This is a genomic window from Methylobacterium sp. ap11 (assembly GCF_900110515.1).
Lineage (GTDB): Bacteria > Pseudomonadota > Alphaproteobacteria > Rhizobiales > Beijerinckiaceae > Methylobacterium > Methylobacterium ajmalii.
This window is the reverse complement of sequence record NZ_FOEB01000023.1, coordinates 55123-111609: the sequence shown is the minus strand read 5'-3', so window position 1 is coordinate 111609 and position 56487 is coordinate 55123. Positions and strand designations below refer to the sequence as shown.

The window sequence follows — 56487 nt, the reverse complement described above, 5'->3', positions numbered from 1 at the left end:
CTTCACCCCCCTTACCAGGTGGTAAGGGCCGGCCCATCCTGGCGACACCGCCCCGCCGCACGCGAAGGTCCATGACCGGCCGGCGCGCCGGGCGATCGGTCAAGCCGGCGGAAGGGAACGATAGTCGTCGTCCGCCCGGACGGCGTCGAGCGCGCGACACACCGCGTCGAGGCCGTCCGACAGGGCGGCCGGGCCCGGCTGCAGGATCAGGGGCGACTTGATCTCGACGATCCGCCCGGCGCGGACCGCCGGGATCCCGGCCCATCCGGACCGGGACGCGATGCGCGACGCGACGACCTTCTTGCCGCACCAGGACGCCAGGATGAGGTCCGGCGCCGCCGCGATCACCTGCCCGGGCGACACGATGCGGTCGCGGGCGGCCTGGCCCACGCGCAGGGCCGGAAAGACGTCGTCGCCGCCGGCGACCGCGACGAGTTCCGAGACCCAGCCGATCCCGGAGATCAGCGGTTCGTCCCATTCCTCGAAATAGACCCGCGGCCGGGGCAGGCCGGCCGTCGCGGCCCGGACCGCCGCGAGCCTGTCCTCGTAGCCGCGCGCCAGCGCCTCCGCCTTTTCGGGAACCCCGACGAGCGCGCCGAGCAGGCGGATCATCGCCAGGATGCCCGCCACGTCGCGCTGGTTGAACGCGTGCACCGCCACGCCGGCCCGGATCAGCGCGGCGACGATGTCCGCCTGCAGGTCGGAGAAGGTGAGGACGAGGTCGGGTGACAGCGCCAGGATCTTCGGGATGTCGGCCGAGGTGAAGGCCGACACGCGCGGTTTCTCCCGCCGGACCCGCGGCGGCCGGACGGCGTAGCCCGAGACGCCGACGATGCGGTGGTCCTCACCGAGGAGGTACAAGGTCTCGACCGTCTCCTCGGTCAGGCAGACGATCCTCTCGGGCGGAAAGCGACGCACGGGACCTCACGGATGGGCGGCAGGGGATCGCGCCGCCGCCATGCCGCCGGATAAGCGGAAGTCTCGGCGGTAAGCAGACGTCTCGGCGGACGACGCGTTGGCCTGCCGACGCGAGCCTGCTCAGGCGGCGCGGCGGCCGTGCGCCTTGTTCCGACGGGAGACGCCGAGCCCCTTGCGCGGCTCGCACTTCATGCCGTGGCTGTGCCAGCCCTCGGCGGGGGCCTGCTGCCAGCCCTGATGGCACCCATGCGCGGCCGCGGGGGCGACCCACAGGGCCGTCAGCAATCCGATCGAAACAGCAAGCGCACGCATCAGACGATTCCTTCCAAGCTCGACGAGGGAGAATCTAGAGCCGCCCGGCGAGCGTCAACCGCGCGGCGGCGGGCTCGGGGCGAGGGGGGCACGTCCTTGAGATCGCCGGCGACCAACCCGTCCTCGCGGCACCGGGCCGGCGGGCGGGCTCTCTCCCGGACCCGGACGCCGTGGCCGACCGGTGCGCGCCGGCCCCCTCAGCCCCGGTAGGCGAGCAGGTAGGCGCCGGCGGTGACGAGGCCGATCCCGAGCCAGTTGATCCCCGACAGGCGCTCGCCCAGCAGCGTCGCGCCGAGCACGGCGACCAGCACGATCGACAGCTTGTTGAGGGTCGCGACCTGCGCCGCGCCGCCGGTCTTGAGCGCCCGGAAGTAGCAGGCCCACGACCCCGCGGTGGCAAGGCCCGACAGGCTGAGGAGGCCGAGGTTGCGCCCGGTGAGGCCGCGCAGCGCCTGCCACTGGCCGGTGGCGAGGCAGATCGCCCCGAGCGCCAGGAGGATGACCACCGAGCGCATGAAGGCGGCGGCATCCGACTCCGCGCCGGCGCTGCCGGCCCGGGCGAGCAGCGCCGTCGCCGCCGTGAACACCGCCGAGACCAGTGCCCAGAGCTGCCAGGACATCCGGCGATCCCTCCTCGTCGAACCGATCCATCATGAATGGCGGCCATGGGCCGATGCCGACAATGCGTTTCACTGGCGCACCGGCTTCCTCCAGCGTCCCGCCACGACGGCCCGGCACGGGCGGCGGACGACGCGACCGGCGCGGCCGGTCCCGTCGATCTTCTGGGGGAGAGGACACCATGGACCAGTCGCGACGGCTGTTTCTCGGCACGGCGGCGCTCGGCGCCGGCACCCTGATGGCCTCGGGAGCGCAGGCCCTCGAGCACGACCACGGCAACCCGGGCGACGGCGGGTTCGGCCGCCGGTCGGTCTCGCTGCCGCCGGGCGCCAAGGTCGCCTATCACGATCCGCAGGATGTCGGCGCGATGCCCGACTTCCGCTTCTCCCTCGACGGCAACCGCCCGAAGGTGACCTCCGGCGGCTGGGCCAAGGAGGCGACGGTGCACCAGTTCCCCATCAGCAAGGGGATCGCGGGCGTGCACATGTTCCTCGAGCCCGGCGCCTCGCGCGAGCTGCACTGGCACGCCATCGCGGCGGAATGGGCCTACGTCATCGACGGGCGCTGCCAGACCGTGGTGCTCGACCCCTCGGGCGCGAGCGAGATCAACAACTACGAGCCCGGCGACCTCTGGTACTTCCCGAAGGGCCACGGCCACTCGATCCAGACCATCGGCGACAAGCCCTGCCACTTCATCCTGTCGTTCGACAACGGCGCCTTCTCGGAGCACGGCACCTTCTCGATCACCGACTGGATCGACGTGACGCCGAAGGACATGCTGGCCCTCGATTTCGGCCTGCCGGCGAGCGCCTTCGACGCCTTCCCGAAGGGCGAGGCCTACATCCAGGCCGGCCCCGTCGTGCCGGTCGCGGATGCCCTCGACGCGCCCTGGCCGAAGGAATCGACCCACAAGTTCCGCCTGCTCAAGGATCCGCGCGCCGTGCGCGAGTTCGACGGCGGCACCTTCCGGCTCGCCACCGTCGATGAGTGGCCGATCCAGAAGACGATGTCGGGCGGCGTGATGACGATCCGGCCGGGGCAGATGCGCAAGCTGCACTGGAACGTCAACGCCAACGAGTGGCACTACTACCTGAAGGGGAGGGGCCAGGTCGCCCTGTTCGGCTCGGGCGGACGCGGCAAGGTGGCCGAGTTCAAGCCCGGCGACGTCGCCTACATCCCGATGGGCTTCGGCCACGCGATCAAGAACGTCGGCGACGAGGACCTCGAGATCGTCCAGACCTGGGACAACGGCAAGTTCGAGGAGATCGACCTCGACACCTGGATCAAGGCCAGCCCGCGCTACCTGCTGTCGAACAACTTTTCGGGTGTGCCCGGCGAGACGGTGACGAAGCTGAAGCAGGGATAAGAAGTAAGGTTAAGAGAAGTGTCGGCCGAGGCGCGACCCGGCGGGCGAGAAAATCCTCCCCCGTCTGCGGGGGAGGGTGGCCTGCGGACCAGGCGCGGCGGGACGCGAGGCGCGCTGGGAGGGGACGACGCCTGCGGCCGAAGCGGAGCCGTTCCGACGGCTGCGCACCGGATCGGAACCATGCCCGCCTATCCCCCGCCGCGCCCCTCGGCTACAACCCGCGCCCGTGAACTGGGACGCGTTCGACTTCAAGCTGCTCATCGTGTTCGACGCGATCATGCGCGAGCGCCACGTCACGCGCGCCGGCGAGCGGCTGGCGCTGAGCCAGTCCGCGGTGAGCCACGCGCTCCAGCGGCTGCGCCGGGCCTTCGACGACGAATTGTTCGTGCGCGGCCCCGACGGCATGGCCCCGACGCCCCGGGCCCTCGACCTCGCCGAGCCGGTGCGCCGGGCGCTCGCCGAGATCGAGGGGGCGCTGCACCAGGACCACTTCGATCCGGCCTCCTCGACCGCGAGCTTCCGCCTGGTGCTCAACAACACCGCCGCGGTCGTGCTCGCCGCGCCGATCGCCGAGTGGATCGGGAGCCGGGCCCCGTCCCTGCGCCTGCACATGAGCCCGAGCGGCACCGTGCGCCTCGACGACCTCCTCGACCGCGGCGACGTCGACCTCGCGGTCGTGGGCAGCGGCCGGGTCGAGGGCGAGCGCTTCGGCACCACGACGCTGTTTCGCGACGGGTTCTCGGTCGTCGCCCGGCGCGGGCACCCGGCGCTCGCCGAGCCGCCGAGCTACGAGCGCCTCGCCGGCCTGCCCCACCTCGTGGTGTCCTCGACCGGCGACGACGTCGGCTTCCTCGACGCGATCCTGAGCCGCCGGGGCCTGCCGGCGCGCCGGATCGCGATGGCGGCGCCGTTCCTCTCGGCGGCGGCGATCCTCGCGCGCTCCGACATGGTGGCGGTGCTGGGTGCACGGATCGCCCGGACCCTCGCGACGACGCACCCGGTCGCCTGCGCGGACCTGCCGGCCGATCCCGACCTGCCGGTCACCCGCTCGGTCCTGGTCTGGGCAAGGCGGGTCGAGCGCCATCCGGGCCACGCCTGGCTGCGGCGGCAGATCGTGGCCTGCGCCCGCGGCCTCGCCTCCGGCCCGCACGAGGCGGACCGCGACACGGCGCCCCCGGCGGGACCGGCCGCCGATCAGCCGCCGGGACGGGGAGGGGAGGGGGCCTCAGGCGGAGCGGGAGGCTAGAGCAGCGCCCGATCGCCCTGCGACACGGACCACGACACTGGCCCCGGCCGGGCTCCCCGGCTCATCGTCGGCCAACCCCTTTCCGGGCCCGGTACGGGCCTGCACGACTGAAGCGAAGCGGAAGGAGATCCGGGATCCAACAAAACAAGCCGCGAAGCGTCCGTGCGTCTGCAACGGTGAAAGATGAAGAGCCGCTTCGCGGCACATCCTGTGCTGGGTCCCGGATCTTCTTGCGCTAACGCTCCAGTCGTGCAGGCCCGTACCGGGCCCGGAAAGGGGGCGAACCTTCTCGGAAAGCTCTCCGACGGCCTCCATGTTCTCAGTGTCGTGTGCCGTGGCTCTGCGACCGGGCGCTGCTCCAGGTCATTGGTCTTGCCGCATTTTCGATCGACGAGCCGGTGCCTACTTCGTCGGAAAATGCTCCAGCGCCGCCGCGAGGCGCCGCAGGCCCGGCTCGATCTGCGGCAGCGGGATCGCCGTGAAGCCGAGCCGGAAGAACCGGCGCCCGCGCGCCGGATCCATGAAGAAGATGTCGCCGGGCTCGATCAGCACGCCCTCGCCCCGGAGCCGCTCGCCGAGCGCCCGGGCGTCGAGCCCCGCCGGCCCCTCGACCCAGAAGCTCTTCGCGCCGAAGCCGCGGCGGATCGTGCAGGCCGGCATCAGTTCCGGCGCGAGCGCGGCGATGAGGTCGGCCCGCGGGCGCAGGAGGGCGGCCGTGCGCGCGAGGTGGGCGCGGTAATGCCCGAGGGCGATGAAGGCGGCGAGGCTGCGCTGGTTGTTGGTCGGCGGGTGGCGCAGCATCAGGCGGCGCAGCGCCCGCAGTTCCTCGATCACCGCGGGCGGGGCGACGACGTAGCCGACGCGCAGGCCCGGGGCGAGAACCTTCGAGAACGAGCCGACATGGATCACCCGCCCGTCGGCGTCGAGGCTCTTGAGGCTCGGCAGCCCGGCCTCCTCCTCGGTCGAGAGGTCGGCCTCGTAATCGTCCTCGACCAGGACGACGTCGTCCTGCGCCGCGGCGGCGAGAAGCTCGCGGCGGCGCGACAGGGGCGTGACGGCGGTCGTCGGGCATTGATGGCCGATCGTCACGAAGGCGACGTCGCAGGCACGGAAATCCGCGTCCGGCACGATGCCGCGGGCGTCGCGGGCGAGCGGCCGGATCCGGTCCGTCGCGAGCCCGACCATGTTGCGCGCGTCGGTGTAGCCCGGATCCTCGAGCCCGACCGTGGTGCGGCGGGCGACGAGGAGCTGGACCAGCAGCGACAGGGCGTGCTGCGAGCCGATCGTCACCATGATCTCGCCAGCGGCGGCGAGGATGCCGCGGCGCGGCAGCACCCGCAGGCGGAGCTGCTCGATCAGGGCGCGATCGTCGTCGTCGACCTGGTCGAAGCTCCAGCCGCTGATCTCCTTGACGCTGGAGGCCGCCTTGACGCTCTCGCGCCACGCCGCGACCGGAAACAGGCTCGGGTCGAACTGCCCGAACAGGAACGGGTAGGGGTAGCGCGTCCAGTCGCGCGGCTTGGTGATCTGGGGCAGGCGCGAAGGGCGGATCGCGAAGCGGCCGGACCAGGCCTGCTTCGCCCCGGGCGCCCCCGGATCCGGGCCGGGCGGGGCGCAGGCCGTCGGCGGGGCGACGAAGCAGCCGCTGCGGCCGCGCGAGACGAGGACGCCCGCATCGACCAGGCCGTCATAGGCCGCCACGACGGTGTTGCGGGCGATGCCGAGCTCGGCCGCGAGGCCGCGGCTCGACGGCAGCCGCGCGCCCGGCGCCAGCAGCCCGGCCGCGATCGCCTCGCCGACCATCCGGCCGATCTGGGCATGCAGCGCCGGCTCGTCGCCGGACCGGCCCCCGAACAGCATCCGCCAGGCAATGTCGCTCGACATGGCCGCCAGTATCGCCGGGCCGCCCGATGCGGGAAAGCGCCGGCACCGGCGCCGCTGCCGAAACGGCGGGCGCCGGCGCCGGAAAACGGCAGCAGATGCCCGCGCAAGCGGCGCGGACCGCGCCACTGGTCCAGACCGGGCCCAAACCGGCCCGAACTGGATCTTTCGGCGCGGGGGCCGGCTGCCCTTCAATGCGGGGGTTCCCACGGTCGAGGCCGCCACGAGGACCGCACCATGACCACCCAGACACCCCGTCGGACGCCCCCCGGCACGAACCGCGCGACGACCCGCAGGACGGTGTGGCTGTCGGCGCTCGCCGGGGCGATCGGCGCGGCGCTCGGCTCCCCCGTCCCGGCCGTCGCCGCCGAGAAGACCGTCACCTTCGCCTACCAGGACATGATGACGCCGATCCGGGTCCTGATGGAGAGCGGCGAGCTGGAGAAGCAGACCGGCTACACGGTGAAATGGGTCAAGTTCGGCGGTGGCGGCGACGTCATCCGGGCGATGGCCTCGGGCAACGTCGATGTCGGCGAGGCGGGCTCCTCGCCGGTCGCGGCCGCCGCCTCGCAGGGCCTGCCGATCACGCTGTTCTGGATTCTCGACGACATCGGGGACGCCGAGCAGCTCGTCGCCCGCAAGGGCACCGGGATCGCATCGATCCGGGACCTGAAGGGCAAGACGGTCGCGGTGCCGTTCGTCTCCACGGCGCATTACCAGCTGACCTTCGCGCTGCAGGAGGCGGGTCTCGCGGCGAAGGAAGTCCGGGTCCTCAACATGCGCCCGCCCGAGATCGCCGCCGCCTGGGAGCGCGGCGACATCGACGCCGCCTTCATCTGGGCGCCGGTGCTGACGAACCTCAAGAAGACCGGCACGGTGCTGGCCTCGGCCGGCGACTTCGCCGCCAAGGGCAAGGCGACCTTCGACGGGATCGTGGCGACGAACGCCTTCAAGGCCGCCCATCCCGGCTTCCTCACCACCTTCGTCCGGCTGCTCGCCGCGGCGGACGGGGATTACGCACGATCCGGCGAATCCTGGAAAGCGGGCACGCCGCAGGTCGCCGCGATCGCCAAGTGGACCGGCGCCGCCCCGGAGGACGTGCCGGCGGGCCTCGCCGCCTATCGGTTCCCGACGATCGACGAGCAGATCTCGCCGCGCTGGCTCGGCGGAGGGGCCGCGGACGCGCTCAAGTCCACGGCGGAGTTCCTGAAGGCGCAGGGGCGCGTGCCCGACCTCGCGCCCGATTACGGCGCCTTCGTCACCGCCGACGTGGTCAAGGCCGCGACCAAGCCCTGAAAGGCCAAGCCCCGACCGGCCGGCCCCGGCCGGACGCTCCGACAGCCAGGAGACCGTCATGCTGGAGATCCGCAAGCTCAGCGTCCAGTACGGGGAGGGCGACAGCGCCACAATCGCGCTGTCGTGGGTCGATCTCACGATCGAGCCGGGGGAGTTCGTGGTCGCGCTCGGGGCGTCCGGCTGCGGGAAGACGACCCTGCTCAACTGCATCGCCGGCTTCCTGCCGGCGACGGAGGGGCAGATCCTCCTCGACGGGCGCCCGGTCGCCGGGCCGGGGGCGGATCGCGGCGTCGTCTTCCAGCGCCACGCCCTGATGCCCTGGCTCACCGTGCTGGAGAACGTCGGCTTCGGGCTCAGGATGCAGGGCGTCCGGCGGCCCGAGCGCGAGGCGCGGGCCCGGGCGATGCTCGACCTCGTCGGCCTCGCCGATTGCGCGGGCAAGCGGATCTACGAGCTCTCCGGCGGCATGCAGCAGCGCGTCGGCATCGCCCGGGCGCTCACCGCCGATCCCCGCATGCTGCTGATGGACGAGCCGCTCGGCGCGCTCGACGCCTTCACCCGCGAGCAGGTGCAGGAGCTGATCCTGTCGATCTGGGCCCGCACGCGGAAGATGGCGTTCTTCATCACCCACGAGGTCGAGGAGGCGATCTTCCTCGCCACCAAGCTGGTGATCATGACCCCGCGGCCGGGCCGCATCGCCGAGATCGTCCCGCTCGATTTCTGCCGCCGCTTCCTCGCCGGCGAGGAGGCGCGGGCGGTGAAGTCCAGCCCCGACTTCATCGCCATGCGCGAGCGGGTGCTGCGCTTCATCCACGACCACGGCGGGGCCGGAGGCGAGCCCGCGCGGACCGATCCGGGATCCGGGCGGGCCGACACCGCACGGGGCGCCGCCGCATGAGACCCGCCGCGACCCGCGCCCTTCCCGTCCCTGCCGCCCCGGGCCAGACCGTGACCGACACTCCCGATTCGGCGATGCGCGCCCTGTCCCCGCTCGGCCGCCGCCGGGCGACGATGGCCGGGCGCGCGCCCAAGACCCTGCTGATCAGCCTCACGACGGTCGCCGTCGCGCTCGCTGCCTGGGGCGTCGCCACGCAGACGGGCCTCGTCAAGCCGCTGTTCCTGCCCCGGCCCGAGAGCGTGCTCAAGGCCTTCGCGGACGCGGTCGAGGGCCGCATCGACGGCGCGCCGCTCCTCGAGCACGTCGCCATGAGCCTCGTGCGGGTCGCCGGCGCCTTCCTGCTTGCCGCCCTGATCGGGATCCCGGTCGGCCTCGCCACCGGCCTGAGCCCGACCCTGCGCGCGGTGCTCGATCCCTTCATCGAGTTCTACCGGCCGTTGCCGCCGCTCGCCTACCTGCCGCTCGTCATCATCTGGTTCGGCATCGGCGAGACCTCGAAGATCCTGCTGATCTTCCTCGCCTGCTTCGCCCCCGTGGCGCTCGCGGCCAGGGCCGGCGTCGCGGCGGCGGGCGCCGACCAGATCAACGCCGCCCGGGCGCTGGGCGCGAGCCGCGCCCAGGTGGTGCGCCACGTCGTCCTGCCGGCGGCCCTGCCCGACATCCTGGTGGGCCTGCGCATCGGCATGGGCGTCGGCTGGACCACGCTGGTGGCGGCCGAGATGGTGGCGGCCTCGACCGGCATCGGCCAGATGGTGCTCAACGCCTCGAACTTCCTGCGCACCGACATCGTGATCATGGGCATCCTGGTGATCGGCGCGCTCGCCGGCGCCTTCGAGCTCGGCATGCGCCGGCTGGAGCGCCGCCTCACCCCCTGGAAGGGCAAGGTGTAGCGGCCTGATCGAGTGGGATTCGGCTGCCGGATGCCGACAGTGACCATGGGATCTCCCGTCCTACCCCTCATCCTGAGGTGTCAGTCGATCTGCGAAGAACCGACGCCTCGGGACGCGGTCGAGAGCGGAACGTAACGATCGTCGAAAGCGTCGCCCGCGAGCCGAACGATCCCCCGGCGACCGCCTCGGCGGCATCGCGGCGACGGGCCTCGCCGAGGCGTCCTCGCCCTCGGGCAGGCTGCCCGGCCTCCACGCCGTTCCGCTACGATCGGGGGACGCCGCTCCCCGCACGATACCCTTCTTCGGAGACCCGCATGTCCAAGACCGCCCTCGTCACCGGAGCCACCGCGGGCTTCGGCGACGCCATCGCCCGCCGTCTCGCCCGCGACGGCTGGCGCGTCGTGGTGACCGGGCGCCGCCGCGACCGGCTCGAGGCCCTGGTGGTGGCGCTCGGCGGCAGCGAGCGCGCCCATCCGCTCGCCTTCGACATCCGCGACGAGGCGGCGACCCGGGAGGCGCTCGCGTCGCTGCCGCCGGCCTTCGCGGAGGTTTCGCTCCTCGTCAACAATGCGGGGCTGGCGCTCGGCACCGGACCGGCGCAGGAGAGCGACCTCGCCCAGTGGCGGACGATGATCGACACCAACGTCGTCGGCCTCGTCACGATCACCCGGCTGCTGCTCGACCGGCTGATCGCCCATCGCGGCCTCGTCGTGAACCTCGCCTCGATCGCCTCCCACTGGCCCTATCCGGGCGGCAACGTCTACGGCGGGACCAAGGCCTTCGTCCGGCAGTTCTCGCTGGGGCTGCGCTGCGACCTCTCGGCCAAGGGCGTCAGGGTCACCTCGATCGAGCCCGGCCTGTCCGAGAGCGAGTTCACGCTGGTGCGCACCGGCGGCAACCAGGCGGCCTCCGACGCCCTCTACAAGGGCGCGCACCCGCTCCGGCCCGAGGACATCGCCGAGACCGTCGGCTGGGTCGCCTCGCTGCCGCCCCACGTCAACGTCAACAGCCTGGAGATCATGCCGGTGACCCAGTCCTGGGCCCCGTTCGCGATCCAGCGCGACCCGGCGGCCTGACGGGTCGTCCGCTCATCCGCCGCCATCAGGAAACTCTGCCAGGGAACTCGGCCATGAACGACCTCTCCCGCACCAACGACCTGCGCCACGTCATCGAGGCCGACCGGGCCCATGTCTGGCACCACCTGTCGCAGCACAAGCCCTACGAGACCGTCGACCCGCGGGTGATGGTCGAGGGGAGGGGGATGCGGGTCTGGGACGCCACCGGGCGCGAATACCTCGACGCGGTCTCGGGCGGGGTCTGGACCGTCAATGTCGGCTACGGGCGCACCAGCATCGCCGACGCGGTGCGCGACCAGCTGGTCAAGCTCAACTACTTCGCCGGCTCGGCCGGATCGATTCCCGCGGCGCTGTTCTCCGAGCGGCTGATCGCCAAGATGCCGGGCATGACGCGGGTCTACTACGCGAATTCGGGATCGGAGGCGAACGAGAAGGTCTTCAAGATGGTGCGCCAGATCGCGCACCGGCACCATGGCGGGCGCAAGTCCAAGATCCTCTACCGCGAGCGCGACTACCACGGCACCACGATCGGGGCGCTCGCCGCCGCCGGCCAGGACCAGCGCCGCGACCAGTACGGCCCGTTCCCGGACGGCTTCGTGGCCGTCCCCCACTGCCTCGAATACCGCAGCCAGTGGGGGAGGGTGGAGAATTACGGCGAGATGGCCGCCGACGCCATCGAGGCGGTGATCCTGCGCGAGGGCCCCGACACCGTCGGGGCGATCTGCCTCGAACCGGTCACCGCCGGGGGCGGCGTGATCACGCCGCCGAAGGGCTACTGGGAGAAGGTGCAGGACATCTGCCGCCGGCACGAGATCCTGATCCACATCGACGAGGTGGTCTGCGGCATGGGCCGCACGGGTGCGTGGTTCGGCTACCAGAACTACGGCGTGCAGCCCGATTTCGTCACCATGGCCAAGGGGGTGGCGTCGGGCTACGCGGCGATCGCCTGCACGGTGACGACCGAGGCGGTCTTCGCGCTGTTCAAGGACGACGCCGCCGACCCGATGTCGTATTTTCGCGATATCTCGACCTTCGGCGGCTGCACCGCCGGCCCGGCGGCCGCGCTCGAGAACATGCGGATCATCGAGGACGAGGGCCTGATCGACAACACGGTCGCGATGGGCGGGCGGCTGATGGCGGGCCTGCACGGCCTCGCCGAGCGCCACGCGGCGATCGGCGACGTGCGCGGCAAGGGCCTGTTTTGCGGCGCCGAGCTCGTCGCCGACCGCGCCACCCGCGAGCCGATGGACGAGAAGCGGGTCCAGGCGGTGGTGGCCGACTGCATGGCGCACGGCGTCATCATCGGCGCCACCAACCGGTCGCTCGCCGGGCTCAACAACACGCTGTGCCTGAGCCCGGCCCTGATCGCGACCCCGGACGACATCGACCGGATCGTGGAGGCGATCGACGGGGCCCTGACCCGGGTGTTCGCCTGAGGCTCCGGCGGCCCGCCCGGCCCCGGGACGCGCGCGATGTCCGGGCACGATCCTCCGGACATCGCGCCGGTGCCCCCGGCCCGGTCGCGAGCGCGCACTCCGATCCGCGACGCAGGGTGGAGAATCCCCAGCTGGGGGGACCGGTGGCCCCGAGGCTGGAGCGGCGCCCGATCGCGTTGCAACCGGCCGGTGCTCCAGGTCTGTGGTTTTACCGCATTGTTTCTCGCTGAAACGACATCCATCTCGTCGAAAAATGTCTTCGGGTCAAAACCCGATCAGCTTGACCGCGCGCGTCCGCTTTCGACCCATTGCAGACAAGCGGCCCCCTTGCCGGTAGAATGTCCTGCATGACTGAACACACGAGCATCCATGTGCAGCGAGCTGATCATGTCGGCTTCGCGGTCGGCTCCCTCGACGAGGCACTTCGGTTCTGGATCGATGGGCTCGGCGCGCGCCTCGTGCGGACGGGCGAGATGGGGGGCGAGTTCCTCGGTCAGGTCACCGGAGCGCATGGGGCGAAGGTGCGCCTGGCGATCGTTTCGCTGGCGGATCAGACGATCGAACTCCTGGAGTATCAGGGTCCGGACCGACCAGGCGTGCCAGCCAAGCCGTTCGACCCAGGCTTCGCGCATCTGGCCCTCGTGGTCGATGACATCGACGCGCTCCTGGCGCGGATCGCCACCTACGGCTGGAAGGCGCAAGGTACGCCGCAACCGATCGCGAGCGGTGCGCGGGCTGGAACGCGGGTGATCTACGCCGTTGGCCCTGACGGTGCGACGATCGAGTTCATGCAGCCGCCAGCGACCGCCAAGGATCACTGATCCCGCCGGGCGGGTGTCCGCTTCCCACCCGTTGCCGACCCTCGGGAGGTCCGCTTCCAGGATGTTGAAACAAAGGCCAAAAACCGGATCGGGTGAAAAGCCTCCGGTCCGCTTTCGAGCTACTCCGCTGAGAAGCAGACCTTTGATGTTCGATGTCGTCATCGTCGCGCAAACGCGGCATGACGTTCCATAGACTGTCGGCTACCCGTCCCCGACCGCGGGCATCATCGCCCGTCGACCGCGCTGAATGCCTCCACCGGGGTCGGATCAATCGGAGTCGCGGGACCGAACCGGAAAGGCACCAGGGCCGACCCGGCCCGATAGACGGACGGTCGAGCGCAGAGGCGGCGAGACGTTCCGCTCAGACTTTGGACTGGAGGAGTTCGATCACGTTGCTCCAAGGGTCTACCAGGAAGGCGACCCGAACCTTCCAGTCATCGTTGTCAACGGGTTCCAGCGTGACCGTCACGCCGCGATCTTGCAGCGTCTCGACGGCCGCATCTACGTCGTCGACCCACAGGCCGAGATGATGCCAGCCGTGCGAGCCGAAGCTCGCGTAGAGGTCGTCACTTGCGGGGCCCCCATCTGCGCCGGGACCGGACACGAGCTCGATCCGGAAGGTCGGATCGCCAGCCAGCGCCATCTCGGTGAAGTTCATGCCGTTGAGGTCGAAGGCCCTCGTCTCGTGCATGTCCAGCTTCTCCCGGTACCACTTCACCGCGGCGTCGCGCTCGGCGACGCGCAGTCCGACATGGGCTCCCCGGAGCGTTTTCAGGACGTTGGTCATGGTCTTTCCCTCAAGGTGTCGTGCTCGAATGAGCACGGCGGCAGATGCCACCATCGGGTACGTCCGGCTGTTCCGTTCCAGCGCTCAGAGCCCTGGTTCCGCGCCCGGCATGTTTGGCAACATGCTGTCAATCTCTCGCTCATTGACATCATGCTGTCAAGATCGGACCTTGGTTCGCCGCCCGCCGAATTGGAACCGCTCTGCCGATGTCGTCCGACCCGATGACCCAGCTCATCCTCGCGATCTTTCGCACCAACAGCCGTCTGGTCCTGAGGGGTGACCAATTGACGGCTCCGCTCGGGCTGACAAGTGCGCGCTGGCAGGTGCTGGGAAGCGTGGCGGAGGCGGACTCGGCGCGGTCGGTCTCGGAACTGGCACGGGATCTCGGCGTCTCGCGACAGGGCGTGCAGCGGATCGCTGGCGAGTTAGTCACGGAGGGAATCCTCGCCTATCAACCCAACCCCCGCCACAAACGTGCGCACCTCGTCGTCTTCACCGCGGAAGGTCACCGTCTCTACGACCGCGCGATGGCGGTGCAAGCTCCCTGGGCGCGATCGCTGGCCGAAACCCTGACGCCAGAGCTGATCACGTCCGCCACGGTTGCCCTGGGCGTCCTGACAAGTCGTTTGCAGGAAGAGCTGGAGACTGCTGGGACAACGGCCGCCGAATGACCTCGTCTTAGATTTGAAATGACGTCCGCTTCCGACATTGTTCAGTGAACTGCTCGGCGTCATACAAGGGCCGGAGGCGGAACGTCCGCTTAAGGGAGAAGGGTAAGGGTCCGCTTCCCACCCTCAGCGGTCCTCCACACGGCCAAGCTGATTGAGTTTGACCCTAGCGGTGCGGGCGCGGCCCGGCCCCGACGGCGGCGCGGGCATCGGGCGGGCGGTATCCCGGGACGTCGCCGACCCGCTCCGCCAGCATCGCCAGCAGGCGATCGAGGCGATCGGCGGGCAGCGCCGCGCTCGTCGCGAGACAGTAGACCTCCCAGCCGACCGAGACGAAGCCGAGGCCGAAGCGCTCCGCCGCCGCGCGGGCGCCCAGGCCCGCATCGGCGGCGCCCGACGCGATCACCGCCGCCACCGCCTGGTGGGTGAATTCCTCGAAGCCGTAGCCGACGATCTCGTCCGGCGGGATCCCGGTCTCGGCGAGCAGCCGGTCGAACCAGGCCCGGGTGCCGGACCCCTTCTGCCGGTTGACGAAGCGGGCCTTCCTCGCCCGCAGGTCGGCCGGCGTCGCGAGCCCGAGCGGGTTGCCGGGGGCGACCAGCAGGCCCTGCTCGCGCTCGAACAGCGGGTGGACCCGGAAGGCCGGGTCGGCGACGAGGTCGGTAAAGGGCGGGCCGGCCGCGGCCGGGCCGGCGGCCCCGCAATGGAAGCCCGCCGCATCGGCGCGCCCGTCGATCAGCCGGGCCACCGCGTCGCGGCTGCCGATCACGGCGACCTCGGCCCCGCCCCATTCCGATAGGACCTGCATCAGCAGGGGATCGTGGCTCGCCGCCACGGCGAGGCGGAGCGGAACGGCGAACCGGGCGGCGAGGTGGGCCTGCATCGCCCGCGCCTCGCGGGCGAACGACGGGGCGAGCGCCGCGGCCGCGGCCGAGAGGGCCTCGTGCAGGGCCGCACCGGCCTCGGTCAGCGTCGTGCCGTGGCCGCGGGTCTTGCGCACGAGCTGATGGCCGAGATCCGCCTCGAGCGTCCGCACGCGCTCCCAGGCCGCGCGATAGGACAGGCCGATCTCGGTCGCGGCGCCCTGCACCGAGCGGGTGCGGGCGATGGCGCGCAGCAGCGTGAAGGTGTCGGCGACGGCGATGCGCGCCCGCCCGATCCGCAGCCAACCGCCGAGCCCGAGCTCGACCACAGGAGCCTCGTCCATGAAAACCGCCCTCGCGCTGTCATCCGGGGGGTGCAGTCCCGCCGCGACGCCCCCTCGTCCGGCGCGATCCCGGGACCTGACGGCACCGCACCGGCATGTCCGTCCGACGCGACCGAAGAGGCCCACCGGACGTCCGCATCGGCAGCAGGCAACATATTGAGGGTCGAAAAACGGCAGTGTACCGCCGGTACATCACCTGCGCCCCGCACCGGGTCGCCGGCGCGCCCGCCCGGCAGGCGGGCCGCGACACCGGGACGGGACGTGCGAGGACCGCGCCATGCATCCGGAACTCCTCCATCCGACGGACGCCCGCTCCCGGCTCGACCGGCCGAGGATTGCGCCGCCCGAGGCGGTGGCCCGGATGCGCGACGGCCGGACGGCGTGCCTGCCGGTGGGCTGGATCCAGGATGGGGGCTTGCGGGCCTTCCGGGGCGATGCCGGGTATCTCGGCCGCTCGATCGCGGCGCTCAAGCTCTACCTGACCCTCGTCGTCAGCCAGGACGCGGGCCCGCACGCCGACGGCCAAGCCCCGATCCCGGCCCCGATCCCGATGTCCTACGAGCGGATCGCCGCCCTCTCGGGCCTCTCGGATCCGCTGATCTGCGCCGGCAAGAGGGCGCTGATCGACCAGGGCCTCGTCACCACCGCCGACGAGCGGCCGGGCGGGACGATCGCCTACCGGCTGACCGGCCTGCGCCCCTCGGTCGCCGTGGTCGACCTCCTGCACGCGCCGCAGGAGTGCGGCCGGATCGACGCCCTGCACCGCCTGACCTGCCGGAAGGCGCCGAACCTCGCCTCGCTCAAGACCTACCTGCTGCTCTGTGCGGACGGGGGCGATCCGGACGGCGTCGTCTCCCTCGACATCGACGCCGCGTCGCGGCTCACCCAGACCAGTCACGTCAAGATTTCCGCCGCGCTGCTCGCCCTGCAGGGCCTCGGCCTCGCCGAGCCGCTCGCGAGCCCGTCGCGCTCGGGCGAGCACCGCCGGCTGCGGCTCCTGCCGCTGCGCTGATCCCGCGCCCGGGACGGGAGCGCCGAGGAGACGCGAAGGGGGGCGGACATCCGGCGCACGGTGGACTAAAGTCTGCCGTGCCGCGCCGTTGCGACCTTTACCAAATCGCAGCAGAGATCGCACCATTGACGGGGCGACCCGAGCGCGCTTGCCCCCGAGCCCGTTCGCAACCGAGCGCCGAGGCCCGGTGCCCCGCCCCCCACGCGAAACGATCGAGCCGGAGACGACATGAAGACGCGCGCCGCGGTTGCCTGGGAAGCCAAGAAGCCGCTCACCATCGAGACCATCGACCTCGAGGGCCCGAAGGCCGGCGAGGTGCTGGTCGAAGTGATGGCCACCGGCATCTGCCACACCGACGCCTACACCCTGTCGGGCCTCGATTCCGAGGGCAAGTTCCCGGCGATCCTCGGCCACGAGGGCGCGGGCATCGTCCGCGAGGTCGGCGCCGGCGTGACGACCCTGAAGCCCGGCGACCACGTCATCCCGCTCTACACCCCGGAATGCCGCAACTGTAAGTCGTGCCTGTCGCAGCGCACGAACCTCTGCACGGCGATCCGGAGCACGCAGGGCCAGGGCGTGATGCCGGACGGCACCAGCCGCTTCCGCTGCGACTCGACCGGCAGCAGCCCGGGCGCCAACACCGTGTACCACTACATGGGCTGCTCGACCTTCTCGAACTTCACCGTTCTGCCGGAGATCGCGCTGGCGAAGGTCCGCGAGGACGCCCCCTTCGACAAGATCTGCTACATCGGCTGCGGCGTGACCACGGGTCTCGGCGCCGTGATCTACACCGCCAAGGTGTGGCCGGGCGCCAACGTGGTGGTGTTCGGCCTCGGCGGCATCGGCCTCAACGTGATCCAGGGCGCCCGCATGGTCGGCGCCGACAAGATCATCGGCGTCGACATCAACCCCGACAAGCGCGCCATGGCCGAGAAGTTCGGCATGACCCACTTCATCAACCCGAACGAGGTCGGCACCGACAAGGTCGTGCAGGCGATCCTCGACGTGACGGGCGGCGGCGCCGACTTCTCGTTCGACTGCACCGGCAACGTCAACGTGATGCGCCAGGCGCTCGAGTGCTGCCACCGCGGCTGGGGCGAGTCGATCGTCATCGGCGTGGCCGAGGCCGGCCGCGAGATCTCGACCCGTCCGTTCCAGCTCGTCACCGGCCGCGTCTGGAAGGGCTCGGCCTTCGGCGGCGCCCGCGGCCGCACCGACGTGCCGAAGATCGTCGACTGGTACATGGAGGGGAAGATCAACATCGACGACCTGATCACCCACACCATGCCGCTCGAGGAGATCAACCACGGCTTCGACCTGATGCACGAGGGCAAGTCGATCCGCTCGGTCGTGGTGTTCTGACAACCGGATGAGCCCGGCGGCGCCGTCCGGCGCCGCCGATACAGGGTCGAGAGCCGCAGGGGATCACGGCGACATGGACACCATCTCGAAGGCCCGCTCGCATGGCGGCATCCAGGGCGTGTACCGGCACGAGGCCGAGACGACGCGCTGCCCGATGACCTTCGCGGTCTACCTGCCGCCGCAGGCCGAATCCGGCAAGGTGCCGGTCCTGTGGTACCTGTCGGGCCTCACCTGCACCCACGCCAACGTGATGGACAAGGGCGAGTACCGGCGAGCCGCGGCGCGCCACGGCGTCGCCATCGTCGCCCCCGACACCAGCCCGCGCGGGCCGGACGTGCCGGACGAGCCCGACAACTGGCAGTTCGGCTGCGGCGCCGGCTTCTACGTCGACGCCACGCAGGCGCCCTACGATCGCAACTACCGGATGTGGTCCTACGTCACCGAGGAGCTGCCGGCCCTCGTCGCCCGCGAGTTCCCGGTCGACATGGAGCGCCAGGGCATCTTCGGCCACTCGATGGGCGGCCACGGCGCGCTCACCATCGCGCTCAACCACCCCGAGCGGTTCCGCTCGTGCAGCGCCTTCGCGCCGATCGTCCAGCCCTCGACCGCCGGCTGGTCGAAGCCGGCGCTGACCAAGTATCTCGGCACGGACGAGGCCGCCTGGCGGCGCCACGACGCCACCGCGCTGATCGAGGACGGCCACCGCTTCCCCGAGTTCCTGGTCGACCAGGGCACCGCCGATTCCTTCCTCGAGGAGGGCCTGCGCCCCTGGCTCCTAGAGGAGGCGTGCAAGAAGGCCGGCATCGGGCTGACCCTCAACATGCGCGAGGGCTACGACCACTCGTACTTCTTCATCTCGACCTTCATGGACGACCACATCGCCTGGGCCGCCGAGCGGCTGCGCTGACGTCCCGGGGCGGGGCGGCCTCGCACAGGGCCGCCTTGCACGGGTCTCCCTTGCCGCGGCGTGCGCCGGCCGGCATCCGACGGGCATGGCCCGGATGACCCTGGACGATACGAGCCTCGCGCCCTTCCTGGCGGCCTTCTACGAGCGGGTGCGCGAGGACCCGCTCATCGGCCCTGTCTTCGCCGCGGCGATCCCGGAGGCCGGCTGGCCGCAGCACCTGGCGACGATCGAGGCGTTCTGGTCCTCGGTCCTGTTCCGCACGGGGCGCTACAAGGGCAACCCCTTCGGCCGGCATCAGGCGCTCGGCGTGCTGCGCCCCGAGCACTTCGCCCGCTGGCTCGACCTCTTCCGCGAGACGGCGGCGGCGCGCTTCTCCCCGGACGATGCCGCCATCCTGCAGGAGCGGGCCGAGCGGATCGGGGCCAGCCTCAGGGCCGGCCTGTTCTTCCGGCTCGAGGGACCGGACGCGGACGCGGCGGGAGCTGCGACACCTGCCAGGCGAGCGTCAGGCTCGCTCCCATGAGGGCGGCGTGCAGGAGGTGGAGCGTTGGGCATCGGCGGCGATCCGGCGTACGGGCTGTGCGCATCTCCCGATCTCCAGGCAACGAGCGGGCCCGGCGGCGCGGATGCGGCCGTCGGTCGAGGGCCGGGAGCGTGCCGTCGCCGATGATCGACCGCGACCGGGCTCGCCGGGACGGCGGAAGAGCGGCGCGGCGCTCGCGCCCATGGGCGCGACGATCATCGGGATAGGCGGGCCCTGGCCGACGATCCCGCCGCTCGTACGGCGTCGCGCCCGGACGGCCACGATCGCCCGTCGCGGCTCCCGCAGGTCCGTCCGGGGAAACTTCGAGACAAAAGGAGCGCGGGTTTCCCCCTCTCCCCGCGGGCGGGGAGAGGGGAAACCCGCGCTTTGTTCCTTTTCCCCGGACAGCCCTGCGGCTCCCGGGGAGCCCACGTTTCGGGCACACCCGGGTTGATCCCGGATCATGCACCGGTCTCGTGACCGGCCGATGACCTGTCTTATGACCTGTCCCATCCCATGACTTGGCCGATGGGGCGGTCGGCGCTGAGGGGCCTACCGCGGCTTGTTCTAACAAGCGATGCTGCAGCCGGGTTCGCCGGGCTTGCGCCGCCGAGCGGGAAGAAGCGTGATGGAACGACCTCAGCATGTCGACGGCCCGGAGCCGGCCGACCTGGATCATCGGCGAGGAGACGATGCGGCGGATGCCGAGGCCGGCCTGGCCGCGGCCTTCCTCGTCGAGGTGATGGGCGAGGACGTCGCGGCCGCCTTCTTCGCCCGGTTCGGTCCCGTCATGGCGCAGGCCTGCCGCCAGGCGGAGGATCTCGCCCACGGGCTTCGTGCCGAGGACGAGCCGGAAACCGAGCTGCCCGCGAGGCGGGTCCGACGCACCGGGACGCCTTGGGGAGACCTGCCGTGGGGAAACCTGCCGCCGGAGGACCGGACGCGCATCGACCGGCTGGCGGAGCGGATCGGGCGCGGGGAGGCGTGCGCGCCGGTGATCGTCATGATGCGCCGCACCGCGGCCGACCCCCAGCCCTACGACCTGATCTCCGGGGCGGACGAGTTCGTGGCGCTCGTCGACGTCATGGGTCGCGCCACGGTGCCGGTCCGCGTCGTCCCGCCGGTGCCCCCGGAGACCCTCTCGCTGTTCGACGACCCGGAGGCCTGACGCCCCACGCGCGGCGGATCCGGCCCCGGGCGGCCGGATCCGGAGCCATTCCTCACAGGAATGACGGCGTTCCCGTTCGGTCTTGGACATCGGCCGGAGCGGCGTGCAGATTGCGCCCGGGCGACGCGCGCGCCGTCCGCGACGATCCCGCTCCCCCGGCCGACCCGGCCCGCGACATCGCGCGGACCGGCCGGACGGCGTCGATTGCTGTCGAAATACACACAGCGTCCGATTTTATTCTAGGTACTGCCTGATTTTTCGAAGATCCGCAGCTTGACGGGCAAGGCCGCCGCGGATACCGATGCCGCCGTCCACTACGACGATGCGGGAGAGACCGAGGGACGACACGTCACCTCGGCGCCGACGGAGCAACCGCCCCGGAAACTCTCAGGCAAAAGGACCGTGTCGTCAGGACGATCTGGAGAGAGGCGGCTGCGACAGGCCGTCCACCGAAGGGGATGTCCGGCCGCGCCAGCGGGCGGACGACGCTCTCAGGTACCGTGACAGATGGGGCGCAGGGGCGGGATCCATCCCGCCCTCGGCTTCTCGTGCGCTCGGAAACCAGATCCATGCCCCACATCGCCGTCATCGGCGCCGGTATCACCGGCGTGACCACCGCCTATGCGCTGAGCGAGCGCGGATACGACGTCACGGTCCTCGACCGTCACCGCTATGCCGGCATGGAGACCTCGTTCGCCAATGGCGGCCAGCTCTCGGTCAGCAACGCCGAGGTCTGGAACAAGACCGCGACCATCCTCCAGGGCCTCAAGTGGATGATGCGGCGCGACGCGCCGCTGCTCGTCAACCCGAAGCCGAGCTGGCACAAGTATTCCTGGATGGCCGAGTTCATCGGCCAGATCCGGCACTACGAGGCCAACACGATCGAGACCGTGCGCCTGGCGCTCGCCGCCCGCCGGCAGATGTTCGCGATGGCCGAGCGGGAGAACATCGCCTTCGACCTCGAGAAGCGCGGCATCCTGCACTTCTACCGCGACAAGGCCGGGTTCGATAAGGCGCTCGCGGTCAACGCCCTGCTGCGCAAGGGCGGCCTCGAGCGCGACCCGGTCACCCCCGAGGAGATCCGGGCCATCGAGCCGACCCTGCAGGGCGCGTATCACGGCGGCTTCTTCACCCCGTCCGATTCAACCGGCGACATCCACAAGTTCACCCGGGGCCTCGCGGAGGCCTGCGCCCGCCGCGGCGTCGCCTTCCGGTACGACGCCGCGATCGAGACGATCGCGCCGGCCGGCGAGGGCTGGCGCATCCACTGGCTGCCGGTGGGGCGCGACGACGGCGATGCGCGGGCCGCGCGGTGGGAGCCGCTCGAGGTCGACGGCGTGGTGATCTGCGCCGGCTGCGCCAGCCGCGACCTCGCCGCCGCGCTCGGCGACCGCCTGAACATCTACCCGGTGAAGGGCTACTCGATCACCGTGCAGTTGCACTCGCCGGAGAGCCAGGACGCCGCGCCGCAGGTCAGCATCCTCGACGACGCGACGAAGATCGTGACGAGCCGCCTCGGGCGGGACCGGTTCCGCGTCGCCGGCACGGCGGAGTTCAACGGCTTCAACCGCGACATCCGGCACGACCGGATCGAGCCGCTGGTGCGCTGGACGCGCGAGCAGTTCCCGCGCGTGGCGACCGACCGGGTGGTGGCCTGGAGCGGCCTGCGGCCGATGATGCCCGGCATGCTGCCGCGGGTCGGGCCCGGCCGGCAGCGGGGCATCTTCTACAATACCGGGCACGGCCACCTGGGCTGGACCCTGTCGGCCGCCACGGCGCAGATCGCCGCCGACGCGATCGAGCGCGGCCTGCCGGTCGAGCGCCGCCGCCTCGCGGCCTGATCCGGCGCGCGTCCCGCCCTCGGTCGCCGACGCCTCCGTCGTCGCGACGCGCGGGACGCGCGCCGCGTCGCCCGCGGCCGCCTCGAGAAATGCCCGATCGCCCTCGTCGCCCGGTGCCGCGGCACCGGTCCGACGGGGGTTTCGTGCAGTCCGCCGGAACCGGAAATCCGGGAAGGCGGGCGCCGGTCATCGGGATCGCCCGGCCCGCCGCATCCCGCCGCGGCACGGCGGCACCCTGCAAAAAAGTATCGGTCGCGCCCGCGAATCGTAGTTGCTGCCCCCGCCGGCCTCCTTACCTTACGGTCCACACGCCAGGCCTCGCGGCCGGCGGCGCCGCTCCGGGAATACCGGAGGGCGCGTCAGGGAGAAGCGCCGCACGAAGATCCGCCGGGTCGCACCGGACGGGATCCGTGCCTCTGCGGGGGGAGGGGCAATCGATGCAGCCCGATCTCGAACTGGTCCAGGTCGGCCCCGAGACCTCGTTCAAGGCGTGGGCGCACGGCTACCCGTACCGGACGGTGCGCTGGCACTTCCATCCCGAATGCGAGCTGCACCTCGTCACCCATACGAGCGGCACGTTCATGGTCGGCGACCATGTCGGGTCGTTCGAGCCCGGCCACCTCGTCCTGATCGGCCCGAACCTGCCGCATAACTGGATCAGCGCCACGGAGCCGGGCGAGGTCGTGCCCGAGCGGGGCCTGGTGCTGCAATTCACCCGCGAGAGCATCGCCGCCGCCGCCCGGGGCTTCCCGGAGCTCGCCGGCCTCGAGACCCTGCTCGGCGACGCCTCGCGGGGGATCGAGTTCGGCCCCGGCCTCGCCGGACCGGCGGCCGCCCTGATGACCGAGCTGATCGCCGCGACGGGCGTGCGGCGCCTCGCGGTATTCCTGGAACTGCTCGACCGCCTGGCGCACCATCCGCGCCGCCCGCTGCTGGGACCGGAATACCGGTTCGATCCGGGCGCGGCGACCGCGGGCACGATCAACCACGTGCTCGCCCACATCGACACCCACCTCGACCACGACCTGCGCGAGGCCGACCTCGCCGCCCTGTGCGGGCGCAGCGCGAGCGCGTTCTCACGGCTCTTCCGCCAGCACACCGGGATGGGGTTTTCCCGCTACGTCAACCGCCTGCGGATCGACCGGGCCTGCCACCTCCTGATGGCGGGCGACCGCCCGGTCACCGCGATCTGCTTCGAGGTCGGCTTCAACAACGTGTCGAACTTCAACCGGCAGTTCCTCGCCCACAAGGGCGTGGCGCCGTCGCGCTTCCGGGCCTCGCACCGCCTCGTGGCCGCGCCGGCCGGCGGGCCGGCGCCCGGGGGCCGGTCCCCGCGCCGCGCGGCGCCTGCGACCCTCTCGCCGATCCCCACCGCGGAGACGTTCCCATGATCCGAGGAAGCCTGTTTCGCCCGAGCCTGCGCCGGTCCGCGCTGCCCTTCGCCGCCCTCGCCTGCCTCATCGGCGGCGCGGCCGGGGCCGCCCCGGTGGAGAACGCCACGGTCGCCTTCTTGATGCCCGACCAGGCCTCGACCCGCTACGAGGAGCACGACCATCCGGGCTTCGCGGCCGAGATGAAGAAGCTCTGCCCGACCTGCCGGGTGCTGTACCAGAACGCCGACGGCAACGCCTCGCGCCAGCAGCAGCAGTTCAACTCCGCGGTCTCGCAGGGCGCCAAGGCGATCGTGATCGACCCGGTCGACTCGACCGCCGCCGCCTCGCTGGTGAAGCAGGCGCAAGGCCGCGGCATCAAGGTGATCGCCTACGACCGGCCGATCCCGGCGGCGGCCGCCGACTACTACGTCTCGTTCGACAACGAGGCGATCGGCAAGTCGATCGCGCAGTCGCTGGTGCGCCATCTCAAGGCCAAGGGCGTGCCGACGGAGGGCGGCCTCCTCCAGATCAACGGCTCGCCGACGGACGCGGCGGCCGGCCTGATCAAGAAGGGCATCCACGACGGCCTGGCCGAGGGCGGCTACAAGACGCTCGCCGAGTACGACACGCCGGACTGGGCGCCCCCGAAGGCCCAGCAATGGGCGAGCGGCCAGATCTCGCGCTTCGGCAAGCAGATCGTCGGCGTCGCCGCCGCCAACGACGGCACCGCGGGGGCGGCGATCGCGGCGTTCCGGGCCGCCGGCGTCGCCCCCGTCCCGCCGACCACCGGCAACGACGCGACCATCGCGGGCCTGCAGCTCGTCATCGCGGGCGACCAGTACAACACCATCTCGAAGCCGAGCGAGGTCGTGGCCGCGGCCGCCGCGCAGGTGGCGATCCAGCTCCTCTCGGGCGAGACGCCGAAGGCCGACGTCAAGCTGTTCGACACGCCGACCCGGCTGTTCGCCCCGACGCTGGTGACCGCCGACAACCTGAAGGCCGAGATCATCGACAAGGAGGCCGGCGGCAAGCCGATCGGCACCGCCGCGAGCCTCTGCGCCGGGCGCTACGCCGAGGGCTGCCGCAAGCTCGGCATCACGCCCTGACACCCCGCCGGGGGCCGCGACGCCGGCCCCTCCCGCGAACCCGTCACAGAGGTGCGCCGCGCCATGATGCAGTCCGCCAAGACGCAGACCGCCAAGACGCAGACCGCCAAGAGGCAGACCGCCAAGAGGCAGACCGTCGAGACGCAGACCGCGAGCGACCCCGTCCGGCCCGGCGAGCTGCTGCTCAGCCTGCGCGGCGTCTCCAAGCAGTTCGGCGCCGTCTCGGCGCTGACCGGCATCGACCTCGACATCCATGCCGGCGAGGTCGTGGCGCTGGTCGGCGACAACGGCGCCGGCAAGTCGACGCTGGTGAAGATCCTCTCGGGCGTGCACCGGCCGACCGGGGGCACGCTGTCGTTCCGCGGCCGCGAGGTCACGCTCGGGGGGCCGGGCGACGCGCTGGAACTCGGCATCGCCACCGTGTTCCAGGACCTCGCCCTGTGCGAGAACCTCGACGTCGTCGCCAACATCTATCTCGGCCAGGAGCGCAACCCCTGGCGCCTCGACGAGGTGGCGATGGAGCTGCGCGCCTGGACGCTCCTCAACGAGTTGTCGGCGCGCATCCCGAGCGTGCGCGAGGCCGTGGCGTCGCTCTCCGGCGGCCAGCGCCAGACCGTCGCCATCGCCCGTGCCCTGCTCCTCGACCCGAAGATCATCCTGCTCGACGAGCCGACGGCGGCGCTCGGCGTCGCCCAGACGGCGGAGGTGCTCAACCTCATCGAGCGGGTGCGTGACCGCGGGCTCGGCGCCGTGATGATCAGCCACAACATGGAGGACGTGCGGGCGGTCGCCGACCGGATCGCCGTGCTGCGGCTGGGGCGCAACAACGGGATCTTCTACCCCGACGCCTCCAACCAGGAGCTCGTGGGCGCCATCACGGGCGCCAGCGACAACGTCGTCACCCGCCGGGCCGCGCGCAGGGCCCACCAGGACGTCGCCCGGCAAGACGTCGCCAAGCAAGACGTCGCCAAGCAAGACACCATCCAGGGAGCAACGCCATGAGCGCCGAGGCCGGCGGGACATCCCCCCGCGTGCCGCTCGACCGGGCGGACGTGCGCGTGCGTCACGAGGCCGGGCTCGCCGGCAGCTTGCGCGGGTTCGTGGCGCGCGTCCGCGCCGGCGACCTCGGCGCGCTGCCGGTCGTCGTCGGGCTCGTGCTGATCAGCGCGGTGTTCCAGAGCCTCAACCCGGTCTTCCTGTCGAGCAACAACCTCGTCAACCTCCTGTTCGACAGCGCCACCACGGGGATCATCGCGCTCGGCATCGTCCTAGTGCTGATGGTGGGCGAGATCGACCTCTCGGTCGGCTCGGTGAGCGGCTTCGCCTCGGCGCTCGTCGGCGTGCTGTGGGTCAACCAGGGCTGGCCGGCCGCCGCCGCGATCCTCGTCGCGCTCGCCGCCGGCGGCGCCTGCGGGGCGGTCTACGCGCTGCTGTTCAACCGGCTCGGCATGCCGAGCTTCGTCTCGACGCTGGCGGGGCTGCTCTCGGTGCTGGGGCTGCAGCTCTTCCTCCTCGGCGCCACGGGCTCGATCAACCTGCCCTACGAATCGGCGCTGGTGGATTTCGGCCAGACGCTGGTGATGCCGCACGCCCTCGCCTACGCGCTCGCGCTGCTCGCCGGGGCGGGCCTGGCGCTCTCGGGCCAGCGCGAGGCTCTGCGCCGGCGCGAGGCCGGGCTCTCCGCCGCACCGCTCGCCGGCATCTGCCTGCGCGCCGGCCTGCTCGCGGCCGTTCTGGTGCTCGTCGTCTGGTACCTCAACCTCGACCGGGGCGTGCCCTGGATGTTCGCCCTGTTCGTCGCGCTGGTGATGGCGACCGACTACGCCCTGCGGCGCACCCGCTGGGGCCGCGCCATGGCGGCGGTCGGCGGCAACCGCGAGGCGGCGCGCCGGGCCGGCATCGACGTCCGCCGCGTCACCGCGAGCGCCTTCGTGCTGTGCTCGGCCTTCGCGGCGCTCGGCGGCGTGCTCTCGGCGGCCCGCCTCGCCTCGGCGAGCCAGCAGGCCGGCACCGGCGACGTCAACCTCAACGCGATCGCCGCGGCGGTGATCGGCGGCACCAGCCTGTTCGGCGGCCGCGGCAGCGCCTACGCGGCGCTCCTCGGCATCCTGGTGATCCAGGCGATCGCCAGCGGGCTGACGCTCCTCGATCTGTCCTCGGCGCTCCGCTACATGATCACCGGCGGGGTGCTCGCCGTCGCGGTGATCGTCGATTCGCTCGCCCGCCGCTCGCGGGTCTCGCACGGCCGCGCCTGAGCCCGCCGCGGCCCCGCCTCCCACGGCGTTCACCCACAACCCCTTCGCCCCGCACGCCCTTCGCCCACGAGGGAAGTTCTCGATGTCACACGATTCGACCGGCCCGCTCGCCGGGCAAGTCGCCGCCGTCACCGGCGCGGCCTCCGGTATCGGGCTCGCCTGCGCCCGCACCTTCCTGGAGGCCGGCGCCCGCGTCGTCCTGATCGACCGGGACGAAGGCCGGCTCGCGGCGGCCTGCGCCGAGCTCGGCGAGGGGGCGTTCGCGCTCGTCGTCGACCTCGCCGATCCGGCGAGCGTGGCGGGGATGCTGGACGGGATCCTGGCGAAGGCCGGCGGGCTCGACGTCTTCCACGCCAATGCCGGCTCCTATGTCGGCGGCGCCGTGCTCGGCGGCGATCCCGACGCCTGGGACCGGATGCTGAACCTCAACGTCAACGCGCTCTTCCGCTCGATCCACGCCGTGCTGCCGCACATGGTGGACAAGGGCCGGGGCGACATCGTGGTGACGAGCTCGGTCGCCGGTCTCGTACCGGTGGTGTGGGAGCCGATCTACACCGCCTCCAAGCACGCGGTGCAGGCCTTCGTCCACACCCTCCGGCGCCAGGTCGCCCCGCACGGCATCCGGGTCGGCGCGGTGGCGCCCGGCCCGGTCGTGACCGCCTTGCTGAGCGACTGGCCGAAAGCGAAGATGGACGAGGCCCTGGCCTCCGGCAGCCTGATGCAGCCGGAGGAGGTCGCCGCCGCCGTGCTGTTCATGCTGTCGCGCCCGCGCACCGTCACCGTGCGCGACCTCGTCATCCTGCCCCAGAGCCTCGACCTGTAGGAGCCGCCATGAGCGTCGTCATCGGTCTCGACGGAGGCACCGAGGGGATCCGGGCCGGGGTGTTCGACCTCGCCGGCCGGCCGCTCGCCTTCGCGGCGCAATCCTACCCCACCGCCTTCCCGCGCCCGTCCTGGGCCGAGCAGAACCCGCAGGACTGGTGGGAGGCCGCCGGCCGCGCCGTGCGCGAGGCGGTCGCCAAGGCCGGCATCGACCCCCGGGACGTCTCGGCGCTCTGCGCCGACACCACCAACTGCTCCGTCGTCGCCCTCGACCGCGACGGCGTGCCGGTGCGCCCGGCCCTGATCTGGATGGACGTGCGCGCCGCGGAGGAGGCCGCCCTGGTGCTCGCCACCGGCGACCCGGCGCTGATCGTCAACTCCGCCGGCGCCGGCCCGGTCTCGGCCGAGTGGATGATCCCCAAGGCGCTCTGGATCGCCCGGCACGAGCGCGCGCTGTTCGACCGCGCGGCGACGATCTGCGAGTACCAGGACTACATGAACCTGCGGATGACGGGGCGGCGCGCCGCCTCGATCACCAACGCGGCGATCCGCTGGCACTACCGGGCGCGGGAGGGCGGCTACGCCCGCAGCCTGGTCGGGAGCCTGGGCATCCCGGAGCTCGCCGACAAGTGGCCCGCGGAGGTGCTGCCCCTCGGCGAGGTGGTGGGCGGGCTGACGCCCGAGGCCGCCGCGCATTTCGGATTGCCGGTGGGGCTCACCGTGGCGCAGGGCGGCTCGGACGCCGAGGTCGCGATGATCGGGCTCGGCGTGACGACCCCGGGCAAGCTCGCCTTCATCACCGGCTCGTCGCACCTGCATCTCGGGCTCTCGGCCGAGCCGTTCCACGGCCGCGGCATCTGGGGCACCTACGCCGACGCGGTGATCCCGGGCCTGCACCTCGTCGAGGGCGGCCAGACCTCGACCGGCTCGGTGGTCAACTGGCTGCGCGGCCTCGTCGGCACCGACTGGTCCTACGACGCGCTCAACGCCGAGGCCGCCGCGCTGCCGCCGGGCTCGGACGGCGTGCTGGTGCAGGACCACTTCCAGGGCAACCGCACGCCGCACACGGATGCGGGCTCGCGGGGTGCGATCACCGGGCTCACCCTGGCGCACGGGCGCGCCCACCTGTTCCGCGCCGCGATGGAGGGGGTCGCCTGCGGGACCGAGCTCATCTTCGAGACGATGCGGGCGGGCGGCTACCGGCCGGACGAGATCGTGATCTGCGGGGGCGCGACGCGCTCGGACCTGTGGATGCAGATCCATGCCGACGTCTGCGGCCAGCCCCTGACGGTGACCGAGGTGGGGGAGGCGCCGGCACTCGGCAGCGCGGTCCTGGCGGCGAAGGCGGCGGGCCATTACGGCTCGATCGCGGAGGCCGCCGCCGCGATGGTCAAGGTCGCCCGCCGCATCGAGCCGAGCATGTCGGCCCACGCCCGGTACCGTCCGGTCTACGAGCGCTACAAGCAGGCCTACCACGCCCTCGCGCCGCTGCGCGCCTGACGGACGCCGGCGCGGCCCCGATCCGATCCCGGGACCACCGGACGGGGCCGTGGCCGGTTCGCGCGGCGGCGGGACCGGCCGTCGGCGAGGGCCCCCGCGGTCCCGGCGGCGCCCGCGGCGGCCGGGCCAGCGTCACCCGCGGGCGCGGGTCCGTCGCGGAAAATTAGGCAGGATCAAAGAGCTAGATCGGCGTTCGACCCGACCTCCCGTGACTTTGCCCCGGTCGCAGCGTTCGATTGCACCGCGATCGCGCGATGCCCTAAGTGGCAGGGCGAGGCTGGAAGGAGAACCGATCCGTGGCACGCAGGCGCGCCCAACCCACGACCGAGATCCTGAGCGAGATCGTCGCGCGTCTCGGGCAGCCGCCCCGGTCGGTCGACCTCGAGGCCCTGCGGATCCAGCTCGGCCTGCCCGAATTCGACGGCGACGCCGACGAGGCCCGGGTCGCGCGCGCCCTGCGGGCGATGAAGGCCAACCGCGCCTTCGCGGAGACCGGCGTCGAGGCGCTGCGGCGGACCGTGCCGGGTCTCAGGGCCGCGATCTTGGGCGGCCACGCCGTGACGTGGAGCGTGCGGATCGCGATCCCGCTCCTCGACGACGGCCGCCTGGAACTGCGGGTCGATGCTCCGCCGGACGCCGCCGTGACGGGCATCCTGAGGGGCATGGCGCACCGCAACGACCCGAAATGGCGGCTCGACGAGCTGCGCGCGGCCGTCGCGCAGCTCTCCACCCGCACGACCGGCGACCTGCGCCGGATCGTGGAGCGCCTGCGGGACCAGATCCGCCTCGATCTGCGCGAGGTCGGGGCGGATGCCTCCGCCTACATCGCGCAGCTCGACCGTTCGCTGCGCTCCCGCCCCTTCGCCGTGACGGAGGATCTCGGCGGAACGCTGTTCCAGACCCTCACCCCGGTGCGCAAGCGCGCCCGGACGGTAGCGCGCCAGGATTCCCGCCTGCGCCGCCTGCAGGACCGGGTCGGCTTCGGCGCCTACATCGAGAAGTTCGCCCCGGCGCGCCGGCTCGGCCGGCGCATCGTGTTCCACATGGGACCGACCAACTCGGGCAAGACCTACGCGGCCCTCAAGCACCTGACTGAGGCCGCGACCGGCACCTACCTCGCGCCCCTGCGCCTCCTCGCGCTTGAGAACTACGAAGCGCTGCTCGAACGCGGCCTGCGCGCCGGCATGATCACCGGCGAGGAGATCCTGGGCGAGGCCGGCCCCACCCACACCGCCCGCACGATCGAGACGGCGGACCTGACGCGCCCGGTCGACGTGGCGGTGATCGACGAGATCCAGATGCTCGCCGACCCGGATCGCGGCTGGGCCTGGACCAACGCGCTGTTCGGCGTGCCGGCCAGGACCGTGATCGTCTGCGGCTCGGACGACGCCCTGGCCTATGTCCGCCGGGCGGCCGAGGCGGCGGGCGAATCGCTCGAGGTCGTCCCCTTCGAGCGCAAGACGCCGCTCGTGCTGCTGGACCAGCCGGTGCCGCTCGAGAAGGTCGAGCCGGGCGACGCCGTCGTCGCCTTCTCGCGGCGCGCCGTGCACGAGAACCGCGAGATCCTGGTGGCGGCCGGCCACCGGGTCGCCACCATCTACGGCGCCCTGTCGCCGGAGGTGCGCCGGGCCGAGGCCGCGCGCTTCCGCACCGGCGAGGCGACCGTGCTGGTGACCACCGACGCGATCGGCATGGGCCTGAATCTCGGGCCCTTGAAGCGCGTCGTGTTCTCGGCGGTGCGCAAGTTCGACGGCGTCGGGGAGCGGGGCCTGACCAATTCCGAGATCCGGCAGATCGCCGGCCGGGCCGGCCGCTTCGGCCACCAGGAGGTCGGCTACGTCGCGGCCTGCGAGGAGACCGGCATCGCGCCGCTCAAGGTCGCGCTCGGCGGCGCCCCGACGGCCCCGGCGGCCGACACCCGCTTCTTCGTCCGGCCCGACCTGATCGCGATCACCTCGGTCGCCGAGGAGATGCAGACCCAGAGCCTGCGCGAGGTCCTGGCGCATTTCGCCCGCGCGACCTTCTACGCGGGCTCGCCGTTCCAGCCCTCCGCGCTGGAGGAGATCCTGGAGGTCGCCCGCCTGGTCGATCGCGCCCGCCTGCCGATCCAGGAGAAGTTCGTCTTCTCCGTCTGCCCGGTGGACCGCCGCGACGAGGTCGCCATGGCGGTGCTGGAGCGGTGGACGCAGGCCCGGGCCGCGGGCGTGGGGGTACCGGCCCTGCGGGCGAACCTGCGCGGGGAGCTCGACTACCAGGAGCGGGCGGTGAAGCTGGCGAGCGCCTACCTGTGGCTGTCGCGGCGCTTCCCCGAGACCTTCGACGACGTCGAGGCGATCCGGGCCATGCGCGGCCGGGCCAACGACGCGATCGAGGAGCATCTCCGGGAGACCGCCACGCGCCGGGTCGAGCGCCGCTCGCGCCGGACCGCACGGGACCGGTGAGGTCCCGGCGGCCGCACCGGGGCGTGGCCGCGGGGGTCCGCGGCGGGCCTCGCGGCGGGTTCGGGAACACGCTGGCGCCGACGAAGGCCATCCCGTGGTCCGGCCGCGGTCACCGCCGCCACAGCCTCACCAGGGCCGCCACCCCGGCGATTGCCCCGCCGAGCAGGGTGAGCACCATGAAGGGCACGAGCGGGATGAGGAGCCAGCCCATCATCATCATCCCGTAGAGCATGCCGCCGAGGTCGATGCCGGCAACCCGGCAGGGATGCGCCCGGGCCTCGTTGACCTCGCACCCCGTCAGGCGGGCAAGCAGCATGGCGAGGACGAGGAGCAGGAACGGCGTCCAGACGATCGCCACGCCGAGGAGGACGATCACGCGCCGGTTGCGCCGGGGGAGCAGCCGGCCTCTCATCGCCCGGGTCCGGTGCAGGGGCGCCAGGCCCGCCGATAGCCCGCCTCGCCCGGGCGGCCGTAGCACCAGCCCGCCGCGGCGAGCCGCCGGCCGAGCGCCTCGCGACGCTCGCAGGCCGCCGGGGTGGCGGGGTCGTCGCCGCGCCCGCCCCGGCAGGTGCCGTGGAGGGCGCTCCAGTCCCGCAGGAGCCGCGGGACGTCCTCGGCCCGCGCCGGTCCCGCGAGGCCGAGAAGCGCGGCGGCGAGGAGCGGTCCCCGGATCGCGGCCCGCCTCATCGCATCGTCACCGAGGCGGCGACCCGCTCGGCGCGGGCGAGCGCCTCGGCCCGGTCGGCGGGCGCCAGGCCGAGGATGCGCAGGTATCCGGCCGGGTCGAACCGGATCGTCTGCGTCAGGGCGACGGCGCGGCCGCTCTTCGGATCGACGCCGGCGGCGCGCAGGCGATGGACCACCGCGCCGTCGCGGGCCGTGCGCTCCTCGCCGGTGACCGTCACGTCCCTGATCTCGCGGAAGCTCGCCAGCGCCTTGCGGGCGAAGGCGCCTTCCTGGCCGGCGGGCACGGCGGCGCGGCCGAGCGAGGGCGCGACGACGATCATCGGCTGCACGCCGTCGGAATCGATGTCCTTCGGTCCGTCGGTCAGCATCAGGGCGTTGCCCATCAGGGTCCGCACCGGGCGGAAGCCCGCGAGGTCGCCGACGCCGTAGGGCAGGGCCGCCATCTGGTCGGCGAGGCTGCCGGGCGAACGGAACGCGATCGTCGAGAGCGCCGCCTCGACCGCCTCGTTCGGGACCTGCCCCCGGGCCGCCTCCGGCACCTGCACGGTGACGAGGCCGGTGGCGGTCCCGCCCCGCACCACCGCGACCCACTTGGCGTAGGCGAGGCCGTTGGCCGCCTGGCGGCCGCGCAACACCCGGCCCTCGCCGCCGGCCACGCCCAGCGGCATGCCGGCCTCGCGCGCCTCGAAGCCGGTGGCGCGCAGCGCCTCGGGGGTGAACTTCTCCACCAGCGGGCCGTAGGCCTCGGCCGGCATCTCGGCGATCAGGATCGAGGCGCCGGAGCGGTGCTCGAACCCCGCGAAGGCCTTGGCGGGCGTCATGCCGGGCGGCGGCACGAGGCCGACGGAGCCCGCGGGCGGGAACGCCGCCTCGGCGGCGAGCGCCAGGGACGCGGAGGCGATCAGGCCGAGGGCGGCCAACAGCCGGCCGGCGCGGGGAAAGAAACGCGGCATCATGGGATTCTCCGAGCCTGTTTGACCGACCGATATCATCTATCCCACCCACGACCTCATCCTGAGGTGTCAGTCGATTGAAGATCGACTGACCTCGAAGGAGGGCTCCAGAAGCCTCCGAGATCACTGGATCCCTCCTTCGAGGTCAGCGATCTTCGATCTCCTGCGATCTATGATCGCCAGCACCTCGGGATGAGGTGGAGTGTAGGATGGAAAATCCCCTCGCGATCGTGTCGTCGCAAGTCAAACGGGCTCTCCGAGGTTCCGCGGGTCGCGACGCGGCTGAGCACGAAGGTGTTGCCGGAGAACCGGACCTGGCCGGGCGAGCTCCGCGATCGGCTCGAACGCGCCCTCGTTACGGTCGACGCGAGCGGCGGCCGAGCCGGTCGTCCGTCGCCGCTGCGCCGGATCGTAATCGGCAGGGTCGAATCCGATGGTCCGTGCCCTCGCAGGCTCAATCGCGCCGTGCGACAGGATCAGGTCGACGATGACCCTAGTGTCTCCCTTGGTCGAGCGGGGTGCCCGGTGGCTTGTGGCCATCGCTGTTCTCCTCTCGGCGGCGGCGTTATGCCGTATGCCGACGACCAAGTCAAAGAAAGTGGCCCCCGTCCCGGACGAAGTCGTCAGGTAACGAAGGCGTTGCTGAGCGGCAAGGCCGGATCCGGGGTAACCCCATGCTGGGACACGATCCGGGCGGGTCGACCGCGACTCCCGCGGGGCGCGGGCGTGCAGGTAAAGTGCGAGCATCCCCGCCTCGTGCGAAGAATTCACCCGGATCGGCGACGCCGGATATTTGCCGGGCGGCCGACCTGTGCCCCGTGCGAGGCCGGAGCGCGACCGTGACGAGGGTGTCCCGGCGGTTGCCCGGCGACGCCGTGTTCCGCCGGAAGATCCGACATCCGTGCAGATCTGCGCCCGCCCTCGATCGGTGCGGTTTTGCTGTGGCCGGTCGCCCTCTTCACTGTCGAATGCGCCCGCCGGAGCGGCCCCGATCCGTCGCTCAGGCCTTACAAAGCATATGTTAACTTGAAGATCCCATAAGTTGCATGTCGTGAGGAGTGCAACCCATCCATGGATCACGCGACCGCCACCGCCGCGCAAGACCGGCGCTTCGCCACGTTCGGCCTCACGGAGGACGACCGCGCCCGCCTGCGGGAGCTGGCCGGCTTCGCGCGCGAGCGCCTGCCGACCCTGCTGGCGGAATGGAACGGCCGCTTCGCCGCCTGGCCGGAGATCCAGGCGACCCTGCGCGATCCCGCGGTGCACGAGGCCCGGGTCGCCCATTGGGTGCGGGTGGTGGGCGGGGATTTCGGCCCGGACTTCGCGGCCTCCGCCGAGCGGCTGGCCACGGTGTTCTACGACCGGGGCGTGCCGGCCTACGCGGTGGCGATCTGCCACGCGACGGTGACGGCGGGACTGACCGAGGCGCTCGGCCTCGATGCCCCGCGTCGCCGGCTCGGAGCGGGCTTCCTCGGGGCCGCCTCCTCCGGCGGCGAGGCCAGGACAGCCCTGCGCGGGGCCCTCACCCGGGCGGCCTGGCTCGACCTCGAGGTGCTGCTCGAGACCTACGCGGCGGCCGAGCAGGCGAGCCGCCGGCGCAGGACCGCGGCCCTCGCGCGGGTCTTCGAGGACCGGGTGCTGGCGGCGATCGGCGCGGTGACCGACCAGGCCCGCGGCCTCGACGACGACACCGCGGCCCTGTCGCGCAACGCCGCCCGGTCGATGGAGGCGGCGACCGCGGTGGCGGCCGCGGTGGTCGAGGCCGCGGCGGGCACCGAGCAGGTCGCGTGTTCGGCCGACCAGCTCCGGGCCGCCATCGCGGAGATCGCCCGCGAGGTCGGCGGCGCGCACGCGACCGCCGCGGAGGCGGTCGTGCAGGCGGAGGGAGCCGCCACGCGGGTGGCGTCGCTCGCGCAGGCCGTCGACCAGGTCGGCCAGGTCGTGACGCTCATCACCACGATCGCCGACCAGACCAACCTTCTGGCGCTCAACGCCACCATCGAGGCGGCCCGCGCCGGCGCGGCCGGGCGCGGCTTCGCGGTGGTCGCCGCCGAGGTGAAGGCCCTGGCCCAGCAGACCGCCCGCGCCACCGGCCAGATCACCGGGCAGATCGAGGGCATGCGCGCGGCCGCCGGCGGCTCGGTCGAGGCCATCACCGGCATCCGCGACACGATCGGGCGGCTCAGCGCCGGCAGCGCGACGATCAGCGCGGCGGTCGAGGAGCAGAGCGCGGCCACCGCCGAGATCGCCCGCAGCACCCGCAACGTCAGCGCCGGCACCGACGAGGTCGCCCGCCTGATCGACCGGGTGCGCGAGGATGCGGGCGACACCGCCGCGGTCGCGACCCGCGTCTCCGCCTCGACCCGCGAGCTCGGAGGCCAGGCGGAGGCGATGAGCGCGGCGGTCGGCGCGTTCCTCGGCGAGATCCGGGCCGCCTCCTGATCCGCCCGGCCCAGTCGGCTCCCGGCCATCGACGCTGCCGCGGCGACGGCTTATTCAGGGGCCCCGCCGGGCGCGCCCGCCCGGCGCCACTCCGAGCCGAGACCCATGAGCGCAGACCGCGATCCCGTGCCCCTCCGTCGCGCCACGCTGGCCTCGCTCGGCCCGAGCGTGCGGGTGCCCGCCTACGACGTGGCGCGGGTGCGCGCCGGCATCGTCCATCTCGGCCTCGGCGGGTTCCACCGGGCGCACATGGCCCGCTACACCCACGACCTGATGGAGCGCGAGCCGGACGCGCTCGCCTTCGGCATCCTCGGCGTCGGGCTGATGCCGGGCGACCGGCGGATGATCGACGCGCTGGCGCCGCAGGACGCGCTCTACACCCTCGTCGAGCGCGAGGGCGCGGACGAGACCGTGACGGTGATCGGTGCGCTCGCCGGAATCGCCTTCGCGGGCGAGAGCACCGCGGCGGTCCTCGACGCCATCGACGACCCGGCGATCCGCATCGTCAGCCTGACGGTGACCGAGAACGGCTACTGCCTCGACCCGGCGACGAAGCGGCTCGATCCCGACCATCCGCTGATCCGCGCCGACCTCGCCGCGCCGGCGCAGCCGAGGAGCGCGATCGGCGTGATCGTCGAGGCCCTGCGGCGGCGGCGCGACGCCGGCGTGGCGCCCTTCACCCCGCTCACCTGCGACAACATCCAGCACAACGGCGACGTCCTGCGCGACGCCGTGGTGGCGCTCGCCCGCCTGCGCGACCCGAATCTCGCCGACTGGATCGCCGCCGAGGTCGTCTTCCCGTCGACCATGGTCGACCGGATCACCCCGGTGACGGCGCCCGCGGACGTGGACGCGCTCGCCACCCGCCACGGCCTTTCCGACGCCTGGCCGGTCTTCAGCGAGACCTTCACCCAGTGGGTGATCGAGGACCGCTTCCCTGCCGGCCGGCCGGCCTGGGAGACGGTCGGCGCGCAGTTCGTGGAGGACGTCGCGCCCTACGAGTTCATGAAGCTCAGGCTCCTCAACGGAAGCCACCTCGCGGTCTCGGGGCTGGGGCGGCTCGCCGGCTACGTCACCATCGACGAAGCGATGGCGGATCCGCGCATCGCCGCAATCATGACCGCGCTCATGGACCGCGAGACCGGCCCGACCGTGCCGCCGGTCCCGGGGATCGACCTCGCCGACTACAAGCGCACCCTCGTCGCCCGCTTCGCCAACCCGGCGATCCGCGACACGGTGGAACGGGTCAACACCGACGCGCCGCTCAACGTGCTGGTCGACCCGATCCGCGGCCGGCTGGAGCAGGGCGGCAGCGTCGAGTTCCTGGCGCTCGCGCTCGCCGCCTGGCTGCGCCGGGTGCGGGGCGTGGACGAGCGCGGCGAGGCGATCGAGATCCGCCACCCGATGGCGGCGCTGCTGCGCGAGACGGCGGTCGCGGGCGGCTCCGACCCGCGCCCGCTGCTGTCCATCCGCCCGCTCTTCGGCGAGCTCGGCGACGACCCGCGCCTCGTCACGCCCGTCGCGGAATGGCTCGGGATGCTCGACGGACAGGGCATCCAGGCGACGCTCGACGAGGCGGCGCGACGGGCGGGGTGAGCCGGCTCAGTATCACCGATGTCGAGGGATAGCACAGGCCACCCTCTCCCATCCGGGAGAGGGGATCTTCGCCGACGCACGGGTGCATTTCTCTGCGGTGTTGCGGTCGACCCGACATTGGGCATCCTTCGCTGAAACCCCGTGGACGACGATGCCGCAGCGGTACCGACGCGGCTCGTCCCGACTTGACGCCAACCCGGCGGACCCTCACCAATCGCGCACAAGGCCGTCCCTCTCGGGAAGAACGGCGCGACGGGAGGACACGACGTGAGACGGATGCAACCCCTGGTGCTCGCCGCTTCCCTCCTCGCCGGCACACCGGCGCTCGCGGAGTCCACCCTCACCATCGCCACCGTCAACAACGGCGACATGGTGGTGATGCAGAAGCTGGCCCCGGCCTTCGAGAAGGCGCATCCGGACATCAAGCTGCGCTGGGTGGTGCTCGAGGAGAACGTGCTGCGCCAGCGCGTGACCACCGACATCGCCACCAAGGCCGGCCAGTTCGACGTGCTGACCATCGGCAATTACGAGGTGCCGATCTGGGCGCGTCAAAACTGGCTCGAGCCGATGGACGGCCTGCCGGCCGATTACGACGCGGGCGACCTCCTCAAGACCGTCCGCGACGGCGTGAGCCGGGACGGCAAGCTCTACGCGCTGCCGTTCTACGCCGAGAGCGCGATGACCTATTATCGCAAGGACCTGTTCGACAAGGCCGGCCTGACCATGCCGGAGGCGCCGACCTACGACGAGATCAAGGGCTTCGCCGCCAAGCTCACCGACAAGGCGAACCAGACCTACGGCATCTGCCTGCGCGGCAAGCCGGGCTGGGGCGAGAACATGGCCTACGTCACCTCGCTGGTGAACACCTTCGGCGGCCAGTGGTTCGGCGAGGGCTGGAAGACCACGATCGACACGCCGGAGTGGAAGACCGCGCTCACCTACTACACCGACGTCCTGAAGAACTACGGTCCGCCCGGCGCGACCTCGAACGGCTTCAACGAGAACCTGGCGCTGTTCGCCAGCGGCCGCTGCGCGATGTGGATCGACTCGACCGTCGCGGCCGGCCTGCTCTACGATCCGAAGCAGTCGCAGGTCGCCGACAAGGTCGCCTTCGCGCCGATGCCGGTCGGCACCTTCAAGGGCGGGCCGACCTGGCTGTGGAGCTGGAACCTCGGCATCCCGGCCTCCTCCAAGCAGAAGGACGCCGCCAAGACCTTCGTCGCCTGGGCGACCAGCAAGGCCTATGTCGAGAGGGTGGCCAAGGAGAACGGCTGGGTCGCGGTGCCGCCGGGCACCCGCGAATCGACCTACAAGTCGCCCGACTATCAGAAGGCCGCGCCCTTCGCGGGCTTCGTCCTGAAGGCGATCGACAGCGCCAACCCGAGCGGCCAGACCCGGAACCCGCGGCCCTATACGGGGGCGCAGTTCGTGGCGATCCCCGAGTTCCAGGGCATCGGCACCCAGGTCGGCCAGACGGTCGCGGCGACGCTGACCGGCCAGCAGACGGTCGACGCGGCGCTGAAGGCCGCGCAATCGGCGACCGAGCGGACGATGCGCCAGGCGGGGTATCCGAAGTAGGCCGAATATCGATCCCGGGATGGGAACGGTGCTGGATCCTCGTCCCCAGTTAGGTTTGCTGACTGGCACAGGGGTGACGCGCACCCCCCCTCTCCCCGCGGGCGGGGAGAGGGCTTTGGTGACCTTGTCGTCACCAAAGCGAGGCGGAAGCCGAAGGTGAGGGGGGGCTTCCGGAGGAGCCTCGCTCGGCGAGCCCCCCTCACCCTCGCTCCGGCTTTCGCCTGCGCTTGCCGCGTCTCCTGAACGGAGACACGGCCCTCTCCCCGCCCGCGGGGAGAGGAGAAACCCGCGCCTCGTCCGGCAATCAGGCAGTCTGGCCCGGATCGACCGCGACGACATCAAACCCACGCGAGGCGACGACGGCCATGTCCACCCTCACCACCCCGGCACCCGCCCCCGTGAAGGGCCGCCGCTTCAACGGCCTGCCGTTCATCGGCCCCTCGGTCACCGTGCTGCTGATCTGGATGATCGTGCCGCTGGTGATGACCGTGTGGTTCTCGCTCCAGCGCTACAACCTGCTCGACCCGACGGTGACGGGCTTCGCGGGCATCGACAATTACGAGTTCCTGGTCACCGATCCGGATTTCTGGGCCTCGCTCACCAACACCCTCGTCCTCGTCGGCTCGGTGCTGGCGATCACGGTGGTGGGCGGCACGCTGCTGGCGGTCCTGTTCGACCAGCCGTTCCCGGGCCGCAACCTCGCCCGGCTGTTCGCGATCGCGCCGTTCTTCGTCATGCCCACCGTCGCGGCGCTGATCTGGAAGAACCTGATGATGCACCCGATCTACGGCGTCTTCGGCGCCGTGGCTCGCGCGCTCGGCCTGCCGGCCGTCGACTGGTTCGCCGATTACCCGCTCGTCTCGGTCATCCTGATCGTGTCGTGGGAGTGGCTGCCCTTCGCGCTGCTCATCCTGCTCACCGCCGTCCAGTCCCTCGACCGCGAGCAGCTCGAGGCCGCCCGCATGGACGGGGCCGGGGCGCTGGCGCAGTTCGTCTACATCGTGCTGCCGCACCTCTCGCGGGCGATCAGCGTGGTGGTGATGATCGAGACGATTTTTTTGCTCACCGTCTTCGCCGAGATCTACGTGACGACCGCGGGCGGGCCCGGCAACGCCACCACCAACCTCGCTTTCCTGATCTACGCCCGCGCGCTGCTGCAATACGACGTCGGCGGCGCCTCGGCCGGCGGCGTGGTGGCGATCATCCTCGCCAACATCGTGGCGTTCTTCCTCGTGCGCACCATCGCGCGCCGGCTGGAGGTGTAGGATGGTCAAGCAGAGTCTCCCGAAGCGCGTCGGCATCGCGGTGCTCGGCTGGGGCGCGGCCTTCGTGCTGTTCTTCCCCCTGTTGTGGATGCTGCTCACCAGCCTCAAGAGCGAGCCGGAGGCGGTGAACCCGTCGCTGACCTTCACGCCGACGCTGCAGAGCTACGGCGACGTGCTCGCCCGGGCCGACTACCTGTCCTTCGCGCTCAACTCGGTGCTGATCTCGGTCGGCGGCACCGTGCTGGCGCTGGCGCTGGCGATTCCGGCGGCCTACGTCATGGCCTTCCACCCGACGAAGCGCACCCGCTCGACGCTTCTGTGGATGCTGTCGACCAAGATGCTGCCCTCGGTCGGCGTGCTGGTGCCGATCTACCTGGTGTTCCGCACCCTCGGGCTCCTCGATACCCGGATCGGCCTCATCGTCGTCTACACGCTGATGAACCTGCCGATCGTGGTCTGGATGCTGTTCACCTTCTTCAAGGAGGTGCCGCACGACATCCTGGAGGCCGGGCGGATGGACGGGGCGCGCACCGGCGCCGAGGTCTGGCACCTGCTTCTCCCGCTGACCCTGCCGGGCGTCGCCTCGACGGGCCTCCTGTCGCTGATCCTGTGCTGGAACGAGGCGTTCTGGAGCCTCAACCTGACCTCGTCGGCGGCGGCCCCGCTCACCGCCTTCATCGCCTCGTTCTCGAGCCCGCAGGGCCTGTTCTTCGCCAAGCTGTCCGCCGCCTCGACGGTGGCGGTGGCGCCGATCCTGGTCTTCGGCTGGCTGTCGCAGCGCCAGCTGGTGCGCGGCCTCACCTTCGGCGCCGTCAAGTAGGAGCCCTCGCCATGGCCACCCTTCGCCTCCGCGGTCTGCGCAAGAGCTACGGCGACGCCGAGATCATCAAGGGCGTCGACCTCGACATCGCCGACCGCGAATTCGCGGTCTTCGTCGGCCCGTCCGGCTGCGGGAAGTCGACGCTCCTGCGGATGATCGCCGGTCTTGAGGAGATCACCGACGGGGATCTCTTCATCGACGGCGCCAGGGTCAACGAGGTCGGCCCGGCCGACCGCGGGCTCGCCATGGTGTTCCAGTCCTACGCGCTCTATCCGCACATGAGCGTGCGCGACAACATGGCCTTCGCCCTCAAGCTCGCCGGTGCGTCCAAGGCCGAGCGCGCCGCCAAGGTGGCGGAGGCTTCGCGCATCCTCCAGCTCGACGCCTATCTCGACCGCAAGCCGAAGGACCTGTCCGGTGGCCAGCGCCAGCGCGTCGCGATCGGGCGCGCCATCGTGCGCCACCCCAAGATCTTCCTGTTCGACGAGCCGCTCTCGAACCTCGACGCGGCGCTGCGCGGCCAGATGCGGATCGAGCTGGCGCGGCTCCACCGCGACCTTAACGCCACGATGATCTACGTCACCCACGACCAGGTCGAGGCGATGACGATGGCCGACAAGATCGTGGTGCTCAATGCCGGGCGCATCGAGCAGGTCGGCTCGCCGCTCGAACTCTACCATCACCCGGCGAACCTGTTCGTCGCCGGCTTCATCGGCAGCCCGCGCATGAACCTCCTGCCGGTGCGCGCGACTGGGCCCGACCCGGCCGGCGTGCGGGTGGCGCTGCCCGGCGGCGGCGAGGTGGTGGTGCCGGTCGACGGCGCCCGCGCCGCGCCCGGCGCCACCGTGACGCTGGGCATCCGCCCCGAGGCGCTGAAGCCGGGAACGGACGGGGCGCTCGCCGGCGAGGTGACCCATGTCGAGCGCCTCGGCGGCCTGACGCTGGCGCATGTGACGGTCGCGGGCGGCGCGACGGTCGTCGCCCAGATCGAGGGCAGCGCCTCCATGCGCACCGGCGAGACGATCCGGCTGACGATCGACCCGGGCGCGACCCACCTCTTCGACGGCGACGGCCGCGCCCTGCCGCACCGGTCGCGCCACCCGCTGGCGGCGTGAGGACACCCCCATGATCCTGGTCTGCGGCGAAGCGCTGATCGACCTGTTCGTCGAGACCGTCCGCCCGGCGCCCGACCGCGGCGGCCTGCCGGCGCTCGCGGTGGCGGGCGGCTCGCCGTTCAACCTGGCGATCGGCCTGCGCCGGCTCGGGGCGGAGAGCGGCTTCCTGGCCGGCCTGTCCTCCGACGCCTTCGGGCGGATGCTGGCCGACCGGCTGGCGGCGGAGGGCGTCGACCTCGCCTTCGCCAAGGAGAGCCGGCGGCCGACCCCGCTCGCCGTCGTGTCGACCGGCGCCGACGGCCACCCGGCCTACAGCTTCCACGCTCAATCCTGCGCCCATGCCGACCTCGCCGTCGCCGACCTGCCGGCTTCCCTGCCCGAGGCGGTCAGGGCGATCGCCATGGGGTCGTTCTCGCTGGTGGCCGAGCCCGTCGGCACGGCCTACGCGGCGCTCGCCGCCCGCGAGGCGCGGCGGCGGGTGATCAGCCTCGACCCGAACCTGCGCCTCGGCCTGATCCCGGATCTCGATCGCTGGCACGCGCGGTTCGCCGACCTCGCGGCGCAGGCCGACATCATCAAGCTCTCGGACGAGGACCTGCGGGCGGCCTACGGGGTGGGGGCCGACGAGGGGAGCATCGCGCAGGGCTGGCTCCAGGCTGGCGTCGCCCTCGTCGTCGTCACCGCCGGTCCCGACGGGGCGCGGGCCTACCACGCGGGCGGGACGGTCGCGGTGCCGGGGCGCAGGGTCGCGGTGATCGACACGGTGGGGGCCGGCGACACCTTCCACGCCGCGCTGCTGGCCCGCCTCGACCGGGACGGCCGGCTCGCGCGCGACGCGCTGCTTCACCTCGACGCCGACGCCCTGCGGGACATCCTGTCCGAGGCAGCGGCGGCAGCGGGCATCACCTGCACCCGGCTCGGCGCCGACCTGCCGACCCGCGCCGACCTCCTGGCGGCCCTCTCCTGAACCCGGTGGCGCGATGTATCTCGGTCTCGATCTCGGCACCTCCGGCCTGAAGGCCGTGCTCGTCGACGAGGTGCAACGCGTCGTCGGCAGCGCCACCGCGCCGCTCACCGTCAGCCGCCCGCATCCGGGCTGGAGCGAGCAGGACCCGGCGCAGTGGTGGGCGGCCCTGGAGCAGGCGCTCGGCACCCTGAAGGACCGCCACCCGGCCGAACTCGCGGCGGTCCGCGGCATCGGCCTGTCGGGCCAGCAGCACGGGGCGGTGCTCCTCGACGCCGAGGACCGCGTGCTGCGCCCCTGCATCCTGTGGAACGACACCCGCGCCACCGCCGAATGCGCCGCGCTCGAGGCGGCGTTCCCGGACCTGCGCCGGGTCGCCGGCAACATCGCCATGCCGGGCTTCACCGCCCCGAAGCTGCTCTGGGTGCGCGCGCACGAGCCCGAGATCTTCTCGAAGGTGGCCCGCGTCCTCCTGCCGAAGGCGTGGCTGCGCCTGGCGCTCTCCGGCGAGGCGGTCGAGGAGATGTCGGACGCCTCCGGCACGCTCTGGCTCGATGTCGCGGCTCGCGCCTGGTCGCCCGAGGCGCTGGCCGCCACCGGGCTCGCCGCGAGCGCGATGCCGCGCCTCGTCGAGGGCTCCGCCCCGGCGGGACGCCTGCGCGCGGACCTCGCGCGGGCCTGGGGCATGGCGACGCCGCCGCTCTTCGCCGGCGGGGCGGGCGACAACGCCGCCGGCGCGGTCGGGCTCGGGGCGATCCGGCCGGGCGACGCCTTCGTGTCCCTCGGCACCTCCGGGGTACTGTTTGCCGTCACCGACGGCGCGCGGCCCTACCCGGAGGGCGCGGTCCATGCCTTCTGCCACGCGCTCCCGGGCCTGTGGCACCAGATGGGCGTGACCCTCTCGGCCGCCGCCTCGCTGGCCTGGTGGGCCGGCGTCGTAGGCCGGGACGAGGCGAGCCTGGTGGCGGAGGTGGGCCCCGTCGCGCGGCCGAGCGAGGCCCTGTTCCTGCCCTACCTCGCGGGCGAGCGCACGCCGCACAACGACGGCGCGGTGCGGGGCGCCTTCGCGGGGCTGTCGGCGGGCACCGAGCGGCCGGCCCTGACCCAGGCCGTGATGGAGGGCGTGGCCTTCTCGCTGCGCGACGGCCTCGACGCCCTGCGCGCCTCGGGCACGCGGATCGAGGCCGCCGACGTCATCGGCGGCGGCTCGCGCTCGCCGGCCTGGATCCGCATCCTGGCGAGCGTCCTCGACCTGCCCCTGAGCCCGCTCGCCGAGGGCGAGCACGGCGGCGCCTTCGGGGCGGCGCGCCTCGCCCGTCTGGCGGTCACCGGGGAGGCGCCCGAGGCGCTCTGCACGCCGCCCGCGCGCGGGGCGACCGTGATGCCCGATCCCGCGCTCGTGCCGGCCTATGCCGAGCGGCTCGCGCGCTACCGCAGCCTCTACCCGGCCCTGCGGGCGCTCGCGGGCTGAGGCTCGCGGCACGAGACGACCGCTCACCCGCCCGCGGCCTCCTCGCGCAGGAAGCGCGCGAAGCGCGGGTCGCCGAGATAGGCCACGTTGACCCGCATCATCGGCGGTCCGCTCGGGCCCTCGGGCAGGAAGAGGCCGCCCGGCGCGATCAGGATGCCGCGGGCGGCGGCGCGGCGGGACAGGGCGTCGAGGTCGCAGGCCAACGGCAGCCCGCACCAGAGGTAGTAGCCGCCCCGCGGCTCGCCGAAGACCGGCAGGCCCAGCTCCTGCAGGACGGTCCGGCCCTGCAAGGCCGCCGCCTCGATCCGGCTCGCGAGGCGGCGCAGGTGGCGGCGGTAGCGCCCGCTCTCGATCAGGTCGTGGACGATGCGCTCGACGAAGCCCGAGCTGTTGACGCTCGTCACCATCTTGAGGTCGCGCAGGGCCGCGACGATGTCCGGGCGCGCCGCGACGTAGCCGCAACGCAGGCTCGCCGAGAGGGTCTTGGCGAAGGTGCCGACGTAGATCACCCGCTCGAGCTGGTCGAGCGCGGCGAGCCGCGGCTGGCCGGGGGGCAGGACGTCCGCGAAGGGGTCGCTCTCGACGATCCGCAGGTCGAGGGCGGCGGCGCGCTGGAGCAGCCTATGGGCGACCGGCAGGGTGAGCGAGCAGCCGGTCGGGTTGTGGGCGAGCGAGTGGGTGAAGAACAGCCGCGCGCCGCTTCCCCGCGCCACTTCGTCGAGATGGGCGACGTCCGGCCCGGTCGGGCCGCGCCGCACCCCGACGATCCGGGCCTTGGCGAGCCGCAGCTTGCCGAACAGCGGGTAGTAGCCGGGGGAATCGACCAGCACCGGCTCGCCCGGCGCCACGAACTGGCGGATGATCAGGTCGAGGGCGTGGTTGGCGCCCGAGGTGAGCAGCACCGCCTCCGGCCCGGCCTGGATCGAGCGCTCGGCGAGCATCAGGGCGAGGCTGCGGCGCAGCGGCGGGTCGCCGTCCGGGCTGCCGTAGCTCTCGTGCGCCGCCGCCGCCGAGGGCCGCAGGCGGCGGCCGAGCTCCAGGCTCTCCATCCAGGAGGGCGGCGGGCGCCCGTCGCCGACCCGCACGTCGTAGTGCCGGTCCAGCTGCTCGCGCAGGAGCCAGACGCTGTCCACCGCCGCGACCGGGACGGGGCCCGGGGGTGCCGCCGGCGCCGGCCGGCGGCCCGAGACGTAGAAGCCCGAGCCCGGCCTGCTCTCGACCCGCCCCGAGGCGACGAGGCGCTCGTAGGCGTTGACCGCGGTGTTCTTCGACACCGCGAAGCGCGCCGCCGCCGCCCGGATCGAGGGCAGGCGCTCGCCCGCCCGCAGGAGCCCGCGGTCGATGCCCTCCGCCAGGCTGGCCGCCACCTGCTCGACGCGGGTGCGGGGTTCGGGATTCGCGACCGTATCCATGTCGCGGAGGGTACGGTCACTCCGATTAAGGCGCAAAGCGTTCCTTGCCGGCTGGGCACGGCTGGGTACGGTGCGGGCAACGGGCAAGATCTCACGGGCCCGGACCGGGGAGAGATGCCGACAGGAGGCCGCGGGATGCGGCCGCCCCCGCTCCGGCCCGCGCGGACCGCCCTCGGCGATCAACCGGCAGCAGGCTTCCATGCAGACCACGTCCCGGGCGAACCGCACCTCGCGCATCGCCGGCTTCCACACCAAGAGCCCCCGCGAGCGCCTCGACCTCGTGGCCGCCTTCGCCGACCTGTCCGGGCCGGAGGTCGCCCACCTCGCCGAGTTCGGCAACCTCGCCCCCGACCTCGCCGACCGGCTGATCGAGAACGTCGTCGGCACGATGAACGTCCCCGTCGGCATCGCCACCAACATGAAGATCGACGGCGAGGACGTGCTGATCCCGATGGCGACCGAGGAATCCTCGGTGGTGGCCGCGGTCTGCAACGCCGCGCGCCAGGTCTACGAGACCGGCTTCACCACCTCGGTCTCCGGCAACCTGATGATCGCGCAGGTGCAGGTCGTCGGGGTGAGCGACCCGTACGCGGCCCGCCTGCGCATCCTGGAGCAGCGCGAGGCCCTGCGCGCCCTGTGCGATGCCTGCGATCCCGTGCTGGTGCGCCTCGGCGGCGGCCTGCGCGACGTCGAGGTGCGGGTGCTCGACACGTTGGGCGGCCCGATGGTGGTGACCCACCTCATCGTCGACACCCGCGATGCCATGGGGGCGAACGCCGTCAACACCATGGCGGAGGCGGTGGCCCCCCATATCGCCGGCTGGAGCGGCGGCCGGGTCTACCTGCGCATCCTCTCGAACCTCGCCGACCGGCGCCTCGCCCGGGCGCACGCGGTCTGGCGCACCGACGCGATCGGCGGGCCGGAGGTGCGCGACGGCATCGTCAGCGCCTACCACCTCGCCGAGGCCGACCCCTACCGGGCCGCGACCCACAACAAGGGCATCATGAACGGCATCGACGCCGTGGTGCTCGCCACCGGCAACGACACCCGGGCGATCGAGGCGGGCGCCCATGCCTACGCCGCCCGCTCGGGCCGCTACACCAGCCTCACCCGCTACGAGGTCACGGCGTCGGGCGACCTCAGCGCCTCGATCGAGCTGCCGCTGGCCGTGGGCCTCGTCGGCGGGGCGACGAAGCTCCACCCGACCGCGCAGGCCTGCCTGAAGATCCTCGGGGCGACGACCGCCGAGCGCCTGGCCCGGATCATCGCCGCGGTGGGGCTGGCGCAGAACTTCTCCGCCCTCAAGGCGCTCGCCACCACGGGCATCCAGAAGGGCCACATGGCGCTCCACGCCCAGAACATCGCCATGATGGCGGGCGCGCTCGGCGAGGAGATCGAGGCGGTGGCCCGCGTGCTGGTCGAGCGGCGCCTGGTGCGGATCGACGTGGCGCAGGAGGTCCTGGGGGAGATGCGCAGGGGGTAGGAGCCCTCCGATCCTGTCTCCTGCAACCTCATCCCACCCACGACCTCATCCCGAGGCGTCAGTCGATCAAAGATCGACCGACCTCGAAGGAGGGCTCCAGAAGTCTCCGAGATCACTGGAGCCCTCCTTCGAGGCTGCCGCACGCGGCATCACCTCGGGATGAGGTCTCGAGTTTGATGATGCTGCACCCGCCGACACTGCGGAAATATGCAGAGATGCCGCCGATCCAACGGCCAATCAACAACTGAACGGGAGGATCATCATGCCGAAACTCACCTACATCGCCGCCCGCCTGCTCGCGGGCGCCGCCCTGCTCCTTGCCGCCGGTGCCGCGCGGGCCGAGGTGACGAGCGTGAAGCTCGGGGTCCTCACCGACCTCAGCGGATTCGCCGCCGATTCGACCGGCGAGGGCTCGGTCGTCGCGGCCCGCCTCGCGGTCGAGGACTTTCGCAAGGAGCAGCCGGCGATCAAGGTCGAGGTGATCCAGTCCGACCACCAGAACAAGCCCGATATCGGCTCGGCCACCGCCCGGCGCTGGATCGCCGAGGGGCAGGTCGACGCGATCCTCGACGTGCCGTTCTCCTCGGTCGCGCTCGCCGTGCAGGAGGTGGTGCGGGATTCGAAGGCCGCCTTCATCGCCTCCGGCCCCGGCACCTCGGACCTCACCGGTCCAAAGTGCTCGGCCAACACCGTGCACTGGACCTACGACACCTGGGCGCTCGCCCACGGCACGGCGCTGGCGCTGGTGCGCGCCGGCAAGACGAAGTGGTTCTTCCTCACCGCCGACTACGCCTTCGGCCACGCGCTCGAGGCCGATGCCGCCAGCGTGGTGAAGCAGGAGGGCGGCACGGTGGTCGGCACCGTGCGCCACCCGACGGCGGCGGCGGACTTCTCCTCGTTCCTGCTCCAGGCGCAGGGGAGCCGCGCCCAGGTGATCGCCCTCGCCAACGCGGTCGGCGACACGGTCAACTCGGTCAAGCAGGCGGCGGAATTCGGCATCACCGGCGGCGGGCAGGACCTGGCGGCGCTGCTGATGCAGCTCTCCGACGTCCACGCGATCGGCCTCAAGGACGCCCAGGGCCTCTACCTCACGGAAGGGTTCTACTGGGACGCCAATCCCGGCACCCGCGCCTTCGCCGACCGCTTCGCCGCCCAGATGAAGAGCCGCCGGCCCACCGCCAACCAGGCGGGCGTCTATGCCGGGACGCTCGCCTACCTGCGCGCGGCCGCCAAGGCCGGCAGCACCGACGGGCGCAGCGTCGTCGCCCGGATGAAGGCGGAGCCGACCAACGACCCGCTCTTCGGCGAGGGGACGGTGCGCCCGGACGGCCGCCACGTCCACCCGATGTACCTCTTCCAGGTCAAGACCCCGGCCGAGTCGAAGGGGCCGTTCGACTACTACAAGCTCGTCCAGACCATCCCCGCCGCCGAGGCGTTCCGGCCGCTCGCCGACGGCCGCTGCCCGCTGGTGAAGGCCCCGTGACGGCCCGGCGCGTCCGGATCGTCGAGGTCGGCCCCCGGGACGGGCTCCAGAACGAGCCCGTCGCCGTCCCGACCGACGTGAAGGTCGGGCTGATCGAGCGGCTGCTCGCCGCCGGGCTGACCTCGATCGAGGTCGGCAGCTTCGTCTCGCCGGCCTGGGTGCCGCAGATGGCCGACACGCCCGCCGTCATGGCCCGGCTGCCGCCGAACCCGGGCGGGCGCTACAGCGTGCTGGTGCCCAACCTCCGCGGCTTCGAGGCCGCGCGGGCGGCCGGGGCCGGCGAGGTCGCGATCTTCGCGTCCGCCTCCGAGGCGTTCTCGCGCGCCAACATCAACTGCTCGATCGCCGAGAGCCTCGATCGGTTCGCGCCCGTGGCCGAGGCCGCCCGCGCCGCCGCGATCCCGCTGCGGGGCTACGTCTCCTGCGTGCTCGGCTGCCCCTATGAGGGCGCGGTGGCACCGCAGGCCGTGGCGGAGGTGGCCCACCGTCTCCTCACGCTCGGCTGCCACGAGGTCTCGCTCGGCGACACGATCGGCGTCGGCACGCCCGATCAGGCCCGGGCCTGCATCGCCGCGGCGGCGGCGGTGGTCCCGGTGGAGCGGATCGCCCTGCATTGCCACGACACGCGAGGCCGGGCGCTCGACAACATCCGGGCCTGCCTCGATCTCGGGGTCGGGGTCGTCGACGCCGCGGTGGCGGGGCTCGGCGGCTGCCCCTACGCCCCCGGCGCCCCCGGCAACGTCGCCACCGAGGCGGTGGCGGCGATGCTCGATGCGGCGGGCCTCGCGACCGGGGTCGATCCCGCGCGCCTCGCGGAGGCCGGCGCGTTCATCACCGGGGCGCTCGTTCGGGTGCGGGCCGGGGCGGACGGATCGCCGGGGTCGTGATCGGGGCGGACCACGACGCCTCGCGGCAGTCGTGGGCGGGATCGCAGCCGCGAATCGGCTGAGCGGCGAGGGGGCCGCGCGGCAAGCAGGCGAAGATTGGCGCTCGTGCCCCGATGACGCCGGATGTCGCTCCACTTTGGACCGTTCTCGCTGCCCGTGATAAGACTTGCGGCGATCCGTCGGGAAGGAGAGCGCCATGGGCGGCAGATCGGTGTCGGGTGACGTCGACGAATCCGTCGCGATCAAGCTCGGTGCTGTCGCTTCGGCGGACGCCCAGACGCCGGCAAGCATCGTCGGACGCGCGACGAGCTTCTACGTCAACCTGCCTGAGACGGCCCGGTCGGCGCTGCGTCGCCTGGAGCAATCCGGCACGCCCGATGAGCGGCGATGGTTCGAAGGCGAGCTGATGCGCCTGCTCTTGAAGACCGACTTCTCCCTGACCCAGCGGATGATGGCGGCGCAGGCCGCCCGCGCCCTGCCCGTGGACGCGTCCGACGCGGCCATCGACGACGACGCCGACGAATGGATGAGCGCGGCCGAGGCGTGACGGCGTTTCGCCTCTGTGTCGACCTGAGAGACTGTTTTGCCGATCGACATGCTCTATCCCACAAGCAACCTCATCCTGAGGTGTTAGTCGATCTTTGATCGACTAACCTCGAAGGAGGGCTCCAGAAGCCTCCGAGATCACTGGATCCCTCCTTCGAGGCTCAGCGATCTTCGATCGCCCGCACCTCAGGATGAGGTGGAGGGTAGGATAGAAAATCCCCTCGCGATTGTGCCGTCGCAAGTCAAACAGGCTCTGAACGTCTGGGTCAGGCAGTTTCTGGCCGAGGCGGCCGGTCGCCGCGGGAGCGCGTCTCAGGTGATCGTTCAGGCAGTCCTCGATGGACGGGCGGGTGTCGGTCCCCTGCAGCTCGTGATCTCGCACACCATGTTGTCCCGGCTGCAAACGGTGATGACGCGGCGGGGCGTGGACGCCGAGACGGCCCGGCACTTCACCGACACCATCGCCAGCTTCGCGCTCCTCGGCCCGGCTCCCGAATTCCCGCACCTGGTGCTCGGTGGCGGTGCGCAGCCGACCCGGGAAGCGATCCGGCAGATCTGCGACCCCTACGACCCATCCTTCGTGCACGAGCCCTACGATCCCGAGGACGGTCGCGTCCTGGACACCGCCCTCGCAGGGCGGGCCGACGCGCTCGTCACCGGCAATTTCAGGGATTTCATGCACTATGCCGACGACGACGTCGCGCGCGGGCGGGTCCATATCCGCACGACCGCCGGGGCCTCCCTGTGGATCGCCCACCACGAAGACATGGCCCGATGGCTGCAGACCGGCCTTCGGCCCGGCCGGTCGGCCGACCTCGCGGTGGACCGGGCCGCGGCGCGGCCCGACGATTCCCGACCCTGAGGGATCTCCGGTGCGGTCCGCGTCCGCCGCTCAGGTGATCGGCGCCGGGTTGAACAGGGTCAGGTCGTTGTAGAGGCCCCAGCGGTCCGACCAGGGCTGCGTGCGCCCGCTCGCCACGTCGAGGATGAGGCGGAAGAGCTCCCAGCCCATCTCGGGAATGGTCGCCTCGCCGGTGGCGATGCGGCCGGCATCGAGGTCGATCAGGTCCGACCAGCGCCGGCTCAGCTCGGTGCGGGTCGCGACCTTGATCACCGGGGCCTGGGCGAGGCCGTAGGGCGTGCCGCGGCCGGTCGAGAAGACCTGCAGGGTGATGCCGGAGGCGAGCTGCAGGGTGCCGCAGACGAAGTCGCTCGCCGGGGTCGCGGCGAAGATCAGGCCCTTCTCGCGCACCCGCTCGCCGGGGGCGAGCACCCCCGCGATGGCGCTGGTGCCGGACTTCGCCACCGAGCCGAGCGCCTTCTCGACGATGTTGTTGAGCCCGCCCTTCTTGTTGCCGGGGGAGGGGTTGGCGCTGCGATCGGCGCCGCCCTTCTCGAGGTAGGCGTCGTACCAGGCCATCTCGCGGATCAGCGCGTCGGCGACCTCGGGTGTCGCCGCCCGCGGGGTCAGGAGGTGGATCGCGTCGCGGACCTCCGTCACCTCGGAGAACAGCACGGTCGCGCCGCAGCGGACCAGGAGGTCGGCGGCAAATCCCAGCGCCGGGTTGGCGGTGACTCCCGAGAAGGCGTCGCTGCCGCCGCATTGCAGGCCGACCACCAGCTCCGAGGCCGGACAGGTCTCGCGGCGGCGCGCGTCCAGCACCGCGAGGCGGTCCTCCGCCATCGCCAGGATGCTGTCGATCATGCTGCCGAAGCCCTCGTGCCGCTCGTCCTGGAGCCGCACGACGCTGTCCTCGGCCGCAGCCCCCGCCGGCACCAGGCGCTCGGAGACGAGCTTCTCGCAGCCGAGGCCGACCACCATCACCTCGCCGCCGAAATTCGGGTTCTGGGCGAGACTCTGCAGGGTGCGGATCGGGATCACCGCCTCGGGGGCGTTGATCGCCACGCCGCAGCCATAGGCGTGGGTGAGGCCGATCACGTCGTCGACGTTGGGAAACCGCGGCAGCAACTCGCGGCGGATGCGCCGGATCGCGACCTCGAGGGTGCCGGCGACGCATTGCACGCTGGTCGAGATCGCCAGGATGTTCTTGGTGCCGACGCTGCCGTCCGGATTGCGGAACCCCTCGAAGGTGTAGCCGTCGAGCGGCGGCAGCGGCGCAGGGACCCGCGTCGCCCTCTCCAGCGCGTCGAGCGCCGGCGCGGTCGGGGTCTCGACGCAGGATTCCTCGACCCAGGAGCCCCGGGCGATGGGGCGCCGCGCGAGGCCGACGACCTCGCCGTAGCGCCGCACATGCCCGCCGGCCGGGATGTCGGCCAGCGCCACCTTGTGGCCCTGGGGCACGAACTCGGTCAGCGCCAGCCCGTCCGGAAACACGGTCCCGGCCGGGAGCCCGAAGGCGTTGACGACGATCGCGACGTTGTCGGTGTCGTGCAGGCGGATGGTGCGGGGTTCGTCGCCCCGTATCGCCGAGGCGGCCTCGGGGCCCGCGGGGATGGGCGAGGCCGACGCGTTCGCCTGTGTCGAATCGGAACCCGCGCGCATGGCCATCCCCCCAGGGTGAATCCGCTGGAGCCTCGTTCGACGACCAGCATACCGGTTCGTCGGAGCATAAGGCGAAAACACCGTTTGGGGGTGGAATCTCGCGCCTCCGACAGGAGCGCGGGGCGTCCGGCCGGGGCGTGGGCGGCGAACACGCCGCGCACGGCCTTCGGACCGGGACGGCCCCCGTCCCGCTCAGTCCCGGTGGTGCATGATCCGCCCGATCGCGTTCAGCAGGATCTGCGCCGCCAGGATCGCCGTCGTGCCGGTATGGTCGTAATCCGGGGCGACCTCGACGAGGTCGATGCCGACGATGGATCCCCGCCGGGCGAGCCCGTCGATCAGTTCCAGGACCTCGTAGTACTGGAATCCGCCGTGGCTCGGCGTGCCGGTGCCGGGCGCGATCGACGGGTCGAACCCGTCGATGTCGATCGAGAGGTAGTAGCGCGCGCCGGCCGGGATGCGGGCGAGCACGGCCTCGGTGCCGAGCCGGCGCACCTGACGGACCGACAGGATGTCCGACCCCATCGCCCGGGCGGCCTCGTAGCCGTCCCGCGCCGTCGACGACACGTTGCGGATGCCGAGCTGGGTCAGGCCGGTGACATGGGGCTGCTCGGCGGCGCGGCGCATCGGCGAGCCGTGGCCGTGGCGCACGCCGTGGCGCTCGTCGACGAAATCGAGATGGGCGTCGATCTGCACCAGGTGCACGGGCGCCTGGTCCGAGAAGGCGCGGATGCAGGGAATGTTGATCGAGTGGTCGCCGCCGACGACGACCGGCAGGGCGCCGGCCGCCAGGATCGCCCGGACGCCGGCCTCGATGTTGGCGTGGCTGCGCTCGGTATCGGTGTGCACGATGTCCGCGTCGCCGAGATCCACGATCCGCACGCCGTCGAGGTAGGTGACGTCGTCCTCGTGGTCGTAGGCGCCCGCATGCCCGAACGAGAACAGGGTGGAGGCCTCCCGGACGGACCTGGGCCCGAACCGGGCGCCGGCCCGCCACTGCGTGCCGAAATCGAACGGCGCGCCCAGGAAGGCCACGTCGGCCTCGATCCGGGTCCAATCGGGCTGGTACGGGTTCTTGCCGAAGGTGGCGATGCCGACGAACGGAAGGTCCAGGCGGCCGGTCTCGTAAGCATGGGTCATGAACGGTGCTCTCCAAAGAGCCGGTTTCGACGATGCGGTGAAATCGAAAAGCGAGGTTGGCGTCCGATGGCGGCGGGACCGGGCGCCGTTCCAAGCAGACGTGCGTTGGCATGCCGCCGCTTCATCCGCTCGGGTCATTGTCGTGTCGCCGATTTTCGCCGCAAAATCGGTGACCACCTTCGCGAGATCCGCTTAGTGTCTCTCACAAAACTCCCGATCACCGCCTCGGCTTGCTGTGGCAGCGACATTGCGGCGGGAGTTTTGTGAGGTGCACTTAGATCGCGCGCTCGCGCCAGGTATCGAGGAATTGGGCGAGCCTCGGGCTCTTGGGCACCTGGAACAGACTGCGCGGATCGCCCTGCTCGACGATGTCGCCATGGTCCATGAAGACGACCCGGTGCGCGACATGGGCCGCGAACCCCATCTCGTGCGTCACGATCACCATCGTCATGCCCTCGGCGGCCAGGGCGCGCATGACGGCCAGAACCTCGCCGACGAGCTCCGGATCGAGCGCGGAGGTGGGTTCGTCGAACAGCATGATCTTGGGCGACATGGCGAGCGCGCGGGCGATGGCGACGCGCTGCTTCTGGCCGCCGGAGAGCTGGTCGGGCCGGTGATCGGCATGGGCCGCCAGGCCGACCTTGGCGAGCATCTCGCGCCCGAGGGCGTCGGCGGCAGGCCGCCGCATCCGCTTCACGACCCGGAGCGCCTCGGTGACGTTGGCGAGCGCCGTCATGTGCGGCCAGAGATGGAAATGCTGGAAGACCATCCCCAGGGGCGCCCGCACCGCGGCGAGCTCCGCCTCGCTCGCGCGTTCGCGGCGCAACGGGGTGTCCCGGTAGCCGAGGGGCCGGCCGAGGATCGCGATGTCGCCCTCGTCGTGGGGGTCGAGGAAGGCCATCGCGCGCAACAGGGAGCTCTTGCCCGAGCCCGAGGGCCCGATGATGCAGACGACCTCGGACGGCGCGATGTCGAGGCTGATGCCGTTCAGGACGGTCCGGTCGCCGAAGCGCTTGACCACGCCGCGCAGCGACACCGCGGCGGCGCCCGACGGGGAGGGAGACAGCCCGTTCATCGTGAGATCCTTGCGGCGAGCCGTCGCTCGGCGATGCGGCCGCCCTGCGCGACGATCTCGACGAGCGTCCAGTAGATCAGGCCGACGCACAGGTAGGGCGCGACGACCGCGAAGGTCTCGTTGCTGATCAGCGTGACCGCCTTGGTGAGCTCGGGCACCGTGATGATCGAGAGCACGGCCGAGTCCTTGAGCACGATGATCGCCTGGTTGATCGACGGAGGCAGGATGAAGGCGGCGATCTGCGGCAGCTCGATGCGGCGCAGGATCGACAGGGAGGGAAGCCCGAGCAGGCGGGCGGCCTCGACTTGTCCGGGCTCCACGCTGGCGAGGCCGGCGCGGAAGATCTCCGCGAAATAGGCCGCGGCGTAGAGCCCGAGGCCGAGGATCCCGGCCGGAACCGCATCGAGCACGACGCCGAAGGACGGACCGCCGTAGTAGACGAGGAAGAGCAGGATCAGCACGGGGGAGCCGCGCATCAGCTCGACATAGGCGCGGGCCGCCAGGGCGAGCGCTGCGAACCGAAAGCGCAGCATCAGCGCCAGCGCCAGGCCGAGACCGGCGCCGATCGCGATCGCGCTCGCGGTGACCCCGATGGTGACCATCGCGGCATCGGCGAGGACGGCGCCGTACCGGATCAGGATGTCGATCATGGCTGCCTTCCCGTCCGCCTCGCCGGGCGGAGCCGCCGTTCGAGCCAGAGGCCGAGGCAGGCCAGGCCGATGCTCAGGGCGAAGTAGACCGTCAGCGCCGAGGCATAGGTCTCCAGCGGACGGAAGTTCGTCGAGGCGACCTGCTGGGCCCGGCGCGTGAGGTCCGTGACCGCGACGATCGAGACGAGCGAGGAATTCTTGAGGAGCAGGATGGCCTCGCTCGTGAGCGGCGGCAGCACGGCCCGCACGGCGTGGGGAACGACGATGTGACGGCGGACCGCGGCGCGCGAGAAGCCCAGCATCGTGGCGGCCTCGATCTGGCCTGCCGGGACGGCCAGGAGGCCGGCCCGGTAGATCTCGGCCTGGAACGCCGCGGTGTTGAGGCCGAGCGCCAGGACCGCCGCCACGCTCGACGGGATCACCACCCCGACGGTCGGCAGCAGGTAGAAGATCAGGAGGAGCTGGACGAGGATCGGGGTGCCGCGCCAGACGCTGCGGTAGAGGGCGGCGCTCCAGCGCGGGATCCGCGCGGTCGAGACCAGGCCGAACGCGACCAGGAGGCCGAGCGGGGCGCCGATGAGGAACGCCGCCGCGGTCAGCAGCAGCGTCGTCCGGGCGCCGTCGAGAAGCGCCGTCAGGATTGAAGGGAACCCGTCCGCCACCGGCGATCCTCCGCTTGGACGGTCG

General features: G+C 72.0%; 50 protein-coding genes and 2 riboswitches. Of the genes, 35 read left to right on the top strand and 15 right to left on the bottom strand.

What is annotated here, in order from left to right; all coding sequences use genetic code 11:
* Positions 1–99 precede the first annotated feature (99 nt).
* The 3 genes from BMX97_RS25450 to BMX97_RS25440 all read right to left on the bottom strand — a co-directional run bounded on the left by BMX97_RS25450 (position 100) and on the right by BMX97_RS25440 (position 1850).
* Positions 100–918, bottom strand: a complete 819-nt coding sequence (locus BMX97_RS25450) for a cobalamin-binding protein (protein WP_091753993.1) — start codon at positions 916–918, stop codon at positions 100–102.
* Positions 919–1038: 120 nt separating this feature from the next.
* Entirely contained in the window at positions 1039–1230 is a 192-nt protein-coding gene (locus BMX97_RS25445) for a hypothetical protein (RefSeq protein ID WP_091753992.1), read from the bottom strand.
* Between the two features lie 197 nt (positions 1231–1427).
* Positions 1428–1850, bottom strand: a complete 423-nt coding sequence (locus tag BMX97_RS25440) for an EamA family transporter (protein WP_091753991.1) — start codon at positions 1848–1850, stop codon at positions 1428–1430.
* 179 nt (positions 1851–2029) lie between these two features.
* On the opposite strand from BMX97_RS25440, the gene BMX97_RS25435 reads away from it, so the two are divergent.
* The gene (locus tag BMX97_RS25435; protein ID WP_091753990.1) at positions 2030–3214 is read left to right on the top strand and encodes a cupin domain-containing protein; all 1185 of its coding nucleotides are present in this window, start codon (positions 2030–2032) and stop codon (positions 3212–3214) included.
* A gap of 226 nt (positions 3215–3440) precedes the next feature.
* Positions 3441–4460, top strand: a complete 1020-nt coding sequence (locus BMX97_RS25430; RefSeq protein WP_091753989.1) for a LysR family transcriptional regulator — start codon at positions 3441–3443, stop codon at positions 4458–4460.
* Between the two features lie 402 nt (positions 4461–4862).
* Here the strand turns inward: BMX97_RS25430 and BMX97_RS25425 are convergent, their stop codons facing one another.
* Complete coding sequence (locus BMX97_RS25425; RefSeq protein ID WP_091753988.1) at positions 4863–6344, bottom strand: aminotransferase-like domain-containing protein; 1482 nt, start codon at positions 6342–6344, stop codon at positions 4863–4865.
* 234 nt (positions 6345–6578) lie between these two features.
* Between BMX97_RS25425 and tauA the strand changes: the two genes are divergently transcribed.
* The 6 genes from tauA to BMX97_RS25395 all read left to right on the top strand — a co-directional run bounded on the left by tauA (position 6579) and on the right by BMX97_RS25395 (position 12758).
* On the top strand, positions 6579–7637 hold the full coding sequence (gene tauA, locus BMX97_RS25420; protein ID WP_091753987.1) for a taurine ABC transporter substrate-binding protein: 1059 nt from the start codon (positions 6579–6581) through the stop codon (positions 7635–7637).
* A 58-nt stretch (positions 7638–7695) separates the two neighbouring features.
* Entirely contained in the window at positions 7696–8535 is an 840-nt protein-coding gene (locus BMX97_RS25415; protein ID WP_091753986.1) for a taurine ABC transporter ATP-binding protein, read from the top strand.
* Positions 8532–9425: an ABC transporter permease subunit gene (locus BMX97_RS25410; RefSeq protein WP_091753985.1), complete on the top strand. Its 894-nt coding sequence runs from the start codon at positions 8532–8534 to the stop codon at positions 9423–9425. The genes BMX97_RS25415 and BMX97_RS25410 overlap by 4 nt, the downstream gene beginning before the upstream one ends.
* 314 nt (positions 9426–9739) lie before the next feature.
* Positions 9740–10501 carry an SDR family NAD(P)-dependent oxidoreductase gene (locus BMX97_RS25405; protein ID WP_091753984.1) on the top strand — a complete coding sequence of 254 codons (762 nt, stop codon included), beginning with the start codon at positions 9740–9742 and terminating at the stop codon, positions 10499–10501.
* Between the two features lie 53 nt (positions 10502–10554).
* Positions 10555–11937, top strand: a complete 1383-nt coding sequence (locus tag BMX97_RS25400) for an aminotransferase family protein (RefSeq protein WP_091753983.1) — start codon at positions 10555–10557, stop codon at positions 11935–11937.
* Between the two features lie 347 nt (positions 11938–12284).
* Positions 12285–12758 (top strand): VOC family protein, encoded by a 474-nt coding sequence (locus BMX97_RS25395; protein ID WP_091754010.1) that lies wholly within the window; start codon positions 12285–12287, stop codon positions 12756–12758.
* 361 nt (positions 12759–13119) lie between these two features.
* On the opposite strand, the gene BMX97_RS25390 is transcribed toward BMX97_RS25395, so the two are convergent.
* Positions 13120–13545 (bottom strand): VOC family protein, encoded by a 426-nt coding sequence (locus BMX97_RS25390; RefSeq protein ID WP_177202351.1) that lies wholly within the window; start codon positions 13543–13545, stop codon positions 13120–13122.
* A gap of 221 nt (positions 13546–13766) precedes the next feature.
* Here BMX97_RS25390 and BMX97_RS25385 point away from each other — a divergent pair, with 221 nt between their 5' ends.
* Positions 13767–14216 (top strand): MarR family winged helix-turn-helix transcriptional regulator, encoded by a 450-nt coding sequence (locus BMX97_RS25385; protein WP_210187674.1) that lies wholly within the window; start codon positions 13767–13769, stop codon positions 14214–14216.
* A 163-nt stretch (positions 14217–14379) separates the two neighbouring features.
* On the opposite strand, the gene BMX97_RS25380 is transcribed toward BMX97_RS25385, so the two are convergent.
* Positions 14380–15420: a helix-turn-helix transcriptional regulator gene (locus BMX97_RS25380; protein ID WP_091753980.1), complete on the bottom strand. Its 1041-nt coding sequence runs from the start codon at positions 15418–15420 to the stop codon at positions 14380–14382.
* Positions 15421–15697: 277 nt separating this feature from the next.
* Here BMX97_RS25380 and BMX97_RS25375 point away from each other — a divergent pair, with 277 nt between their 5' ends.
* From BMX97_RS25375 to BMX97_RS25315, 13 genes are all read left to right on the top strand, one after another.
* Entirely contained in the window at positions 15698–16432 is a 735-nt protein-coding gene (locus BMX97_RS25375; protein ID WP_091753979.1) for a hypothetical protein, read from the top strand.
* A gap of 228 nt (positions 16433–16660) precedes the next feature.
* The gene (locus BMX97_RS25370) at positions 16661–17794 is read left to right on the top strand and encodes an S-(hydroxymethyl)glutathione dehydrogenase/class III alcohol dehydrogenase (RefSeq protein ID WP_091753978.1); all 1134 of its coding nucleotides are present in this window, start codon (positions 16661–16663) and stop codon (positions 17792–17794) included.
* A gap of 73 nt (positions 17795–17867) precedes the next feature.
* A complete protein-coding gene (gene fghA, locus BMX97_RS25365; protein ID WP_091753977.1) occupies positions 17868–18701 on the top strand; it encodes an S-formylglutathione hydrolase in 834 nt (277 codons plus the stop codon).
* An 85-nt stretch (positions 18702–18786) separates the two neighbouring features.
* Complete coding sequence (locus tag BMX97_RS25360; RefSeq protein WP_091753976.1) at positions 18787–19224, top strand: group III truncated hemoglobin; 438 nt, start codon at positions 18787–18789, stop codon at positions 19222–19224.
* Between the two features lie 628 nt (positions 19225–19852).
* The gene (locus BMX97_RS25355) at positions 19853–20392 is read left to right on the top strand and encodes a hypothetical protein (protein WP_091753975.1); all 540 of its coding nucleotides are present in this window, start codon (positions 19853–19855) and stop codon (positions 20390–20392) included.
* A gap of 315 nt (positions 20393–20707) precedes the next feature.
* Positions 20708–20805: riboswitch (glycine riboswitch) on the top strand.
* A gap of 3 nt (positions 20806–20808) precedes the next feature.
* Positions 20809–20901: riboswitch (glycine riboswitch) on the top strand.
* Positions 20902–20961: 60 nt separating this feature from the next.
* Complete coding sequence (locus BMX97_RS25350; protein ID WP_091753974.1) at positions 20962–22233, top strand: D-amino acid dehydrogenase; 1272 nt, start codon at positions 20962–20964, stop codon at positions 22231–22233.
* A gap of 437 nt (positions 22234–22670) precedes the next feature.
* Positions 22671–23624, top strand: a complete 954-nt coding sequence (locus BMX97_RS25345; RefSeq protein ID WP_091753973.1) for a helix-turn-helix domain-containing protein — start codon at positions 22671–22673, stop codon at positions 23622–23624.
* Positions 23621–24712, top strand: coding sequence for an ABC transporter substrate-binding protein (locus tag BMX97_RS25340; RefSeq protein WP_091753972.1), 1092 nt, complete (start codon positions 23621–23623; stop codon positions 24710–24712). The genes BMX97_RS25345 and BMX97_RS25340 overlap by 4 nt, the downstream gene beginning before the upstream one ends.
* A gap of 63 nt (positions 24713–24775) precedes the next feature.
* Positions 24776–25714 carry an ATP-binding cassette domain-containing protein gene (locus BMX97_RS25335; RefSeq protein WP_244538644.1) on the top strand — a complete coding sequence of 313 codons (939 nt, stop codon included), beginning with the start codon at positions 24776–24778 and terminating at the stop codon, positions 25712–25714.
* Positions 25711–26967 carry a sugar ABC transporter permease gene (locus BMX97_RS25330; protein ID WP_091753971.1) on the top strand — a complete coding sequence of 419 codons (1257 nt, stop codon included), beginning with the start codon at positions 25711–25713 and terminating at the stop codon, positions 26965–26967. The genes BMX97_RS25335 and BMX97_RS25330 overlap by 4 nt, the downstream gene beginning before the upstream one ends.
* Before the next feature lie 82 nt (positions 26968–27049).
* A complete protein-coding gene (locus tag BMX97_RS25325; protein WP_060848299.1) occupies positions 27050–27790 on the top strand; it encodes an SDR family oxidoreductase in 741 nt (246 codons plus the stop codon).
* 8 nt (positions 27791–27798) lie between these two features.
* On the top strand, positions 27799–29289 hold the full coding sequence (locus BMX97_RS25320; RefSeq protein ID WP_091753970.1) for an FGGY-family carbohydrate kinase: 1491 nt from the start codon (positions 27799–27801) through the stop codon (positions 29287–29289).
* A 296-nt stretch (positions 29290–29585) separates the two neighbouring features.
* Positions 29586–31730, top strand: a complete 2145-nt coding sequence (locus tag BMX97_RS25315) for a helicase-related protein (protein WP_091753969.1) — start codon at positions 29586–29588, stop codon at positions 31728–31730.
* Between the two features lie 109 nt (positions 31731–31839).
* On the opposite strand, the gene BMX97_RS25310 is transcribed toward BMX97_RS25315, so the two are convergent.
* The 3 genes from BMX97_RS25310 to BMX97_RS25300 are packed head-to-tail and all read right to left on the bottom strand — an operon-like array spanning position 31840 to position 33373.
* On the bottom strand, positions 31840–32142 hold the full coding sequence (locus BMX97_RS25310; RefSeq protein ID WP_091753968.1) for a hypothetical protein: 303 nt from the start codon (positions 32140–32142) through the stop codon (positions 31840–31842).
* Entirely contained in the window at positions 32139–32417 is a 279-nt protein-coding gene (locus tag BMX97_RS25305; RefSeq protein WP_091753967.1) for a hypothetical protein, read from the bottom strand. Before BMX97_RS25305 ends, BMX97_RS25310 begins: the two co-directional genes overlap by 4 nt.
* Entirely contained in the window at positions 32414–33373 is a 960-nt protein-coding gene (locus tag BMX97_RS25300; protein ID WP_091753966.1) for a hypothetical protein, read from the bottom strand. The genes BMX97_RS25305 and BMX97_RS25300 overlap by 4 nt, the downstream gene beginning before the upstream one ends.
* A 1068-nt stretch (positions 33374–34441) precedes the next feature.
* On the opposite strand from BMX97_RS25300, the gene BMX97_RS25290 reads away from it, so the two are divergent.
* From BMX97_RS25290 to xylB, 8 genes are all read left to right on the top strand, one after another.
* Positions 34442–35812 carry a globin-coupled sensor protein gene (locus BMX97_RS25290; RefSeq protein ID WP_091753964.1) on the top strand — a complete coding sequence of 457 codons (1371 nt, stop codon included), beginning with the start codon at positions 34442–34444 and terminating at the stop codon, positions 35810–35812.
* 105 nt (positions 35813–35917) lie between these two features.
* The gene (locus BMX97_RS25285) at positions 35918–37408 is read left to right on the top strand and encodes a mannitol dehydrogenase family protein (RefSeq protein WP_091753963.1); all 1491 of its coding nucleotides are present in this window, start codon (positions 35918–35920) and stop codon (positions 37406–37408) included.
* Between the two features lie 276 nt (positions 37409–37684).
* Entirely contained in the window at positions 37685–38986 is a 1302-nt protein-coding gene (locus BMX97_RS25280) for an ABC transporter substrate-binding protein (RefSeq protein ID WP_091753962.1), read from the top strand.
* Positions 38987–39351: 365 nt separating this feature from the next.
* Complete coding sequence (locus tag BMX97_RS25275; protein WP_091753961.1) at positions 39352–40251, top strand: carbohydrate ABC transporter permease; 900 nt, start codon at positions 39352–39354, stop codon at positions 40249–40251.
* Between the two features lies 1 nt (position 40252).
* Complete coding sequence (locus BMX97_RS25270) at positions 40253–41071, top strand: carbohydrate ABC transporter permease (RefSeq protein ID WP_091753960.1); 819 nt, start codon at positions 40253–40255, stop codon at positions 41069–41071.
* A gap of 11 nt (positions 41072–41082) precedes the next feature.
* Positions 41083–42186 carry an ABC transporter ATP-binding protein gene (gene ugpC, locus BMX97_RS25265; protein WP_091753959.1) on the top strand — a complete coding sequence of 368 codons (1104 nt, stop codon included), beginning with the start codon at positions 41083–41085 and terminating at the stop codon, positions 42184–42186.
* A gap of 10 nt (positions 42187–42196) precedes the next feature.
* On the top strand, positions 42197–43153 hold the full coding sequence (locus tag BMX97_RS25260) for a carbohydrate kinase family protein (RefSeq protein ID WP_091753958.1): 957 nt from the start codon (positions 42197–42199) through the stop codon (positions 43151–43153).
* 13 nt (positions 43154–43166) lie between these two features.
* On the top strand, positions 43167–44621 hold the full coding sequence (gene xylB, locus BMX97_RS25255; protein ID WP_091753957.1) for a xylulokinase: 1455 nt from the start codon (positions 43167–43169) through the stop codon (positions 44619–44621).
* Positions 44622–44644: 23 nt separating this feature from the next.
* Here the strand turns inward: xylB and BMX97_RS25250 are convergent, their stop codons facing one another.
* Positions 44645–46033 carry an aminotransferase-like domain-containing protein gene (locus tag BMX97_RS25250; protein WP_091753956.1) on the bottom strand — a complete coding sequence of 463 codons (1389 nt, stop codon included), beginning with the start codon at positions 46031–46033 and terminating at the stop codon, positions 44645–44647.
* 199 nt (positions 46034–46232) lie between these two features.
* Here BMX97_RS25250 and BMX97_RS25245 point away from each other — a divergent pair, with 199 nt between their 5' ends.
* From BMX97_RS25245 to BMX97_RS25225, 5 genes are all read left to right on the top strand, one after another.
* Positions 46233–47516 (top strand): hydroxymethylglutaryl-CoA reductase, degradative, encoded by a 1284-nt coding sequence (locus tag BMX97_RS25245; RefSeq protein ID WP_091753955.1) that lies wholly within the window; start codon positions 46233–46235, stop codon positions 47514–47516.
* Positions 47517–47778: 262 nt separating this feature from the next.
* The gene (locus BMX97_RS25240; protein WP_091753954.1) at positions 47779–48999 is read left to right on the top strand and encodes an ABC transporter substrate-binding protein; all 1221 of its coding nucleotides are present in this window, start codon (positions 47779–47781) and stop codon (positions 48997–48999) included.
* On the top strand, positions 48996–49886 hold the full coding sequence (locus BMX97_RS25235) for a hydroxymethylglutaryl-CoA lyase (protein WP_091753953.1): 891 nt from the start codon (positions 48996–48998) through the stop codon (positions 49884–49886). Before BMX97_RS25240 ends, BMX97_RS25235 begins: the two co-directional genes overlap by 4 nt.
* A 196-nt stretch (positions 49887–50082) precedes the next feature.
* Complete coding sequence (locus tag BMX97_RS25230; RefSeq protein ID WP_091753952.1) at positions 50083–50433, top strand: hypothetical protein; 351 nt, start codon at positions 50083–50085, stop codon at positions 50431–50433.
* A 228-nt stretch (positions 50434–50661) separates the two neighbouring features.
* Positions 50662–51294, top strand: coding sequence for a PIN domain-containing protein (locus BMX97_RS25225; RefSeq protein ID WP_177202350.1), 633 nt, complete (start codon positions 50662–50664; stop codon positions 51292–51294).
* Positions 51295–51324: 30 nt separating this feature from the next.
* On the opposite strand, the gene garD is transcribed toward BMX97_RS25225, so the two are convergent.
* The 5 genes from garD to BMX97_RS25200 form a co-directional block, all read right to left on the bottom strand.
* The gene (gene garD, locus BMX97_RS25220; RefSeq protein ID WP_091754008.1) at positions 51325–52935 is read right to left on the bottom strand and encodes a galactarate dehydratase; all 1611 of its coding nucleotides are present in this window, start codon (positions 52933–52935) and stop codon (positions 51325–51327) included.
* 192 nt (positions 52936–53127) lie between these two features.
* On the bottom strand, positions 53128–54075 hold the full coding sequence (gene speB, locus BMX97_RS25215; RefSeq protein ID WP_048429362.1) for an agmatinase: 948 nt from the start codon (positions 54073–54075) through the stop codon (positions 53128–53130).
* A gap of 274 nt (positions 54076–54349) precedes the next feature.
* The gene (locus BMX97_RS25210) at positions 54350–55150 is read right to left on the bottom strand and encodes an amino acid ABC transporter ATP-binding protein (RefSeq protein ID WP_091753950.1); all 801 of its coding nucleotides are present in this window, start codon (positions 55148–55150) and stop codon (positions 54350–54352) included.
* Positions 55147–55800, bottom strand: coding sequence for an amino acid ABC transporter permease (locus BMX97_RS25205; RefSeq protein WP_244538643.1), 654 nt, complete (start codon positions 55798–55800; stop codon positions 55147–55149). The genes BMX97_RS25210 and BMX97_RS25205 overlap by 4 nt, the downstream gene beginning before the upstream one ends.
* The gene (locus BMX97_RS25200) at positions 55797–56462 is read right to left on the bottom strand and encodes an amino acid ABC transporter permease (RefSeq protein WP_091753949.1); all 666 of its coding nucleotides are present in this window, start codon (positions 56460–56462) and stop codon (positions 55797–55799) included. The genes BMX97_RS25205 and BMX97_RS25200 overlap by 4 nt, the downstream gene beginning before the upstream one ends.
* Between the last annotated feature and the right edge of the window lie 25 nt (positions 56463–56487).

Excerpts from the sequence above, each read along its gene's own strand:
- BMX97_RS25400 (WP_091753983.1), top strand. The coding sequence starts at position 10,555 with ATGAACGACCTCTCCCGCACCAACGACCTGCGCCACGTCATCGAGGCC.
- xylB (WP_091753957.1), top strand. The coding sequence starts at position 43,167 with ATGTATCTCGGTCTCGATCTCGGCACCTCCGGCCTGAAGGCCGTGCTC.
- BMX97_RS25360 (WP_091753976.1), top strand. The coding sequence starts at position 18,787 with ATGGCCCGGATGACCCTGGACGATACGAGCCTCGCGCCCTTCCTGGCG.
- BMX97_RS25310 (WP_091753968.1), bottom strand. The coding sequence starts at position 32,142 with ATGAGAGGCCGGCTGCTCCCCCGGCGCAACCGGCGCGTGATCGTCCTC.
- BMX97_RS25240 (WP_091753954.1), top strand. The coding sequence starts at position 47,779 with ATGCCGAAACTCACCTACATCGCCGCCCGCCTGCTCGCGGGCGCCGCC.
- BMX97_RS25445 (WP_091753992.1), bottom strand. The coding sequence starts at position 1,230 with ATGCGTGCGCTTGCTGTTTCGATCGGATTGCTGACGGCCCTGTGGGTC.
- BMX97_RS25270 (WP_091753960.1), top strand. The coding sequence starts at position 40,253 with ATGGTCAAGCAGAGTCTCCCGAAGCGCGTCGGCATCGCGGTGCTCGGC.
- BMX97_RS25370 (WP_091753978.1), top strand. The coding sequence starts at position 16,661 with ATGAAGACGCGCGCCGCGGTTGCCTGGGAAGCCAAGAAGCCGCTCACC.
- BMX97_RS25340 (WP_091753972.1), top strand. The coding sequence starts at position 23,621 with ATGATCCGAGGAAGCCTGTTTCGCCCGAGCCTGCGCCGGTCCGCGCTG.
- BMX97_RS25440 (WP_091753991.1), bottom strand. The coding sequence starts at position 1,850 with ATGTCCTGGCAGCTCTGGGCACTGGTCTCGGCGGTGTTCACGGCGGCG.
- BMX97_RS25425 (WP_091753988.1), bottom strand. The coding sequence starts at position 6,344 with ATGTCGAGCGACATTGCCTGGCGGATGCTGTTCGGGGGCCGGTCCGGC.
- BMX97_RS25320 (WP_091753970.1), top strand. The coding sequence starts at position 27,799 with ATGAGCGTCGTCATCGGTCTCGACGGAGGCACCGAGGGGATCCGGGCC.
- BMX97_RS25210 (WP_091753950.1), bottom strand. The coding sequence starts at position 55,150 with ATGAACGGGCTGTCTCCCTCCCCGTCGGGCGCCGCCGCGGTGTCGCTG.
- BMX97_RS25350 (WP_091753974.1), top strand. The coding sequence starts at position 20,962 with ATGCCCCACATCGCCGTCATCGGCGCCGGTATCACCGGCGTGACCACC.
- BMX97_RS25280 (WP_091753962.1), top strand. The coding sequence starts at position 37,685 with ATGCAACCCCTGGTGCTCGCCGCTTCCCTCCTCGCCGGCACACCGGCG.
- ugpC (WP_091753959.1), top strand. The coding sequence starts at position 41,083 with ATGGCCACCCTTCGCCTCCGCGGTCTGCGCAAGAGCTACGGCGACGCC.
- speB (WP_048429362.1), bottom strand. The coding sequence starts at position 54,075 with ATGACCCATGCTTACGAGACCGGCCGCCTGGACCTTCCGTTCGTCGGC.
- BMX97_RS25335 (WP_244538644.1), top strand. The coding sequence starts at position 24,776 with ATGATGCAGTCCGCCAAGACGCAGACCGCCAAGACGCAGACCGCCAAG.
- BMX97_RS25415 (WP_091753986.1), top strand. The coding sequence starts at position 7,696 with ATGCTGGAGATCCGCAAGCTCAGCGTCCAGTACGGGGAGGGCGACAGC.
- BMX97_RS25385 (WP_210187674.1), top strand. The coding sequence starts at position 13,767 with ATGACCCAGCTCATCCTCGCGATCTTTCGCACCAACAGCCGTCTGGTC.
- BMX97_RS25380 (WP_091753980.1), bottom strand. The coding sequence starts at position 15,420 with ATGGACGAGGCTCCTGTGGTCGAGCTCGGGCTCGGCGGTTGGCTGCGG.
- BMX97_RS25330 (WP_091753971.1), top strand. The coding sequence starts at position 25,711 with ATGAGCGCCGAGGCCGGCGGGACATCCCCCCGCGTGCCGCTCGACCGG.
- BMX97_RS25300 (WP_091753966.1), bottom strand. The coding sequence starts at position 33,373 with ATGATGCCGCGTTTCTTTCCCCGCGCCGGCCGGCTGTTGGCCGCCCTC.
- BMX97_RS25355 (WP_091753975.1), top strand. The coding sequence starts at position 19,853 with ATGGAACGACCTCAGCATGTCGACGGCCCGGAGCCGGCCGACCTGGAT.
- BMX97_RS25375 (WP_091753979.1), top strand. The coding sequence starts at position 15,698 with ATGCATCCGGAACTCCTCCATCCGACGGACGCCCGCTCCCGGCTCGAC.
- BMX97_RS25390 (WP_177202351.1), bottom strand. The coding sequence starts at position 13,545 with ATGACCAACGTCCTGAAAACGCTCCGGGGAGCCCATGTCGGACTGCGC.
- BMX97_RS25250 (WP_091753956.1), bottom strand. The coding sequence starts at position 46,033 with ATGGATACGGTCGCGAATCCCGAACCCCGCACCCGCGTCGAGCAGGTG.
- BMX97_RS25395 (WP_091754010.1), top strand. The coding sequence starts at position 12,285 with ATGACTGAACACACGAGCATCCATGTGCAGCGAGCTGATCATGTCGGC.
- BMX97_RS25435 (WP_091753990.1), top strand. The coding sequence starts at position 2,030 with ATGGACCAGTCGCGACGGCTGTTTCTCGGCACGGCGGCGCTCGGCGCC.
- BMX97_RS25245 (WP_091753955.1), top strand. The coding sequence starts at position 46,233 with ATGCAGACCACGTCCCGGGCGAACCGCACCTCGCGCATCGCCGGCTTC.
- garD (WP_091754008.1), bottom strand. The coding sequence starts at position 52,935 with ATGCGCGCGGGTTCCGATTCGACACAGGCGAACGCGTCGGCCTCGCCC.
- BMX97_RS25260 (WP_091753958.1), top strand. The coding sequence starts at position 42,197 with ATGATCCTGGTCTGCGGCGAAGCGCTGATCGACCTGTTCGTCGAGACC.
- BMX97_RS25325 (WP_060848299.1), top strand. The coding sequence starts at position 27,050 with ATGTCACACGATTCGACCGGCCCGCTCGCCGGGCAAGTCGCCGCCGTC.
- tauA (WP_091753987.1), top strand. The coding sequence starts at position 6,579 with ATGACCACCCAGACACCCCGTCGGACGCCCCCCGGCACGAACCGCGCG.
- BMX97_RS25205 (WP_244538643.1), bottom strand. The coding sequence starts at position 55,800 with ATGATCGACATCCTGATCCGGTACGGCGCCGTCCTCGCCGATGCCGCG.
- BMX97_RS25230 (WP_091753952.1), top strand. The coding sequence starts at position 50,083 with ATGGGCGGCAGATCGGTGTCGGGTGACGTCGACGAATCCGTCGCGATC.
- fghA (WP_091753977.1), top strand. The coding sequence starts at position 17,868 with ATGGACACCATCTCGAAGGCCCGCTCGCATGGCGGCATCCAGGGCGTG.
- BMX97_RS25285 (WP_091753963.1), top strand. The coding sequence starts at position 35,918 with ATGAGCGCAGACCGCGATCCCGTGCCCCTCCGTCGCGCCACGCTGGCC.
- BMX97_RS25410 (WP_091753985.1), top strand. The coding sequence starts at position 8,532 with ATGAGACCCGCCGCGACCCGCGCCCTTCCCGTCCCTGCCGCCCCGGGC.
- BMX97_RS25290 (WP_091753964.1), top strand. The coding sequence starts at position 34,442 with ATGGATCACGCGACCGCCACCGCCGCGCAAGACCGGCGCTTCGCCACG.
- BMX97_RS25305 (WP_091753967.1), bottom strand. The coding sequence starts at position 32,417 with ATGAGGCGGGCCGCGATCCGGGGACCGCTCCTCGCCGCCGCGCTTCTC.
- BMX97_RS25345 (WP_091753973.1), top strand. The coding sequence starts at position 22,671 with ATGCAGCCCGATCTCGAACTGGTCCAGGTCGGCCCCGAGACCTCGTTC.
- BMX97_RS25275 (WP_091753961.1), top strand. The coding sequence starts at position 39,352 with ATGTCCACCCTCACCACCCCGGCACCCGCCCCCGTGAAGGGCCGCCGC.
- BMX97_RS25405 (WP_091753984.1), top strand. The coding sequence starts at position 9,740 with ATGTCCAAGACCGCCCTCGTCACCGGAGCCACCGCGGGCTTCGGCGAC.